Below are 57,671 nucleotides of genomic sequence, written 5' to 3'. Positions count from 1 at the left end.
CCAGTGCGCGGACCGCCGCAGTATGCCCCGATCCGGTCGCGTGCGCTGCGATGGGCGCGGCTGCGGCGCGGGCACGGCCCGCGTTCGCGCGGCCGATGCGTCCGCGCAGCGCGACGTGGCGACGGCCCGCGCAGTGCGGCGCGGGCCGCCGCGGCCGGCTCAGGCGCCGGCTTCGGGACGCATGTACGGGAACAGCAGCACGTCGCGGATCGAGGACGAACCGGTCAGCAGCATCACCAGCCGGTCGATGCCGATGCCCAGGCCGCCGGTCGGCGGCAGGCCGACTTCCAGCGCGCGGATGTAGTCGGCGTCGAAGTGCATGGCCTCGTCGTCGCCACCGTCCTTCTGCGCCACCTGCGCCTGGAAGCGCGCGGCCTGGTCCTCGGGGTCGTTGAGCTCGGAGAAGCCGTTGGCCAGCTCCTTGCCGCCGACGAACAGCTCGAAGCGGTCGGTCAGTTCCGGATCCAGGTCGTTGGCGCGCGCCAGCGGGCTGACTTCCACCGGGTGGTCGGTGATGAAGGTCGGCTGGATCAGGGTGTGCTCGACGGTCTTCTCGAACACCTCCAGCAGCAGCTTGCCCCAGCCGTAGGACGGCTTGACCCCGATCTTCAGGCGCGCGCAGTGGGCGCGCATCGCGGCCAGGTCGCGCAGTTCCTCGCGCTTGATCTCCGGGTTGAGTTCCAGCACCGCCTCGGTCATCGACCAGCGCCGGAACGCCGGGCCCAGGTCGATGGCGTTGCCGTCCCACTCGACCTGGGTCGTGCCCAGCACGTCCGTGGCCGCGTGGCGGATCACCGCCTCGGTCAGGTCCATGATCTCGGTGTAGGTGGCGTAGGCCTCGTACAGCTCGAGCATGGTGAATTCGGGGTTGTGCCGGGTCGACACGCCCTCGTTGCGGAAGTTGCGGTTGATCTCGTAGACCCGCTCCAGGCCGCCGACGGTCAGGCGCTTGAGGTACAGCTCCGGCGCCACCCGCAGGTACAGCTGCAGGTCGAGCGCGTTGTGGTGGGTGACGAAGGGCTTGGCCGTGGCGCCGCCGGGGATGTAATGCATCATCGGCGTTTCCACTTCCAGGAAGCGGCGCGCATCGAGCCAGGCGCGCATCGCGCGGATGATCTTGGAGCGCTTGACGAACACCTCGCGCGAATCGGGCGAGACGATCAGGTCGACGTAGCGCTGGCGGTAGCGCTGCTCGACGTCGGCCAGGCCGTGGAACTTGTCCGGCAGCGGCCGCAGCGCCTTGGTCAGCAGGCGCAGCGACTCGGCCTTGACCGACAACTCGCCGGTCTTGGTCCGGGTCAGCGGGCCTTGCGCGGCGACGATGTCGCCCACGTCCCAGCCCTTGAACTTGTCGTAGGTCTCGCCGAGCGCGTTGGCCTGCAGGAACAGCTGGATGCGCCCGGACTCGTCCTGGATCTGGACGAAGCTGGCCTTGCCCATGACCCGCTTGAGCAGGATCCGGCCGGCGACGGCGACGCGGTGGGCCTGGGCGTCGAGCGCTTCCTGGGTCCACTGGTCGGCGTCGGCGTAACGCGCATGCAGGTCGCCGACGTAATCGCCGCGGCGGAAATCGTTCGGGAACGCGATGCCCTCCCCGCGCAGCGCCGTGAGTTTCGCCCGGCGCTCGGCGATCAGGTGGTTCTCGTCGAGGGGCGGCTGCTGGGTTTCGTCGGTCATGGTCTTGGCGATGCGGATGGGGGATGCGTGAGGGGGCAGATTACTGAAGTCGCGCGACGCGTGCGCGAAATGCCGGCCGCGGGCGGCGGGCGATCCGGCGGGGCCGGGATCGGGAATCCGCGTCGAAAGGATGTCACGGTGAAGCCCTGGGTTCCCGCTTTCGCGGGAACGACGGCGGGAGGGACATGCAGTGCGCGCAACAGCGCGGGCCAACGGAACGGACGGGGGCGGACGCGGCAAGCCGGAAGACGCCGCGGGCGCGCTGCGGCGCCCGAGGCCGGACCGGAGACGGCATCGCCGCCTCCGGCCGCGCGGCTTACACCGCGTCGCTGCGTTTCGAGCCCACTTGCAGGCCGGCCTTGAGGCTGGCCTCGACGAATTCGTCGAGATCGCCGTCGAGCACCTTCTGGGTATCGCTGCGCTCGATGCCGGTGCGCAGGTCCTTGATCCGGCTCTGGTCGAGCACGTAGTTGCGGATCTGGCTGCCCCAGCCGATGTCGGACTTGGTCGCCTCGACCGCATCGCGCTCGGCGTTGCGCTTCTGGATTTCCAGCTCGTACAGCTTGGCCGCCAGCATCTTCATCGCGCGGTCGCGGTTGGCGTGCTGGCTGCGCTCGGTCTGGCAGGCCACCACGATCCCGCTGGGGACGTGGGTGATGCGCACCGCCGATTCGGTCTTGTTGACGTGCTGGCCGCCGGCGCCCGAGGAGCGGTAGACGTCGGTCTTGAGGTCGGCCGGGTTGATCTCGATGTCGATCCTGTCGTCGACTTCCGGCGACACGAACACCGAGGTGAAGCTGGTGTGGCGGCGGTTGTCGGAGTCGAACGGCGACTTGCGCACCAGCCGGTGCACGCCGGTCTCGGTCTTGAGCCAGCCGTAGGCGAAATCGCCTTCCACGCGGAAGGTGGCCGACTTGATGCCGGCGACGTCGCCGCCGCTGACTTCCATCAGCTCGGCCTTCCAGCCGCGCGACTCGGCCCAGCGCAGGTACATGCGCAGCAGGATTTCGGCCCAGTCCTGGGCTTCGGTGCCGCCGGCGCCGGCCTGGATGTCGACGAACGCGAACGCGCTGTCCATCTGCCCGGAGAACATGCGGCGGAACTCGAGCTTCTCGACTTCCTTGGCGTAGCGCTCGACGTCCTCGACCACGGCCAGGGCGGTGGACTCGTCGTCCTCCATCTCGGCCAGTTCCAGCAGCTCCAGACCGCCGACCAGGCCCTCGGTCAGGGTGTGGATGCCGTTGACGACCTTTTCCAGCGCGGCGCGCTCGCGGCCCAGGTTCTGCGCCCGTTCGGAGTCGTTCCAGACGTCGGGGCTTTCCAGCTCGCGGTTTACTTCTTCCAGACGCTCGACTTTGGCGTCGTAGTCAAAGATACCCCCTGAGCGAATCCAGCCGGCCCTTGAGGTCGGCGATTCGCTGGCGGACGGGATTGAGTTCGATCATGTCCGGGTGTGCTTGTGCGGATGAACCGGCGATTCTAGCAGGCCACGAGGCCCCCGCGCGGCCCGCCGCCCCTGCAGGAGCGGCGCGAACCGCGACCGCGCCCTCGCCCGCCGCGGCGCGGGCGGCCGCAGCCCGCGCGCAAGTTTGGCGGGGCGCGGATCGCGGGCCGGCGCGGGAGCGATCGGACCTCGCATGCGCGACGCGGCGGGCGGCTTCGCGGTCGCGGCTTGCGCCGCTCCTACACAGAGCCGACCCCGCCGCGTCGCGGCGGTCACTTCACTTCGAACTCGCCGACCAGGACCGTGTCGCGGGCGTCCTTGAGCCGCAGGGTGACCTTGCGGTCGACCTGCCCCGCCCCGCCAAACCCGGTGCTCAGCCACAGCTGCAAGGTGGTCGCGCCGGTCACCAGTTGCTGGCGGCTGCCGTAGAAGTTGGCCTCGACCTTGTACTTGCCCGGCTTGGGCTTGCGCAGCGAGAACTCCTCGGGGCCGTAGCCGCCGGTGAAGTCGTCGGTGATGCGGCCGCCCTGGAAGGTCTGCTTGTGGCCGTAGAAGCACTTCTCGCCGTTGGGGTCGGTCACCCACAAGTCCATGTCGGAGTCGTCGCTGTCCCAGCTCAGCACCGCGCGCAGGCCCAGCGGCAGGTTGCGGCGCAGGCGCGGGTCGACCCGGCCCAGGTCGGTCTGGCCTGGATGCGCCGCGGCGATCGCGTTGAGCTCGGCCAGGGCGATTTCCTCGATCCCGGGGAAACGCGCGTCCCAGTCGCGCAGGGCCACTTCGTAGAGGTTGTCGACCGCGCGCTGCGGCTGGCCGGCGGCGGCGTAGGCCAGGCCGAGGTCGCGGAAGCTCTGCGGCTCTTCCTCGGCCAGGCGCAGCACCCGCTCGAACACCGGCACCGCCAGCTTCGGCTCGCCGATCTGCAGCAGGCGATAGCCGAGCACGCGCAGGATGTGGCGGTTCTCCAGGTCCAGCTCGGCCAGGTTCGACAGCACCCGCAGGGCCAGGTCGCGCTGGCCCTTGGATTCGAGCACGTCGGCGACGTCGAGGTAGAACGCGGTGCTGGCGGCGTGCGAATCGCGCTCGTCCAGGTACAGGCGATAGACCTGCTCGACCGGCGCGGCGCGCAGGCGGCGGGCGTAGGGCGAATCGGGCTGCCAGGGCTGCAGGGCGATGCTCGCCGCGCGCTCGGCCGGGCCGGCGGCGCCGGCCTTGGCTTCCGCCGGGGCGGCGATACGGCTGCCGGTGACCTCGATCGTCTCCAGCGCGGTCGCCTGCGCGGCCGGCGCCGCGGCCACCGGCGGCGGCGCCATCGCGACCGGCGCCGCCGGCGCCGACACCGCTTCCTCGCGCACGGCGCGCTGCTCGGAGCGGCGCCGCAGCGAATCGGCCTGGCTCGCGGCGGCGTCGGCGGGGGCAGCGGCGTCGGCGGGCGCGGCCTCGATCGGCATCGGCGGGGCGTAGTGCACCGTGCCGTCGCCCGGCTCGTCGTCCAGTTCGTAGCCGCCTTCGCCGGCGGCGTTGACGCGCGCCACAAGGCCCTTGGGCGGGTTCTTCGGCCAATCGCGCTGCCACCAGTCGATGCGCCGCGCGTACAGATCGGCGACGCGGTCCAGGCTGGCCTTGCGGACGCTGTCGCGCTCGCTGGCCTGGGCGGCCTTGAGCCGGCGGAACTCGTCCTGGCGGTCCGGCGGGGCGATGTCGTAGCGCACGTAGTCGGCGATGTCGTCGAGCACGATCAGCGAGGTTTCGCCGGTGACCACGCCGAAGCCCTGGCCCAGGCGCGCGATCGCGGCGCGGTTGGCGTCGGGGTCGGCTTCGAGCCGGGCGATGGCGTAGCGCGCCCACAGCCGCGCGGGGAACGCGGAGGCCGGCGCGTCGGCGCCGATCTTCACCGTCTCGGTGCGTTCGCCGCGGCCGTCGGCCACGCGCAGATGCAACTCGGCGCGGGCGTCGCGCAGGCGGCCGGCAATGCGCAGCAGGCCGTCGTCGGGGAACGCGGACTGCACTTCGATCTGGTCGGCGCCGAGCGCGTCCGCAGCGAGCAGGCGCGGGCCTTCTTCGAGCAATCCGGCGGCGACGCGGTCGAGTTCGCCGGCGCGCTGCCAGCTCAGCAGGCGGCCGCCGTGGGCCTGGGCCAGCGCGCCCAGGCGCGCGGCGTCGGCATCGGCGCCGGCCGAGTTCAGCGCGTACAGGCGCTGGCCCGGCGCCAGCGCCGGCACGCCGCCGGCGCCGTAGTTGAACAAGCCGTCGCCGAACAGCAGGTACTCGCCGACTTGCGGGCGCGCCTGCCAGCTGTCGGCGGCGGTGGCGCCGTCGTAGACCGTGCTTTCCAGTTCGCGCCGCAGCGCCGACCAGTCGCCGTTCTCGATCTGGAACGCGCGCGCCGGCTCGGCGCGGTCGCGCAGCCGGATCAAGCTCGCCTCGATGCGGCCGGCGCGGCGGAAGTAGCGGTCCAGCAAGGCCAGCTCGCTGGCGTGGTCGCGCTTGCGCCCGGAGGCCGAGCTGTCCCACACCACCGCCACCGACGCCGGAAGCGTGCGCGGCGCGCTGGCGCCGCGCAGCGGCACTTCGGCGAGGAAGTAGCGCTCGCCGGCGTGGTCCTGGACGTAGGCGCGCGGCGCGGTCGCGGCCGGCACGTTGACCGCCAGCCGGCCGCCGGCCGGCGCGCGCGCCAGCGCCAGGGTGTAGCCGCCGCCGCGCGAACTCACCCGCGCGTCGGCGCCGGCGCCGTCCACCTGCGGCTTGGCCGCGCTGCGCAGTTGCAGGTCGAAGGCCTGCGCGTCGGCGGCGAACGCCAGCGGCAGCTCGAAGCGCCATTGGCCGTCGTGGCGGCGTAGCGCCTCGCGCAGTTCCAGCCGGACCCGGCGCGTGCCCTGGGCCGGGATCGGATAGATGCGCAGCTTGAACTGGTTGCCGGCGGTCTGCTCCAGCAAGGCCGGGTCGGCGCCGCGGCGCTCGATCGCCTCGAACACTTCGCGGCCCTTGTCCTTGGGCACCGGCACCGCCGGCCGCAGGCGGCCGTCGATGTCCAGGGCGAAGCCGTCGATCTGCTGGCCCTCGCCCAGCGGGAACTGCAGTTCGCCTTCGAGCACGCGGCCGTTGGGATTGCGGAACACCAGCTCGATCGCGGTATGGGCCAGGCCGCCGCTGAGTTCGGCCTCGATGCGCGCCGATTCGAGCCGGATCGGGGTTTCGGCCTCGCGCGCGACCAGCAGCGGCGCCGGCGGCGGCGCGGTGACGTCGCCGCGGATCGGGGTTTGACGGGAAGCGGGCTGGCCGACCGCGGCCAGGCCGATCGGCAGGGCCAGCATCAAGCCGGCCAGGGCAACGGGAAGACGGGAAGTCACCGGGTGCGTCCTTGTAGTGGGCGATGGGGCTGTCAACGCGCAGCGTGGCGCGATGGGGTCAGCCGGTCCTTCGTCCAGCATCGGAGCAAACCCGGGCGCCGCGCAATACCGGCGCCGCGCCGGCCGCAGCCGGCGCCGCCGCGGCGTTGCGATGCCGCGCCGGCAGCGCGGCGGCGCCGGTGCGCCGCCGCCCCCGCCCGCCTCAGCGGCGGTACAACGACCGCAGGGTGAGGGCGCGCTGCAGCGCGTCCAGGTCCGCCGCCGACTTCAGCGCGATCCGCACCGTCTCGCCCGGCAACAGCGTCAGCGCGTTGTCGTCCAGCGCGACATCATGGTCGCCGAAGTCGATCCACACCGCCCGCGCCAGCGCATCGGCGTGCAGCTCGAGCGCGTAGCCGGCGCCGTCGCGGCGCAGCGTCGCGCTCAGCTTCGGGTCCTGCCAGGCCAGATGCCTGGACTCGGCGAAATACACCACGTTGCGCGAGACCGCGCGGCCGTCGACGAGCAGCTCGAACACCGCCGCGGTGCGCGCGGGATCGGCGCCGCGCAGCAGTTCGGCGTCGCTCCAGCGGCCGGCGCGGGTGGCGCTCAGCGGCGCCAGGGTCGCGTTCTCGCGCTGTTCGTGGCGCAACGTGCCGTCGAAGTCGATCACCCGCAGCCGCCATTCGCCGCGCACCGGCTGCTGCCGGTCCGAGATCAGGCTCAGCTCGGTCTCGGCCTTGCCCGGCCGCCGCAGCGGCGCGATCGCCAGCTCGGCGAAGAACCGCTTGGCGTGGAAATGCAGCGGCTTCCAGCGGCCGAAGTAATCCAGGCTGGCCCAGGACGCGCCCGGCCAGACATCGTTCAACTGCCAGTACAGCGAACCCATCGTGCGCGGGCGCGAGGCGCGGTGGTGCAGCGCGGCCAGTTCGATGCCCTCGGCCTGGACCTGCTGGCTGAGGTAGACGAAGTCGGCGAAGTCGCGCGGCTCGCCGTACTCGCCGCGCACGTACTTGAGCAGGCGGGTGTTGCCGTCGCCGGCGAGGAACTTCTGGTGGGCGCGGATCACCGGCGTGTCGATGCCCTGTTCTTCGGGCTTGGCGAACGCGCCGATCGTGCGCAGCGACGGCCAGCCCTGCAGACCGTACTCGGACATGAAGCGCGGGGTCTCGTCGAGGTAGGCCGTGGCCGGCAGCGCCGGGCCGCCCCACACGTCCCAGTAGTGCTTGTCGCCGTTGTTGGAATCGTTGGCCTTCTCGGCCAGGTCGTTGCTCGGCGAGCTCGACCAGTACGGCACGCCGGCGCCGTCCTGGGCGACGACTTCGCGCAGGTCCTTGCCGAACAGGGCGACGTAGCCGTTCCAGACCTGCTCGGCGAACTGCGGGTCGGCTTGCTTGAGCGTCTTGCCGTGGCCCCAGTCCTTCCAGGCGGTCTCTTCCTCGTTGTTGCCGCACCACAGCACGATGCTGGGGTGGTTGCGCAGCCGGCGCACGTTGTCGCGCGCCTCGGCGACGACGTTGGCGCGGAACGCCGGATCGAAGCCCGGCGGCATGCCGCCGCCGAACATGAAGTCCTGCCACACCATCAGCCCGAGTTCGTCGGCGAGCTCGAAGAAATCGTCGGACTCGTAATAGCCGCCGCCCCAATTGCGGATCATGTTCATGTTGGCGTCGCGCGCGGACTGCAGGTCGCGGCGCAGGCGCTCGCGGGTGACCCGCGCCGGGAACGCGTCGAACGGGATCGCGTTGGCGCCCTTGGCGAACACCTCGATGCCGTTGACCACGAAGGCGAAGCCCTGCCCCGTGGCGTCCTTCTCGCGCTTGAGCTCGACCCGGCGCAGGCCGGTGCGGCGCTGGGCCTGGGCCTGCACGCCGTCGGCGTCTTCGATGCGGGCCTTGAAGGTGTACAGCGCCTGCTCGCCGTAGCCGACCGGATACCACAGGCGCGGGCGCTCGATCGTCAGCGGCAGCGAGACCGTGTTGCGGCCGGCGCGCAGCCGCGCCGGCTGGCGCAGCGTGGTCGGCGCGCCGTCGGGGCCGACGTATTCGACGTCGATCGCGGCGCTGCCGGCATCGACGCTGTCGATCTCCAGCACCACCTCGCCCTGCGCGCGCTCGCGGCCGACCGCGTGCGGCCGCACGTGCAGGTCGGCGATGCGCAGGCGGTCCCAGCTTTCCAGGCGCACGCCGCGCCAGATGCCGGCGCTGACGTAGCGCGGGCCCCAGTCCCAGCCGTAGTGGTAGCCGGGCTTGCGCGCGAAGTTGCCGGTCATCGCGTCCTTGGGCTCGTCGCCGTACGGCGAGGGGTAGTTGCCGGCGATCTTGTTCGGCATCGCCGACACCCGCGGCAGCAGCTTGCGGATCGGCGATTCGAAGCTCACCCGCAGTTCGTTGCCGCGCTCGCGCAGGCGGCCGTCGACCGGCAACCGCCAGGTGCGGAAGGAATTGTCGGCGCGCAGCAGTTCGCGGCCGTTGAGGGTGACGGTGGCGAAGGTGTCCAGGCCGTCGAACACCAGTTCGTTGCGCGCGCGCGCGAGGGTGGCCGCATCGACGTCGAAGGTGGTGCGGTACTCCCAGCCGGCCAGGCCGATCCATTGCAGCTGCGCTTCCGGCGCGCCGACGTAGGGGTCGGCGATCAGGCCCGCGGCGAGCAGGTCGGTGTGGACGTGACCGGGCACCTGCGCGCCGCGCCACTGGGTCGCCGCGCGGTGCGCGGCGGCTTGCGGGTCGCCCGGTTGCAGGCGGAACTGCCAGCCTTGGTGCAGGTCGCGGCTGGACAGCGGCGCGGCCTGGGCCGCGGCGGCGAACAGCAGCGCGGCGAAGGCGGCGAGCAGGCGCCAGGAGGACGGAGGCCGTGCGGTCTGGGGCATGGGGTCACCTGTCGGAGTCGGATCGCGGGCCGGCGCTTACGCGGCCCGGGAGGAAATCGTCGGCGGCTGGGTCCGGCCGCGCGCGGCGGCGCGGAAAAAAACGGGAGCGCGCTTCCCGCGCTCCCGCTCCGAGGTCCGGACAAGACCTCGCGGCACGCATTCCGAGGGTGGCCGCGAGGGTTTACACCGCCTTGCCCGGGAGGTCCGCCGCCACGCCGGAGCGCATCACTGGAGCAGATGCGCGCCGGCCCGGCCGCGGGGTGCTGCCGTCCGCGCGGGCCCGGGCGGCCCGCGCGTCCGATTCGGTACGAAACGCGATCAGTCGAACTTGTAAACGAATTCGGCCGAGATTTCACGACCCACGCGGGTGAACACGCGCTCGTTGGCGTAGGCGAAGAACTTCTTGTACGGGTCCTTGTAGTCCGCTTCGTCGAGCAGGTTGTCGACGTACAGGTTGACCCGCGCCTGCTCGGTCAGCTGGTAGCCCGCGGTCAGGTTGAAGTACACCGGCGCCTTGAGCTTGCCGACCATGTGGCAGCTGGTGTCGGTCTGGCCCGGCAGGATCGGCGCGCATTCGTTGTAGCCGTCGCCGTTGACGTGGCCGACGCGGTTGGCGAACAGGGTCGCGTTCCACGGGCCGCGGCTCCAGCTGGCGCTGGCGCGGGCGAAGGTGCGCACTTCCTTGTCGCGGTTCTCCTGCATCGGCGAACCCGGGTCGCGCTGCTCGTCGTTCTTGAGCTGGTTGGTGTAGTTGAACTGGAAGCTGAAATCGCCGTAGCGGGTCGCCGGAATCTTGTAGCGCGCGGTGAAGTCCACGCCGGCCACTTCGCGGTAGGCGATGTTGATCGGGCCGCTGAACACCGACACCACCTGCCCGATCGGATAGTTCGGGTCGGCCACGCCGAAGGAGTTGGTGCCCGGCGCGCTGCGGGTCACCCGCGAGACGATGTCCGAACACGTCGACGAGCCCGGAGTGACCTGCATGCGGTCGCTGGCGCGGCGGGTGCGGCCGTTGCGGCACTGGCTTTCCAGGTCGAGGATGTCGGCGATGTCGAAATCGCGGACCTGGTTGTCGATGGTCATGCGCCAGTAGTCGGCGCTGAACGACAGGTTCTCGGCCGCGTCCCACACCAGCCCGGCGCTCCACGACTTGCCGGTCTCGCTTTCCAGCTTGAGGTTGCCGGTGCGGGCGATGTTGTGGCGGTAGTACAGCGCCTGCGTGCTGCAATCCGGGCCGAGGCCGCGGTTGATGCAGGTCGACACGTCGGTGTCTTCCTGGGTGCCGGTGCCGCTGGTGGCGAACAGGTAATGCATGTCCGGCGCGCGGAAGGTGGTGTTGTAGGCGCCGCGCACCAGCAGGCTTTCGATCGGGCGCCACTCGATGCCGGCGTTCCAGGTGAAGTTGCTTTCCTTGCGCGCGTCGTCGTCGTAGCGGTCGAAGCGGCCGGCGCCGGTCACGTCCAGGGTCTTGAACACCGGCACCTTGAATTCGACGCCGACCGCGTAGCGCTTGCGGTCGCCGCCGCCCTGGTTGGTGCCGCCGGGCTGGTCGTAGAGCTTGTTGGCGCCGAAGGTCAGCGGGTCGGGGGTGAGCCGGTAGCCCTGCGAGCCGGCCTCGATCACGCCGGCGAAGCCGACCGGGCCGGCCGGCAGCTCGAACAGGTCGCCGTTGACCGAGAACTGGGCCTGGTTCATCCACGACTCGGCGCTGCTCTTGCCGCGGGTGGTGAGCTGGCGGAAGGTCTCCGGCGTCATCGGGTTCCAGAACTTGTTCTGGTCCAGCGCGTACACCGGCAGGCCGTTGTTGGTGCCCAGCTGCGGCCCGAGGAAATAGCTGTCGACCGCGCCCTGCAGCATGCCCGGGAAGCTGAAGTCGACCGTGTACTCGGTGCGGCCGACCATGGCGTCCCAGTTGAAGCGCTCGCCGAAGCGGCCGCGCAGGCCGGCGGCCAGGTCCCACGAGCGCTCCTTGGTCTCGAACAGGAACGGATCGCGGCTGCCGGCTTCGGGCACGGTGAAGGCGCGGCGCGCCTGGTAGCTGCGGCCGGTGGTCTGGTCGTAGAACGCGCCGCCGCGGTTGAGTTCGAAGCGCAGCGCTTCGTCCTGGCGCGATTCGCCGGTGCTGTCCCAGACCGAGGCGCTGACCCAGGCCTGCATGCCGTTGTCGAAGTCGTAGCTGAAGTTGCCGAAGCCGGAACGGTTGTCCGAACCGTTGCGCAGGCTCCACAGCGAGTTGCCGCGAGACTGCGAGCAGCTGTAGCCGGGGAACTCGGGCGCGTTGCCGTCGTTGCCGAGGAAGTTGTGCAGCGGCAGGTCCTGGAAGCGGTCGCAGGCGCCGGCCGGCGGGGTGACGCGACGCTTGGACGCGGTGTCGATCAACTCCACGCCCCACACCCACGGCCACGGGTCGTTGACCAGCGGCTTGACCGTCGCCGCGGGTTCCAGGTCGGAGGCCAGGAAACCGCGCTGGCCGGCGAAGATGGTCTCGCGGCCGCTGAACTGCACGCCGTAGGTCGCGCTCCACTTCTCGCCGGTGCGCCCGCCGGTCCACGACAGGTCGTAGGAATCGCCGCCGCCGCGGGTGGTGGTGCCGCCCTTGATCCGCACCTCGTCGCCGTTGAAGTTCTTCTTCATGATGATGTTGATCACGCCGGCCATCGCGTCGGAGCCGTAGATCGCCGAGCCGCCGCTGGCCAGCACTTCGATCCGCTCCACCGCCGACATCGGGATGTTGTTGAAGTTGGCGAAGTTGCCGCGGCCCTCGTACGGCAGCGGGTAATCGGCGACGCGGCGGCCGTCGATCAGCAGCAGGGTGCGGCCGGGGCCGAGGTTGCGCAGGTTCAGCGGGCTGGCGTTCGGCGTGGGGCCCTTGTTGACGTCGGCCTGGACCGAGCCGGTGACCTCGGTCAGCGAGCTCAGCGCCTCGTATACGTTGGCGAAGCCTTCGCGCTTGATCTGCTCGGTGGTGATCACGGTGACCGGCGCCGGGCCTTCGATCTCGGCGCGCTTGATGCGCGAACCGGTCACGGTGATCTTGTCGATGTTCTTGGTCTCGCCGGCCGGCGCGGCGTCCTGCGCCTGCGCGGCCAGCGGCAGGTACAGCGCCGCCAGCAGCGCCGCGCTGAGCGCGTTGCGGCGCGCGCGCGCGGCGGCGGCTTGCGGTGCGAGGCCCTGCGGCGTGCGGTCGTGTCGTTGAGTCATGGCTACCCCTCCCAATCGCGGCCGGATCGACGGCCAAGGTTTGCGTTCTTGTGGTGGTCGCGGGCCGTTCGAGCGGCGCTGCGGGTTTTGTTGTGCGTGATGGCGTGCTTTATATTTTGGATCGATCTAAATCGGCAACAAAAAAATACCGCGGCGACATCGTCGGCGGCCGCGCGCGCGGGCGGCGCTCAATGCGCCACCTCGCTCGCGTCCAGGGTCTTCCATGGGCCGTGGCCGCCCTCGCCGTCCGGCGCGGCCATGCGCAGGTCCAGGCTCATGCCGCCTTCGCGCTGGTACCAGTCCAGGCGCAGGCGGTGCCAGCCGGCGCGCAGCGGCACCGCGGCCTCGACGCTGCGGTCGTGGCTGTCGTTGCGGATCGCCGCCTCGCCGTCCACGTACAGCGCCGAGCGGTCGTCGCCCTGCAACGCGAAGCGGTAGGCGCCGTCGGCCGGCACCCGCACATAGCCGTGGAAACGCACGCCGAAGCGGCTGCGCCGGCCGAAGCGCTCCAGCGCCAGCGAGTCGGCCGCGCCTTGCGCTGCCGGATGCTTGTGCGCGGCGGCGAACTCGTCGAGGTTGGCGAACAGGCCTTCGTACACGCGATAGCTCCAGCCGGCGGCGGTGCGCGCCGGCGTGGCGGTCGCCGGCAGATAACTGCGATAACGCAGGGTGGCGGCCTGCACCCCACTGCGGCGGCCGTCGGCGAGCACGGTGACGGTGCGCAGCTGCACCGGCTTGTCCAGTTCCAGGCTCAGCTCGATCGGCGCGGCGTACAGCGGCGAGGCGTCGCCCGGGTCGCTGCCGTCGAGGGTGTAGCGGATCGTCGCGCCCGGCACCGCCGGCGCCAGCGTCACGGCATGGCGATGACGGCGCTCGCGGCCCTGCTGGATCAGCAACGCATCCTCCAGCCCCTGCGGCGCGGGAATGCGGTAGCCGACGCGGTCGCGGTCCAGGTGCGCGAACTGGCCGCGCAGGCGGCGCTGGAAGTCCGGCCAGGCGCGCTGCGCCTGCGGCGTCCACGCCACCTCGGCCAGCGCCAGCAGGCGCGGGAACGCCATGTACTCGGCCATGGCCGGGGTCTTGAGGTATTCGGTCCACAGGTTGGCCTGCACGCCGAGCACGTGGCGCGCCTGCGCCGCGTCCAGCGCCGCCGGCACCGGATCGTAGGCGTAGACCTTGTCCAGGCTCAGCTCGCCGCCCAGGCCCCACGGCTCCTGCTCGGCCGGGCCCTGGCCGTAGTCGAAGTAGCAGCACTGGGTCGGGGTCATGATCACATCGTGGCCCTGCTGCGCCGCCGCTATCCCGCCGGCTTCGCCGCGCCAGGACATCACCGTCGCGTCCGGCGCCAGCCCGCCTTCGAGGATCTCGTCCCAGCCGATGATGCGCTTGCCGCGGGTGTGCAGGAACCTCTCCATGCGGCGGATGAAGTAGCTCTGCAGTTCGTGCTCGTCCTTCAGCCCTTCGCGGCGGATCACCGCCTGTGCGTCGGCGCTGGCCTTCCAGCGGGTCTTGGGCGCCTCGTCGCCGCCGATGTGCACGTACGGCGCCGGGAAGATCGCGACCACTTCGTCGAGCACGTTCTCCAGGAACTTGAAGGTCGCATCCTTCGGGCAAAAGATGTCGTCGTACACGCCCCAGTTGGTGCCGACCTCGAACGGGCCCGGCGTGCAGCCCAGTTCCGGATACGCCGCCAGCGCCGCCAGCGCGTGGCCGGGCATCTCGATTTCCGGGATCACGGTGATGTGGCGCGCGCGCGCGTACGCCACGATCTCGCGCGCCTGCTCCTGGGTGTAGAAGCCGCCGTAGGGCGTGCCGTCGCCCACATAGGGATCGATGTTGCGGCCGACCACGGTTTCCTTGCGCCTGGCCCCGACGCTGATGAGCTTGGGATAGCGCTTGATCTCCAGGCGCCAGCCCTGGTCGTCGGTGAGGTGCCAGTGGAAGGTGTTGAGCTTGTAGCGCGCCATCTGGTCGAGATAACGCTTGATGAAGTCCAGCGGGAACACATGCCGGCCGACGTCCAGGTGCATGCCGCGGTAACCGAAGCGCGGCGCGTCCTCGACGCTGAGCGCGCGCAGCCGCAGCGGCGCCTCGCTGCGCGCGGCCGGCAGCAGCTGGCGCAGGGTCTGATAGCCGTAGAACAGGCCGGCCGGCGGGCCGGCCACGCGGATGCCGCGCGGGCCGATGTCGAGCCGGTAGCGCTCGTTGGCCTGGGCGTCGCGGCCGGCCGGCTCGGCGACGAACTGTACGTACTGCGCGGGTTCGTCCTCGTGCGTGCGCGGCTTCGGCGCGCCGCTGCGCAGGGCCAGTTGCAGGTCCTGAGTGGCGGCGAGCTCCTCGCGCAACAGTTGGGCGACGGCGCGGGCTTCGGCGTTGTTGGCGTAGATCGTGGTGGCCGCATCGAGCGCGAACGCGCCCTCGCCCCATTGCACGCGCGCGGGCAGCGGCACCAGTTCGGGCGCGGCGGCCTGCGCCGCCGGCGCGGCCTCGGCCGCGTTGGCGGCCGGGGCCAGGCCGATCGCGGCGCCGACCAGGCCGAACAGGGCCAGCGGCAGGCGCGCGCGGGTCAGCTTGGCGAGGGTGCGGCTGTGGGCGAAGAGGCGTTTCATCGTGCGCTCAACCTTCGATGGCTTCGGCGGTTTGTTGCGGCAGGGGCCTGCGCCCCGACGCTGTCCGATCGGCGCTGGGACAAAAGCGTCGGGACTGAAGTCCCTCCCGCAACGGCGGTGGGGCGGTGTCGCGGTGAAGCCCTGGATTCCCGCGTTCGCGGGAATGACGGCGGTCAGGGACGTCGGCGATCCGGGGCTTCATCGCGATCGATTCACTTAGGCGCCGCGCAGGCGGACACCGGCAAGGCCGCGGCCTGCGTGCCCCACCCGCCCGCAGCCGGTTCCTTGCCGAGTTCGAAGCGCAGCGTGCCGCCGCCGCGCAGCGCGCTCCAGTCCAGCCAGACCTTGTCCTGGGCCTTGCCGTCGAAGCTGGCGCCGCGCACGTACTGCACGCCCTGCCCGTTCGCGCCCGGCGCCTGGATGCGCAGGGTCTTGCCGTTGCCCAGGTCCATCTCGACCTGCTCGAAGCGCGGCGCGTGCAGCAGCAGTTCGCCGGTGCCCGGCACCGCCGGGTACAGGCCGATCGCGCTGAACAGGTACCAGGCCGACATGGTGCCGAGGTCGTCGTTGCCGGTGACGCCGTTGGGCGCGTTGGTGAACAACGTCTGCGCCGCGCGCAGCACGGTCGCGGTCTTCCACGGCTGGCCGATCAGCGTGTACATCCACGGGCTGTGCAGGTCGGGTTCGTTGTTGGGGTTGTAGCGGTACTGGTTGTAGTAGCTGTACGGCCCGACCACCCACTGCTTGCGCGCCGCATTGGCCGGGTCGGCCAGCAGCGCATCGAAGGCGAAGAACGCGTCCAGGCGCTTGCCGGCCTGCTCGGCGCCGCCCATCGCCGCGACCACGCCGGGCACGTCCTGCTGGGTCAGCCACTGGTACTGCCAGGCGGTGCCTTCGTGGAAACCGTGGTGCGAACGCGGGCTGTAGCTGCCGTCGGTCTCCGAATAGAACGCGCCGCCGTCGATGCGCGGACGCGGAAAACCGCGGAAGCCCAGTTCCGGATCGGCCGCGTCCTTGTCCCAAACCTTGGTCCAGTTGCGGCCGCGCTCGCGCAGGGTCGCGGCATCGTCGTTCTTGCCCAGCGCCTGCGCCATCTGCGACAGCGCGCAATCGCCGAGCGCGTATTCCAGTGTGGACGAGCCGCCGTGATGCGGGTCCACGTCCATGCTCTTGGCCGGGAACGCGCGGTCGTACTGGACGAAACCGTCCTTGAGGTAGCTCGGATTGCCGGCGCGGCCCTGGCTGCGCACCAGCGGCCCCGGAATGCCGTAGGCGTTCTCGCGCAGCGCGGCGTAGGCCTGCTGCTCGCGGCCTTCCAGCGCGCCGAAGCGCCACAGGTCGACCATGAACGGCGTGACCGGATCGCCGGTCATCACGTTGCTGTCGAAGTTGGCGTAGCCCCAGCGCGGCAGCCAGCCGTTTTGCTCGTGGATCTTCAGCAGCGACTGGCCGATGTCGCGCGCGCGCTGCGGCCGCAGCATCGCCAGCAACTGGTTCTGCGAGCGGTAGGTGTCCCACAGCGAGAAATACTCGTAGTACGTCCAGCCCTCGGCCTTGTGGATCTGGGTGTCGTAACCGCGATAGCGCCCGTCGCTGTCGCTGCCGGTCAGCGGCTGCAACAGCGAGTGGTAGAGCGCGGTGTAGAACACGGTGCGGTCGTCGTCGCTGCCGCCGGTCACGCGCACCGAGTTCAGTTCCTTGCGCCACGCGTCCTGGGCCTGCTTGCGCATCGCCTCGAACGCCAGCGGCTTGCCGCCGCGGCTGCCTTCCTCGCGCAGGTTGCGGCGCGCGCCTTCCAGGTCGACGTGCGAGATCGCGCTGACCGCGGTCACCGCGCGGCCCTTGGCGGTGTCGAAGGTGAACCACGCGCCGTGCGGGCGGGTGTCGCCCTGCATGCTCGACTGGCCGCCGGGATGGCCGCCGGTCTCGTCCCAGGTGCCGTGGCTGGCGAAGGGACGGTCGAACTCCATGCGGAACCAGGTGGTGTACTGCTGGCCGCCGCAGAAGCTCTTGGTGGTGATGCGGCCTTCGACCGCGCGGTCGCCGACCACCTCGACGGTGCTGCCGACGACCAGGTGGCGCTCGTTGGCCTGGCCGGTGTTGACCAGGATCGTGCCCTGCCTGGCCCCGACCGGGAAGGTGTAGCGTTCGGCCGCCGCGCGGGTCAGCGCGGTGGCTTCGGCCTCGATCGGGCCGGCGGCTTCGCCGGTCAGGCGCACCTTGTAATAGCCCGCCTCGCCGACTTCGCCGTCGTGGCTGTAGGCCGAGCCGTACAGCTTGTGGTCGAAGGACTTCGGCTGCTTGGTGTCGAAGCGCTTGCCTTCGCCGATGTCGCCGGTGGTCGGCAGCACCGACAACTGGCCGCCCTGCTCCCAGCAACCGGCGCCGGAAATGAAGGAATGGCCGAAGCCGCGGATCTTGGGATCGTCGTAGCGCCAGCCGGTGTAGTGCTCGCCGATCGGGCTGACCTGGATCAGGCCGAACGGCGCCGAGGCGCCGGGGAAGGTGTTGCCGTCGTCCTTGCTGCCGATGAAGGTGTTGACTTCGCGCACCGGGTCGGTCGACGCCGGCGCGGCCGCGCCCGCGGCGCCCGCCATCAAGGTCAGGCACACCGCGGCGGCCAGGGGCCGCAGCGTCGCTGCCGCCGGGAAAACCGAAAAGCGCCTGTGCCGAACCGGTGTGCGAGCCATCGTGGGGGTGTTCCTCGTGAACGGAAGATGGAGCCGCGGCGGCGTGGCGCCGCCGCGGCCGCGGGTTGCGTTACTTGAAGTCCAGCACGTACTCCACCGCGATCTCGCGGCCGACCGGGCTGAAGATGCGGTCGGCGATGAAGGCGAAGTCGCGCTTGTACGGGTCCTTGTCTTCGTTGACCTCGTCGAACAGGTTGCTGACGTAGACGTTGACCTTGGCGTTGTCGGTGATGCGGTAGCCGGCGCTGACGTTCCAGGTGATCGCCGGCCCGACCCGGCCCCAGTACTTCTGCGTCTGCTGGCCGAAGGTCGGGCTGGCCGGATCGGTGTCCACGCAGTTGTCCGAGTTCGGCGCGTAGCCGTCGGCGAAGCTGCGGCAGCCGCGGAAGCGCACGCTCGGCACGCTGCCGACGCGGTCGGCGTAGACGGTGGCGTTCCAGCGCTCCTTCTGCCAGTTCACGCTGCCGCGGAACTTGCTGCGCGGCTCGTCGGTGCGCTTGTCCTGCATCTGTTCGCTGGTGTCGGTGCGGGTTTCCAGCTTGAGCAGGTTGGTGTAGTTCAGGCCGAAGCTGAAGTCGCCCCAGCGCTGGGTGTTGAGGCGGTACTTGAGCGAGGCGTCGAGGCCTTCGACGTTGCGCGCGGCGCGGTTGATCGGGCCGGTGCGGATGTCGGTGACCGCGCCGAGCAAGGGGCCGGCGCCGTCCGGATCGGGCCCGCGGGTGACCCGGCCGATCTGCAGGCGGCAGCGGTCGGCGCTGGGCGCGCCGATGCGCGGCTCGCCGGTCGGGGTCTTGCCGGTCAGGCAGTACGCCTCGTCGAGCAGCACGTCGTTGGCGCCGATGTCGTCGATCTCGTCTTCCAGCTCGATCCGCCAGTAGTCGGTCGACACCGACAGGCCGTCGGCGATGTCCCAGACGAAACCCACCGTCCACGACTTGCCGGTTTCGTACTTGAGGTCCGGCGTGCCTTCGCGGGCGATCTGCGCGTCCTCGACCTTGAAGCCGGCGTCCCAGGTGCAGTTGCCCTGCTGGCCCGCGCTCAGGCAACCCAGGTAGTCGGTCTGGTCGGCCACCGAGGTGCTCGGGGTCGCGTAGACGAAGTGCATGTCCGGCGCGCGGAAGCTGGTGGCGTAGGTGCCGCGCAGCAGCAGGTTGGAGAACGGCCGCCATTCCAGGCCGGCGTTGTAGGTGGTGGCCGCGTCGCCGGAGACCGCGTCGTACTTGTCGTAGCGGCCGGCGACCGACGCGGTCAGGGTGCGGTGCAGCGGGATCTTGAACTCGACGCCGGCGGCGTAGTGGTTGCGCGAGCCCGAACCGCGGTCGAGGTTGGCGGTCTGGTCGTACAGGCGGTCGTCGCCGAGGGTGTTGGCGTCCGGCGCCAGGCGGTAGCCCTGCTTGGCCGCTTCCAGCTGGCCGGCGAAGCCGATCGGCCCGGCCCAGCCTTCGAACAGGTCGCCGCTGACGATGAAGTTGGCCGAGCTCAGCCACGACTGCGCGTGGTTCTTGCCGCGGGTGCTGATCGAGGCGTAGTCCTGCGGCGAGATCGGATTCCAGAACCGGTTCTGGTCGAGGCGGTCGCGGTTCGGGCCGAGGAAGAAGCGGTCGCCTTCGGCGATCAGGATCGCCGGGAATTTCTCGTCGACCCGGTACTCGGCGCGGCCGACGCTGAAGTCCCAGTCGAAACGCTCGCCGAACTTGCCGCTCAGGCCGACCGCGACGTCCCACGACAACTCGTCGGAGCGGGTTTGGCCGTTCTTGGCGCCGCCGATTTCCTGCGGGGTGAAGTTCTTGGCCAGGTCGAGGTCGGCATTGAGGCCGACGTCGTGGTAGGTGCCGTTGGAGCTCCAGCCCGGCATGAAAGTCATGTTCTCGCCGCGCGAGGACCACACGCCGACGCTGGCCCAGCCCTTCATGCCGTTGTCGAAGTCGTAGTTGCCGTACAGGTAGCCGGAGCGGTCCTCGCTGCCGTTGCGCAGGGTCCAGTGCTGGAACACCGCGCTCTGCCCGCACTGCCAGCCGGTGTCGGTGATGGCGCCGGTGTTGCGGTTGAAGGTGCGGCGGTTCTGCAGGAAGAACTCGCCGCTGTATTGGTCGCAGGCGCCGGCCGGCGGCATCAACCGCTGGCCGGTGCCGGCGTTGAGCATGCGGATGCCGACCGAGGGCAGGATGCCGACGGCGCGGTCCTGCGGATTGAGCGACAGCGGCGGCGCGTCGAAGTCCGAGTCCATGAATTCGCGCTGGCCGGCCGGCAGCGCTTCGCGCTTGAAGTACTGCAGGGCGTAGGTGACGCTCCAGTTGTCGCCGCTGCGGCCGCCGGCCCAGGACAGGTCGAGCGCGTCGCGCCCGCCGCGGGTGGAGGTGCCGCCGCGGACCTTGACCTGGTCGCCCTGGTATTCCTTCTTGAGGATGACGTTGATCACGCCGGCCACCGCGTCGGAGCCGTAGATGGCCGACGCGCCGCTGGCGAGCACCTCGATCCGCTCGACGATCGCGGTGGGGATGTTGTTGTAGTTGGCGAAGTTGCTCTTGCCCTGGTACGGCAGCGGGTAGTCGACCACGCGACGGCCGTTGATCAGCAGCAGGCTGCGGCCCGGGCCCATGTTGCGCAGGTTCAGCGGGCTGGCGTTGACGGTGTGCTGGCCCCAGGCGATGTCGGATTCGACCGTGCCCATGGCTTCGGTCAGGGTGGTCAGCGCGTCGTAGACGGTGTTGAAGCCTTCCTTCTCGATCTGCGCGGCGGTGATGGTGAACACCGGCGCCGGGCCTTCGATCTCGGCGCGCTTGATGCGCGAACCGGTGACGGTGACCTTGTCGATCTCGGTGGGCTTGCGGCCGGCGCTGGCCTGGGCGGCGTCGGCGCCGCCGGCCTGGGCGGCGTCGGCCTGCCCGGCGCCGGCCCCGTCGGGCGCCGCGGCGGCGGACTGGGCCTGCGCGGCGACCGGCGCGCACAGGACCGACAGCAGGGCGCAGGCCAGTGCGCTGCGTCTGAGGTTGGAATGATTCATCGTGGCGGTGCTCCCCATGGAATTGGACTGCAATGACGGCCCGTCCCTGGCCCCGAAATCCGTGTTGCGAACTTTTCTATCGATCTAAGCCCACGGCTCAGGACCTTCCCCAAGGACGGTCCTAGTGCATCCAATCCCCACATTGGATCGATCTAAATTAAGCACGACCTCGCCGCCGGTTGCATGACGCGGCGCAGCAACATGGCTGTGTTAGGCACGCTCCCGGTGCAGCCGGGGCGATGTGCCGAAGCTAAGTGTTTGTTTTGCTGAGGTTGGCTTGCCGCCGGTGCGGACCTGCGGCATTCGGGCGCGCAGCGGCGCGAAATGTTGCGCAGCAGCGGCGCCGCGACGCCGGCTGGCAGCAGCGCCGGGCCGCGACGGTCCGGCGCCTGGTCTGCGGCCGCAGGCCTCAGCCGGGCCTGCTCTGTGGGAGGGCCTTCAGGCCCGATGCCTTCCGCTCAGGTCGCCTCATCCGAAAGAAAGGCATCGGGCGACAAAGCCCTCCCACACTCCATCGGGCCGTCGCGCAGACTCAGGGCAGCAACCGGTCCAGCAACGGCGAGGCATAGACCCGCGCCGGGTCGTAGCGATTCAGGATCGCCCGCGCCGCGTCCCAATCCGCCCCGGCCGGCTGGCCGTAGCGCAGCGACTGCGGGATGCCCTGCCCGATCACCGCCGCATCGCTCCAGGCGCCGCCGGCGCCGTAGCCCCAGCCCTTGCTCCATTCCACCCGCGCCAGCGCGTAGTCGCCGGAGAACCGGGCGAACACCCACTGTTCGACCTCGCGGTAGAACGCCTCCATCTCCGGCGTGCCCGGCAGGGTCAGCAGGTCCAGCCACACCGCGCAGTCCCATTCCGGCCGCGCGCGCACCGGCCGCGCCGCCGACAGCAACGGTTCGACCGCGCCGGCCACGCCGACGTCGCCGGCGCGATCCAGGCCGGTCACCCGGATCTCGACCGGGCCGTTGACCGGGAACTTGCCCTGCGCCCGATACGCCTCGGCGCGCGCCTGGTAGTAGCTCACAAACTCGTGCACGACCCGCTGCACGTTGGCGCGCGAGGTGATCACCGCATACCCGTTCGCGGTGACCCGCAGCGTGGTCGGCTTCACGTACAGCAGCAGGTCGCTCGACCAGCCCCACAGGTCGAAGCCGGCGGTGAACACCAGTCCGGCGGCGACCAGGGTGTACTGCAGCGCGCCCAGCGCCGGCGTGCGGCTGACATCGCCCAGGTTGATGTCGCGGATCAGCGCGGCCAGCTCCGCCGAGATGCTGTCAGAGAAGGGATAGTTGAACGGCGCGGTGGCTTCGCGCACCAGCGGCGGCAGGTTCGGCGTCGGCGTCCACACCTTGAGCCAGGGATTGCCGGTGAACGGGAAGTGGATGGTCTCGACCCGCCCCGAGCGGTCGAGGAAACCGGAGAACGTGCGTCCCGCCGATCCCGGCGCCGCGAACAGTTCGCTGGCGGCGATGTTGACGTAGCTCTGGCAGCGCAGGCGCTGGTCGGCCCCGGCCTGCAAAGTGGCCTCGACGATGAGCGCGCGGCCCAGGTGGACCAGGAACGCCGCGCAATCGGCCTCGTCGCGGCGGAACGTGCGCAGCGCATAGGCGCCCTGCCCCGGGTCCCACACCACCGCGGTCAACGCCAGCACCAGGTTGCTCAGCGAACCGAAGCTGTGGCCGCTGCGGCGGGTCTCGCCCTGCGCCGGCACCGCGGTGCCGTGGCCGTCGATGGCGAGCACGCCGCCCAGGGTCAGGTCGCCCGGCGCCGGCGCGTGGGCGAAGCCGAGGCCGGCCTGCTTCAGTTGCGCGAGCAGGTCCTGCATCCGCACGCCGGCCTGGGCGACCACCCGCGCCGGCTGCGCGGCGGCGTCGATGCGCACGCGGTTGAGATGGGCGACGGTGTCGAGCAGCACGATCTTGTCGTCGCAGTCTTGCGTCGGCGCCAGGTTCAGCGGCGACCAGTTGTGGGTCATGCCGCGCGGCCGCACCCGGTAGCCGTTGCGCGCGGCCCAGTTGACCACGTCCACCACTTCGCCGGGATCGCGCGGCGAGCAGGTCCACATCCGGTCGATCTGGATTTCCCCGGACCAGTTGCGATACGCCTGCTGGAACAGCGCGATGTGCGCGGGGAACGCCGGCGGCGCGGCGGCGCAGTCGGCCGCCTCGACCCGGAACGCGGGCCACCATGCGGCCGCGGCGCCCGCGGCGAGGGCCTGGGCGATGAAACGGCGGCGGCCCGCCGCGGGCGGTTCGGCCTCTTCGGCGTATCGGGCTTGCGCGAGTTCGCGGCCGTCGAGCGGCCGGTCGGGAGGGAACGAGGTGGACATGGCAGTGCTCCGCTGCACGGTTGGGGAATGTGACCGAGGCCGTGGCGGCGTTCGCGCGCCGCGTCGCCGGCGCGAACGCCGCGCCGATCGAGCGGCGCGAAGACACGGTGGATGCCCCAACGACTAGCAGCGCGGCCTGCGCGCGGCAATCGCGGAAATGCGTTTGCGCGAGTGCGTACCGGGTGCGGCCGTGATCCGGGTCCGTTCGCGCGACGCGCGTTGTTCGAACGACGACGATGGCGTCGCTGCGACCGGGAAAATCCGCTCGGGATGCCGGCGCTGAAGATGATGAAGCGGCGTGATCGCTTGCGGAATGCGCGCGAGCGACAGTCACAGTCCGCAAATGTGATGCGGGCGGACTTCAGGCGCGATGCTTTCTTTCGGCTGCAATGAACACTAATCGCAGCGGATCGAAAGGCGTCGGGGCTGAAGCCCCTCCCACAACAACCTCGGCCTGCATGAAGCCGCGCCGGCTGTTGTGGGAGGGCCTTCAGGCCCGATGCTTTCTTTTCAGCGACAGCGAGCGCTCACCGCAGCGGCTCGGAAAGTGTCGGGGCCGCAGGCCCCGCTCCAACGCCGCGATCAAAATGCAGCCGGCTCGCCATCGTCGTCGACATAGCGCGCCCCGCCCAGCAAAGCGGGCAACGCGCGCAAGTCCGCGCGCACCATCGCGCTCAACGCGGTCATGCAGGTCACGCGCACGCTGCGCTCGCCGAACACCAGTTGCGCTTGTTCCCATCCGTCCACCGCACGCGCGGGATCGCTCAACCACAGTTCGCAAGCGCCTGCGCGGCGGCTGAAGCTCGGCAAGGCCGCGGCCGCGTCGATCAGTTCCGCGCGCCGGCGCAGATAGTCGTCCGGATCGTCGGGCAAGGCGTCGTATTCGTACCCCATGCGCTCAGCCGCGCAGGGCCTGCACCAGCGCGCGCACGCGCTGCGCGTCGGTCTGGCTCCAGTCCGGCGACAGCCCGGCCAGGGCCTGGTTGCGGTAGCGCATGGCCGAGCGCCGCGGCGCCTTGGCCGAGGCGTGCAGTTCGCGCACGCCGGCGCGCCGCGCCACGTCCGCGATGTTTTCAGGAGTGACGCCCGCGCCGGCCATCAACCCGATCCGCCCCGCCGCTTGTGCGCCCCACTGCGCGATGCGCGCCGCGCCGCTGTACGCGTCGGCGGCGGCGCCGGAGGTGAGGATGCGTTCGCAGCCCAGCGCGATGACCGCTTCCAACGCCCGGCCCGGGTCGCGCACGGCGTCGAAGGCGCGATGGAAGGTAACGCCGAGCGGACCCGCCGCCGCGATCAGTTCGCCGCACACCGCCGCATCGACCTCGCCGTCGGCGTCGAGCGCGCCGATCACCACGCCGTCGCAGCCCAGCCGCACGCAGGCCTCGACGTCGGCGAGCATCGCCGCGCGTTCGGCGTCGTCGTAAAGAAAATCGCCGCCGCGCGGGCGGATCAGCACGTACAGCGGGATGCGCAGCTTGTCGCGCGCGACCGCCAATGCGCCGTAGGACGGCGTGGTCCCGCCCTCGGCGAGGTTGTCGCACAGCTCGACCCGATCGGCGCCGCCGTCCCGCGCGGCCAGCGCGGACGCCAAGGAGCCCGCGGAAACCTCAAGCAACGGTCGATCGATCGCGTTCATGGACTTTGCCTCCGGTCAATCCGTCGTCGCCTGACGCCCGCATCGAACCGCGCGCATCCGCCTGCATCCACCGCTGTCCGCTCAGGTCTGCTCGGTCGCATACACCGAGGGCGCATCCAGCAGCGCATCGCGCTTGCCGGCGTCGCACACCGCGTAGACGAAGCCGCGATGCAGCGCGTGCGCGCCGACCTCGCCGTGCTTGTCGATCGCCAGGAAACACACCTGCAAGGTCTTGCTCGCCTGCGGGCGCTTGCGCACCACCCGCTCGATCGCCTCGCGGCAGGCTTCGTCGGGGCTGCGGCCCTGGCGCATCAGCTCGACCACCAGGAAGCTGGCGGCATTGCGCAGCATCTCCTCGCCCACGCCCGAGGCGGTGGCCGCGCCGACGTCGTTGTCGACATACAGGCCGGCGCCGACGATGGGGCTGTCGCCGACGCGTCCGTGCAGCTTCCAGGCCATGCCGCTGGTGGTGCAGGCGCCGGCGAGCTTGCCGCTGCGGTCGATGGCGAGGATGCCGAGGGTGTCGTGATTGTGCTTGTCGCCGGGCCTGGCGTGGTCGAGACGCTCGGCGTTGATGACCGGCTGGTACTGGGAGGTCTTGCGCCACTCGTTCCAGGCCGCGCGCGCCTTGTCGGTCAGCAGCGGTTCTTTCGCAAAGCCCTGCTCGACCGCGAACTGCTGCGCGCCCGCGCCGGCCAGCAACACGTGCGGCGTGCGCTCCATGACCCGGCGCGCGACGCTGACCGGATGGGCGATGTCCTCCAGCGCGGCGACCGCGCCGCAGCGGCCGTCGCCGTCCATGATGCTGGCATCCAAGGTCAGCACGCCGTCGCGGTCGGGATTGCCGCAGCGCCCGACCGTGCTGTTGCACAGGTCGGCCTCGGCCCAGCGCGCGCCGGCCTCGACCGCATCCAAGGCGGCGCCGCCCTCGCCCAGCCGCTTCCACGCGGCCTGGTTGGCGCCGACGCCGAAGTCCCAGGTCGAGACCACGCGCGCGCCGTCGATGGCCTTGGGCGCCGGCGGCGGCGCGGCCGTCTTGTCGGCGGCGAACGCGGGCAGCGCGGCGGCGCCCGCGGCGAGCAGCGAGCTGTGCAGGAACGAGCGGCGTGAGGTCATGGCGAAGGCCCGGCGGATGGCGGAGGCGGAGCGAATCGCCAACACGCTAGCGGCCGCGCCGCGCGGGCGCAACCGCGCGGCGGTTTTGGAAATGTTTCGCCGGTTTTCGACGGTACGGGGCGGTTGCGGGAGGGACTTGAGTCCCGATGCTGTTCGGCCGGATCGCCGCGACCTGAGCGAAAGGCATCGGGACTGACGTCCCACCCACAACAGCAAAAGCGAAGTGCCTCCCACAACGGCAAGAGCAAAGCGCCGCAGGCACCGGGCCGGCTCGGGCGCCGGCCTCCACCTGCTTTTCGCTACCGGCCGATCGCGCGCGGCTTCAGAGCCCGTACGCTTCGATCACCGCCTCGTGCCTGGACACGTCCGCGCCGGCCTGCTCGGCCAGCTGCGGCCAGCTCAACGGATGCTCCCAGCCGGCGGTGAGTTCGTGCAGGCGCCGGTCCACGTCCGCCGGCGCCAACTGCGGCGGCGTCGCCAGGAAGAAGTACACGCCAGGCAGCGCCTCGTCTTCCTCGCTGTTGGGATCGCGCACGCGGTAGTCGTCGCTGCTGCGCACCCACAGCGTCCACTCCTGCGCCTCGACCGCTTCGCACAACGCGTCGAACGCGGCTTCGCCGGGATGCGCGCCGTCGACGAACCAGCTGCGGTAGTCGGCGCGATGGACGGTGTGGACCACCCGGAACGGCGCCAGCCAGCGCTCGCGCTCGGCCTCGTCCTCCGGCGCCGGTTCCAGCGGCGCGGCGTCGAACACGACTTCGTCGCGCACGTGCTGAGGACGGCCGGGCGGCGCCACCGTGGTCACCTGCGCGGTGACCGGGCCGGTGCGCCGGGCCAGGCAGTCGTAGCTCTCGCCGTCGCGCTCGTAGCGCACCCGCACCCAGCCCCAGGATTCGCGCACCGGGCCTTCGCTGCTGCTCAGCTCCATGCCCAGGCGCGCGGCGCTGCGGCGCACCGCGTCCCAGTCGCCGGCGGCGCTGGCGGCCGACATCAGGTCCCAGTCGTCGCCGCCGGGCTGTTCGGCCCGCTCGGCCAGCGCGGCGTACAGCCGCACGGCCTGGGCGAAGTCCTGTTCTTCCATGGCCGCGCGCGCCCACAGGCGGTTGGCGCCTTGCGCGTCGGGGTCGGCCGCGATCAGGCGCTGCACGTGCGCGCCGACCTCGCGCCAGCGCGACTGGCGGAACGCCAGCTGCGCGCGGCACCAGTGCGCGAACGGCTCGCGCACGGGCTGCAGCAGCGCGGCCAGGCGCTCGACCTGGGCGCCGGCGTCGGCATCGTCGAGCAGCTGTTCCAGCAATTGCCCGGCCGGCGATTCCTCCGAACCGGGGTGGCGGCCGACGAAGTCCCACAAGTGCGCCAGCGCTTCCTCGCGCGCACCGCACGCCAGCATCGCCGAGGCCAGCAGCCCGGCCAGCGGGCCGTCGTCGCGGCGCTGAGCGTAGGCGGCCAGCAGCAGTTCCATGTCCTGCTCGGGATCGGAGCCCTCGCTGCCGCGCACGTGCTCGTAGACCTGCTCGGCCGGCATCGGCAGCGCGAACTCGCCGCCGCCGGCGGCGTCGAGGCGGGCGGCGAAGGCGTCGATCTGCTGCGCCGCGCCGAGATCGGCGCGCAGCAGCGGTTGATGGCGGCGCGCCAGCTCCAGCGCGCGGCGCGCGCTCCACGGCGCGTTGCGGCGCAGCGCCAGTTCGCCGTGGCGCAGCGATTGTTCGATGCAGCGGCGGTGCGCGCCAACCTGGTCCATGTGCGTGGCCATCGACATCAGCAGCCGGCCCAGGCGCCAGTGGTTGTACTCGGGCTTGGCCTGGGCGATCAGCGCCATCGCCTCGGACCAGCGCGGATACAGCAGCGGCACGATCAGCGGGCCGTACTCGGGCAGCGCCTCCCAGGCCTCGTCGATGCGGCCCTGGTGGGCCAGCACCAACGCGCGGAAGGTCTGCCGGCTGAGCCGGTCGCCGTCGTCGTCGTCGACCATGTCGTCTTCGTCGATCGCCGCCAGTTCGGCCAGCGCCTCGTCGAAGCGGCCGGCGCGGAACAGCGCGCCGGCCTGGGTCTCGCGATAGGCCACGCCCGGCTCGGCGCCGTCGCGCAGCATGTTCTGCGCCTGCCGCTGCAGGTAGTCGACCGCGTCGGCGGCGCGGCCGTCGTCCATCAGCGCCAGCGCGTATTCGCGGCTGATGCAGTCGTAGCAGGCGCGGCTGGGCTCGATCCGCGCCAGCGTCTCCTCGCTCACCGCCAGCCGCTCGGGCACCCAGCCCGGGCCGTCGACGTTGCCGTAGCAGATCGCGATGTCCTGGGTCACGCACACCGACTGCGGGCATTGCTGGGTCTGGTCGCGGTGGGCGAACTCCAGCAGCGACACCGCCTCGGGCAGCGCCTTGTCGCCCTCGGCGAGGTTGCGCATGCGGTTCTGCAGGCCCCAGTGGCGGAAGAACACTTCCAGCCACGGATGCTGCATCGCGCGCGCGGCGGCCAGCGCCTCGGGCAGCATCGCCTCGACCCGCTCGGGGTGGTTTTCGTGCAGCTCGTGCGGGATGCGGTTGATCAGTTCGACCAGGCGGTACTGGCCGGCCTCGCGCAGTTCATCGCTGAGGTCTTCGATCCATTGGAAGATGTCCATATCGGTTGCTCCCCGTTTGGCTATGGCGCTTTGGCGAATGGGTGGAGGGCGCCGCGCGGCCGCTGCGCGAAGCGGCGGCGAACGCGGCGCGGTCGCGCGGATCAGGCGGTGGGCTGCTCGTCCTGCGCTTGGGTGCCGGGTATCGGCGCGGGCTCGGGCGGCAGCAGCCGCAGCGCGCTGTCGCCGATCGCGGCGAGCGCGCCGTTGAGGCGCGGGCCCTGCCCGTCGGCCTCGCTGTGGCTGTCCATCAATTGCTTGATCGCCTTGAGCAGGCGCGCCGCCGGCGCGGCCGCGGCCGGGTCGCGGCGGGCGGTGGCCAGCAGCGCCTGCACCGCGGGATTGTCGAGGTTGACGTACAGCCGCGCCTGCGCGGAGCCGTCGATGCCGGCGGTGAAGCCGCGCACCAGCCGCAGCGCGGTCATCGAGATGCGCTTGTCGGCCTCGTCGCTTTCCAGCCGGCGCTTGAGTTCGGCCTCGCGGTCGGGCACCGCCATCAGCGGCAGCTCGGCCGGGGCGAAGCGCGCCGGCACCAGCTTCTCGCCGTCGGCCAGGGCCTCGCGCAGCCAGTCCAGCTCGGCCTGCGGCAGCGATTGTTCGGTGAACAGCTGGCGGTTGCCCTGTTCGGTGCCGATCTCGATCAGGCGGCCGCCGTGGCGCTGGGTCCACTGGCGCAGGAACGGCAGCACCGCATAGCGGTCGCCGCGCGCGACCGGCACGCCGAGCATGCGGAACAGCATGTCCTCGAAACCGCCGCCGCCGAGGCCGACGTGGATCGCGCCGTCGCGGCGCAGCGCGCCGGCGCGCAGTTCGCCGTGCGAGCTGGGAATGCGCACCTCGCCGGCCAGCAGCTCGAACAGCCGCGCATCGCCCAGCGCCGCGCCCAGCAGCGCCTCGTTGTGGCGCGCCAGGATCCGCCGCCAGGCCTCGGGCTGCTCGCGCGCGAGCGCGGCCAGGCCGACGATCAGCGCCTCGGAAATCGCGTGCTGGGCGCTGCGGTAGGCGTCGTTGCGCTGCAGGTCCTCGCGGCTGGCGGTCGGCATCAGCCGGCTGGATTCGATCACCCCGCCGGCGAAACCGGCCCAGCTGGGCAGCAGTTCGCGCGCGTCGTCGTCGAGCAGCATGCCGCGCACGAACACCGACAGGTTGCGGTTGTCGCCGTTGCCGTAGGTGCCGCCGTCCTGCACCCACAGCAGGCCCTTGAGGTCGTGCTCGGGCGCGGCCACCGGCAGCGCGCAGATCGGCTCGAACTGGGATTCGAAACGGCTGGCAAAACGCAGCTGGCGCTTGCGCGCCTGCACCGGGTGCTCGTTGCCGGCGTCGGGATCGCGCCACGGCGGCGGCTCGGGATTGACCGGCTCGGACGCCGCGCCGATGTGGATCGGCACCCGCAGCAACGCGCAATAGCGGCCGAGCACGCGCGCCAGGTAATCCTCGCCGGCCAGCCGCGCGTGCTCCGGGCGCAGCAGCAGCTCGACCACGGTGCCGACCTCGCGCGGCTTGGCCGCGCTCAGCGTGTACTGCTCGCCGTTGCTGGACTGGTAGCGCCAACCGCGCTCGGGCTGCTGGTAGGAGGTGGTGTGCACGGTCACCCGCTCGGCGATCACGAACGCCGACAGGAAGCCCAGGCCGAACATGCCGATCAGTTCGTCGCTGCCGGCGCCGGACTGGCGCAGGCCGCGGGTGTAGCCGACCCCGACGGTGGCCAGGTACTGGTGGATCTCCGCGTCGGTCAGGCCGGTGCCGGTGTCGGTCACCCGTACGGTGCGCGCGCCGATGTCGCCGCTGACGACGATGCGCGGCGCAACCGGCGGTTGCGGGTCTTCCAGGCGGCGGCGGACGATGGAGTCGTGCGCGTTCTGCACCAGCTCGCGCAGCGCCACCAACGGGGTCGAATACAGGTGTTGGCCCAGCACGGTCATCAGACCGCCCAGGTCGACCCCGGCCGTGCGCAGCTGTGCGTGATCGCCTTCCAAGTCCTGCCGCTCCCTACGTGCGCGCGGTTCGTGCGCAAGACGGCAAAGTTAGCAGACAAGCGGCGGCCGCGGCAGCGCGCGCCGCCGCCGCCCGGCGGCGCGCCGGCGGCGCGTGCGCGTACCGACAAGAACCGCAAAGCCGCGCTCAGCGGTCGAGCAGGTCCTGGGTGTTGGCGGCGTTGTTGACGATGTTGGACAACGGCAGCAACTGGTTGACGAAGCGGTTCCAGCGGGTCACCCCGGCCGGGCCGACGAACACCACGTCGCCGGCGCGCACGTGGAAGCGGCTGCCGAGCGCGAACGCGGCCGGCGACTTGGCGCTGAGGTGGAAGATCTTCGCCGGCTCGCGGTCCTGGGTCTCCACCCCGCGTATGACGTATACCGAGTCGCCCTTGGCGGTCAGCGGGTTGAGCCCGCCGGCGCGGCCCAGGGCCTGGGTCAGGGTCAGGTCGGTGGTCTTGAAGGTCATCGCCTGCGGCCGCACCACCTCGCCGACCACATAGACCTCCTTGCGGTCGTTGTAGGGCATGTACAGGTGGTCGCCGGCCTTGAGGTAGATGTCCTTGGCGACCGAGCCGCCGCGGTTGAGCTCGTCCAGGTCCAGGTGGTACTGGCGGCCGTCGCGGGTCAGCACGAAGCCGGCCAGGTCGGCGCGGATCGGATCGACCGTGGCCGCGCCGATCGCCTGGGCCAGGGTCAGCGGCGTCGCGGTGATCGGCTGGCGCTCGGTCTTGACGAACGCGCCCTGCAGGGTCACCCGCTGGCTGCCGTAGTCGATGATGCTGACGTCGACCTGCGGGCTTTGCACATAGTGCGAGATGCGCGAGGTGATCTGCGCGCGCAGTTCCTCGATGGTCAGGCCCTCGGCGCGGATCATGCCGACGTAGGGATAGAACAAGGTCCCGTCCGGCCGCACCAGGCGGCCGTTGGCCGCGGTCTGCTGCTGGGTGCCGGCCGGCGAGGTCAGTTCGGGATGGTCCCAGATGGTGATGTACAACGTGTCGCCGCGGCCGATGCGGTAGGCCTCGGGCTGGTAGGCCATCAGCTCGATCGGGATCGTGGTCTCGACCCGCTGTTGCGCGGACAGGTAATCGGGCGTGATCGCCACCATCTGGATGTGGCCGTCCTTCGCCAGGTCGCTGCGCGCGAACTGCGCGGGCGAGATGTACTGGCCCGGCGCGAACGCGCAGCCGCCGAGTCCGACGATGGCGGCCACGGCCGCGACGCCCGAAATCTTGATCATGCGGAAAGAGTCTCTAGAGCGGGAACACGAAGGGGGCGTGCCGCGGCGCGCAGGGGCGGGCCGTCGGCGCAGGGGAAGTTTCGTGCGAAACCGCTTGTCCGGCGCGACATCGGCGCGGTTGCGCCGGCGGGGCGGCGCGGTGCGGGGGATGGAGGCTGGGTTGCGACATGGGGCTGTAAGCGTCACGCACAAAGTTGGTGGAGCCCCCGTGGCGCGCAGTATAGCCACCGCGCGCGCATCGCTGTCACGCGCCTGCGGCGGAATCGCATCACGTTTCGCCGATGGCGCACGCCGCGTACAGGTGAGGTTAGAAAACCGGGCGCGCGCAGCGCCTGCGCAACGCGCATCGCGCGATCGCCGATAAAAACGAATGTTTAACGCCGCGTAAGCGAAATGCGTGGATTCGCGGCGCGTGCTTGAACGAAAAGGAAAGCATCGAAGTGAACTGCGTCACGACTTGCTCGATGCGTGTGGAGTTCGTGTTGACCGTGTCATGACCTCGTCTATACATTCCCGCCTCGTTGCGGGCCGGTCGGGGGGCGGGTTCGCAATACGGCGCGCGATGCGGCACCGATGCCGCGCGAGTTTGCGCATGACGGCTAAAACTGACGGGTTTTGCGTGTGTTCCGAAATGTTCTGGTCGTATGTGTCGGCAACATCTGCCGCAGTCCAACCGCGGAAACGTTGCTGCGCCATGAGTTGAAGAAGGACGTACAGGTCGCGTCCGCGGGCCTCAAGGCCCTGGCCGGCCATCCGATCGACGCCACAGCACAGGCCGTGCTGTCCGGGCATGGATTGAGTGGGCAATCCCATGTCGCACGCCAGATAGACCGCTCGATGATCGACGCGGCCGACCTGGTATTGACCATGGAGCCATGGCACAGCGAGGCCGTGCTCCGCATCTCCCCACATGCGAGAGGAAAAACCTACTTGCTAGGCAAATGGCTGGACAGCACCAGCATCCCGGACCCGTACCGGCAATCGCAGCAGGCGTTCGAACGCGCCTATCAGTTGATCGACGCGGGCGTGCAGCGCTGGAAAGCGCATTTCTGAGCGCGAGGCGGCGGACATCGGGGTTTTGAGCGCGAAGCGCCGGAATTCGATGCCCGCAACGGCGATGCTCATGGACGCGCCGCTCCCGGACCCGCTGCTCAGCTGCGCCGCGATGCGCTGAAACCCGACGTCGCGCAGCGCCTCGCGCGCAGGCGCGGTGTCGCCTGCGCACGGCGATGCATGGACGCACGCGTTGCCAGGCCCGATCCGCAAGCGCGCCCGCGGGCGCGTCGCTCCACTTCCCATCCAAGGCCTTCCCCCCAATGGCGGCAGTTTCCACCACGTCCGGCCCGCGCCAGGACGCCGGCAACGACGAAATCGACCTGGCCGCGCTGCTGGGCACCCTGCTCGACCACAAGTGGCTGGTCGGCGCCGCCACTGCGCTCGGCTTCGCCCTGAGCGTGGCCTACGCGCTGCTCGCCGCGCCGGTGTACCAGGCCAACGCGATGGTGCAGGTGGAGTCCAAGACCCCCACCCTGCCCGGCCTGACCGCGGTCTCGCAGGCGCTGACCGATTCGGCGCCGCAGGCGATGACCGAAGTGTCGCTGCTGACCTCGCGCACCACGCTGGGCAAGGCGGTGGACGATCTCAAGCTCGACCTGCAGGTCGAGCCCGCGCGCTTCCCGCTGATCGGCGCGGCGATCGCGCGCCGCTTCCAGCCCGGCACCGGCAACGAAGTCGCCGCGCCGTGGTTCGGCCTGAGCCGCTACGGCTGGGGCGGCGAGACGCTCGACATCGCCGAACTCGAAGTGCCGCTGGACCTGGTCGGCAAGCCGCTGACCCTGATCGCCGGCGCCAACGGCAGCTTCGAACTGTTCGACGACCAGGACCAGCGCCTGCTCGGCGGCGACGCCGGCCAGCTCGCGGTCGGCGGCGGCGCCAGGCTCAAGGTCGAGCGCCTGCTGGCCAATCCGGGCATGCGCTTCGAAGTCACCCAGCTCGCGCGCCTGGGCATCATCGCCTCGCTGCAGAACAACCTCACCGCGAGCGAGAAGGCCAAGGACTCGGGCATCATCCAGCTCAGCTACGAGCTCGGCGACCCGGTCCTGGCCCAGGCCACGCTGGAGGCGATCACCCGCCAGTACATCCGCCAGAACATCGAGCGCAACTCGGCCGAAGCCGCCAACAGCCTGCAGTTCGTCAACAAGCAGCTGCCCAACGTGCGCCGCGATCTGGAAAAGGCCGAGCACGCCCTGGCCCGGTACCAGTCGCAGGCGCACACCGTCGACATCACCCTCGACGCCAAGTCGCTGCTCGACCAGATCGTCTCGCTGGACACCAGCATCTCGCAGCTGCGCCTGCAGCAGGCCGAGGTGACCCGCCGCTACACCCCCGCGCATCCGGCCTACAAGGCGCTGATGGCGCAGATCGGCGAGCTGGAGGCGAGCAAGCAGAAGATCAACGATCGCATCGGCACCCTGCCGCAGACCCAGCAGGAACTGATCGGCCTGACCCGCGAGGTGCAGGTCAGCACCCTGACCTACACCAACCTGCTCAACCAGGCCCAGCAGCTCGACATCGCCCGCGCCGGCACCGTCGGCAACGCCCGCATCGTCGACCGCGCGGTGGTCGACACCAGCCAGCCGGTCAAGCCCAAGCGCGCGCTGGCGGTCGCCATCGGCACCTTCCTCGCCGGCTTCCTGGCCGTGGCCTATGTGTTCCTGCGGCAGATGCTCAACCGCGGCGTCGAGCAGGTGGCCGAGATCGAGCAGATCGGCCTGCCGGTGCTGGCCTCGATCCCGATGAGCGCGTTCCAGCGCGATCACGAGAAGGCCGGACGCAAGCTGCGCGCCGGCGGCGGCCACAACGGCAAGCCGCACCTGCTGGCCATCGACGCGCCCAACGACCTGGCGATCGAGGCCATGCGCAGCCTGCGCACCGCCCTGCACTTCGCTCGCCTCGACGCCGGCAACAACATCCTGATGATCTGCGGCTCCAGCCCCGGCGCCGGCAAGACCTTCGTCTCCACCAACCTCGCCGCAACCATCGCCCAGGGCGGCCAGCGGGTGCTGCTGATCGACGGCGACCTGCGCCGCAGCAGCCTGCACAAGGTGCTCGGCCAGGACCCGCGCAACGGCCTGTCGGACCTGCTCGCCGGGCGCATCGACATCCCCGCCGCGACCCGGCGCACGCCGATCGACAACCTGTTCTTCATCCCGCGCGGCGAGGCGCCGCCGAATCCGTCCGAGCTGCTGATGCGGCCGGAACTGGGCGCGGTGCTCAAGACCGCGGCGCTGCAGTACGATTTGGTCATCGTCGATACGCCGCCGATCCTGGCGGTGACCGACGCGGCCCTGATCGGCCGCCACGCCGGCACCTGCCTGATGGTGGTGCGCTTCGGCCTCAATCCCGCCAAGGAGCTCGCGCTGGCCGTACAGCGCTTCGAGCAGAACGGCATCGACCTCAAGGGTGCGGTGTTCAACGCGGTCGAGCGCCGCCACGACACCCACTACGCCTACGGCTACGAGTACCGCTCCGGCGCGTGATCGCGACGCGCCGGGCCGCACGCACCGCTGCATCCGGGTTCCGCGACGCCGCAGCGCGTCGCGCGACAGCAACGCAAGGATCGCGCCAACCAACTGCGAAAGCGGGTTTCGCTTTCGCGAGAGGAAAGCCGACGATGATTTCCGCCGCAACTTTTCCGACCCGCGCCGCGGCCACGCCGCGCGTGGCGCGCGCATCGCGCGAAGCGGCCTGCGCGCGCCTTCCGCGAACGCGCCAAGCCCACCGAAAATCACCTGATTTCTCGGCGATTTCGCCATGCGCGTCGGATGCGCAATGCGATGTCAAGCACTCGGCTTGGCGAAGAAAAATTTCCGATTCGTTGCAGACGCGAAACCACTCACGTTTCCTGAATCCCATCGGCAAACGACTTACGGGCGCACAGTATTTCGCAATCCAAGAGTGGCACGATGCCGTCCGCCGAGAGTGCACGTGCGAAGCACACATTCCGGGCAAGCAAACGCGAAAGATTGTTTCCGCGTTCGCAAGCCACAGGCGAAGGCAGGCGCGAAGCGCCGGCTGACGCCGCGGCAAGCGTCCGGCCAGCGCGGCGGACGCGCGGCAGTACAAAGCATTGACCGAAGGGGGCGGTCGTCGGATGGGTCTACCGAAGACTTACCTTGGAATCGATGGTCATGATGAAAGAACAATTCGTCATTGCGGGCGCACTCAGCGTCGCGATCACTGCGTTGTCGATGTACGCGCTGCATCCCAGCGCCGCCCGGCTCGGGCTGGTCGACCGCCCCGATGCGCGCAAGCAGCATAAGGGCGAGATCCCCGTCATCGGCGGCATCAGCTTCTTCCTCGGCCTGCTCGCCGGCGCGCTGTACCTGCAGCTCGGCGACCGCTACAGCATGAGCCTGCTGGCCACCGCCGCACTGGTGGTGGCGCTCGGCGCGTTCGACGACGCGCGCGACCTGAGCGTGCGCACGCGCCTGCTGGTGCAGTCGATCGCGGTCGGATTGATGATCACCGGCAGCGGCGTGTGGCTCGACGAGGTGGGCGACCTGTTCGGCACCGGGGCGATCCACCTGGGCTGGCTCGGCGTACCGGTCACGGTCATCGCCGTGGTCGGCACGATCAACGCCTTCAACATGCTCGACGGCATCGACGGGCTCGCCGCCAGCGTCGCCCTGGTCTGCATCGGCGCGATCTTCCTGTTCGACCGCGGCAACGTGCTCGACAAGGGCGCGCTGCCGAGCCTGGCGTTGTTGTTCGTCGCGCTGCTGCCGTTCTTGTTCGTCAACCTGGGCGGCATCAACGGGCGCAAGGCCTTCATGGGCGACGCCGGCAGCATGCTGATCGGCTACGTGATGGCCTGGAGCCTGATCTACCTGAGCCAGCGCGGCCCGGCCCGGATCGACGCCGCCGAGGCGCTGTGGTGCATCGCCCTGCCGCTGCTGGAGACCTTGAACCTGATGTACCGGCGCGTGCGCCGCGGCCTGTCGCCGTTCAAGCCCGACCGCCAGCACCTGCACTATCTGCTGATCGACCGCGAGCGCTCGCCCAAGACCGCGCTGCTGACCATCGTCGGCCTGGCCTGCGCCCTGGTCGCCGTCGGCTACGCGCTGCGCAACCTGCCGACGATGTTCGGGCTGCTCGCGTTCTTCGCCATGCTCGGCCTGTATTCGCTGACCCTGAGCAACGGCGACCGCAACAAGCTGCCGGACTGGCTGCCGCGCCCGCCGCGCCAGCTCGCGTTCGCCCAGCAGGGCCCGTCGGGCCGCGAGCGCGAGCGCCAGCCGGCGTCCGCCGCGCCGGGCCCCGCCGGCGCCGCCGCGTACGCGCGCAGCGCCTTGAACGAAGCCGCCGGCGCGGGCGGTTTCGCCCCGCTGGCGCCGGCGGCGGCCGCCTCCGCCCAGCTCGGCCCGGCGATCAAGACCCTGTGCGTGTTCGGCACCCGCCCCGAAGCGATCAAGATGGCGCCGCTGGCCAAGATGCTCGCGCAGGACCCGCGCTTCGACGCGCGCGTGTGCGTGACCGGCCAGCACCGGCAGATGCTCGACCAGGTGCTGCAGTTGTTCGAGATCGAGCCGGACTTCGACCTCAACATCATGAAGCCCAAGCAGGACCTCACCGACGTCACCACCGCGATCTTGACCGGGATGAAGGCGGTGCTGGCCGAGCTCAAGCCCGATGTGGTGCTGGTCCACGGCGACACCTCGACCACGATGGCCGCGACCTTGGCCGCGTATTACCAGCAGATTCCGGTGGCCCACGTCGAGGCCGGCCTGCGCACCGGCAACCTGTACTCGCCGTGGCCGGAGGAAGCCAACCGCAAGCTCACCGGCGCGCTGGCGGCGATCCACTTCGCCCCGACCGAGCTGTCGCGCGGCAACCTGCGCGAGGAAGGCATCCCCGACGAGCGCATCGCCATCACCGGCAACACCGTGATCGACGCGCTCAAGGACGTGCTGGTGCGGATCGAGCGCACCCCGCAGCTGCGCCGCGACATCGCCGCCCAGTTCGGGTTCCTGCGCGACGAGCGCAAGGTGGTGCTGGTCACCGGCCATCGCCGCGAGAGCTTCGGCGGCGGCTTCGAGCGCATCTGCGAGGCGCTGCGCGACACCGCGCTGCGCCATCCGGAGATCGACATCGTCTATCCGGTGCACCTCAACCCGCAGGTGCGCGAGCCGGTCAACCGCCTGCTGCGCGGGATCGCCAACGTGCACCTGATCGAGCCGCTGGAATACCTGCCGTTCGTGTACCTGATGAACCGCGCCCACATCATCCTGACCGACTCCGGCGGCATCCAGGAAGAAGCGCCGTCGCTGGGCAAGCCGGTGCTGGTCATGCGCGACACCACCGAGCGGCCCGAGGCGGTCGCCGCCGGCACGGTCAAGCTAGTCGGCACCGACCGCGAGCTGATCTGCGCCGGCATCAGCGAACTGCTCGGCGACCGCGCCGCCTACGAAGCGATGAGCTTCGCCCACAACCCCTACGGCGACGGCCTGGCGTGCGAGCGCATCGTCGCCGCGCTGGCGCAGTTCCGCCGCGAAGACTCGCTGCTGGCCGCCTGACGCCCCACCCGCGCCGCCCGCGCCCTGCGCGGCGCGGCGGCGCGGGTTCATGCCTTGCGCAAACCACGCATCCGCGCATCCCTGAGCAACGCCTGCCCCCACGCAGGATCACTGGAGCCTTTATGAGTTTCGACACCGTCTCGGTCATCGGCCTGGGTTACATCGGCCTCCCCACCGCCGCCGCGTTCGCCGCGGTGCGCAAGCGCGTGATCGGCGTCGATGTGACCGCCTCGGTCGTGGACACGATCAACCGCGGCGAGATCCACATCGTCGAGCCCGACCTCGACGTCGCCGTGCGCGCCGCGGTGGCCGGCGGCTTCCTGCGCGCCAGCCTGACGCCCGAGCACGCCGACGCCTACCTGATCGCGGTGCCGACGCCGTTCAAGGGCGACCACCAGCCCGACCTGGCCTACATCGAAGCCGCGGCCAAGGCGCTGGCGCCGGTGCTGCAGAAAGGCGATCTGGTGGTGCTGGAATCGACCTCGCCGGTCGGCGCGACCGAGCAATTGGCGCAGTGGCTGGCCGAGGCGCGCCCGGACCTGAGCTTCCCGCAGCACGCGTTCGAGGCCGCCGACGTCAACGTCGCCCATTGTCCCGAACGCGTGCTGCCGGGCCAGGTGATGCGCGAGCTGGTCGAGAACGACCGCGTCATCGGCGGCATGACCCCACGCTGCTCGCAGCGCGCGGCCGAACTGTACAAGAGCTTCGTGCGCGGCCAGTGCATCGTCACCAACGCGCGCACCGCCGAGATGTGCAAACTCACCGAGAACGCGTTCCGCGACGTCAACATCGCCTTCGCCAACGAGCTGTCGATCATCTGCGACAAGCTCGGCATCAACGTGTGGGAGCTGGTCGGCCTGGCCAACCGCCACCCGCGCGTCAACATCCTGCAGCCCGGCCCCGGCGTGGGCGGCCACTGCATCGCGGTGGACCCGTGGTTCATCGTCGACAGCGCGCCGGCCGAGGCCCGCCTGATCCGCACCGCGCGCGAGGTCAACAACGGCAAGCCCGGCTGGGTGATGGACAAGATCGACGCCGCCATCAATGAGGCCAAGGCCGCCGGCAAGCAGGACAAGGATCTGAAGATCGCGGTGTTCGGGCTGGCGTTCAAGCCCGACATCGACGACCTGCGCGAAAGCCCGGCGCTGGGCATCGCGATCGAGCTGGCCCAGCGCCACCCCGGCCCGGTGCTGGCGGTGGAGCCGCACATCGAGGCGCTGCCGGCCAGGCTCAACGCGCCCAACGTGGTGCTGTCCGACCTGTCCACCGCCAGCCGCGAAGCCGACATCGCGGTGCTGCTGGTCGACCACAAGCCCTTCAAGGAGCACGCCATGCCCGCGCACATGAAGATCGTCGACACCAAGGGCATCTGGACCTGAGCGCAGGCGAACCCATGAACGCGCGCAGGACCCTGCGGCCATGATGCGGCGATTGATCGGCACGGCCAGCCTGTCGGCGGTGAGCGCGATGGCCTCGCGCGGCGCGCTGTTCGCCGGCGTGCTGGCGGCCGCGCATTACCTCGGCCCGGCCGCGTTCGGCCAGTTCACCCTGATCCAGACCACCGCGTTGTTGTTCACCACGTTCTGCGCGCTGAGCCTGGGCCAGATGGCGACCAAGATCGTGGCCGAGGCGGTCGCGCGCGGCGACGGCGGCCGGGTCTCGGCGGCGCTGACCGTGTCCTACGGTTCGGCGCTGCTGGCCTCGCTGGTGTTCGCCGCGCTGTTGCTGGCCTGCGCGTATCCGCTGGCGGTCAGGCTCGGCGGTTCGGCGGATCTGGCGGTGGTCTACGCCAGTTCCTCGCTGCTGGTGCTGACCGGCTTCGTCGGCGCGATCCAGAACGGCGTGGCGCTGGCCCTGCACAAGGTCAAGCAACAGGCCGCGGCCAACCTGCTGACCGCGCCGGTGGTGTTCGCGATCATGTGGGCGGCGGCGACCCGGCGCGACATCGGCTGGGCCATGTACGGCGCGATCGCCGCGCAATGGCTGATCGTGATCGGCCAGGAACGGGTGCTGCGCCGCTATCGGCGCGAGCACGCCGAGCCGCTGGCGTGGTCGAAGACCACGCGCGAGGACTGGGCGGTGGTGTGGCGGCTCGGCCTGCCCTCCTCGCTGTCGGGCCTGCTGACCATGCCGGCGATCTGGCTGTCGATGGCGATGCTCGCGCACAGCGCGCGCGGCGACGCCGAACTCGGCCATTTCGCGCTCGGCAACCAGGCGCGCTCGATCCTGCTGTTCGGCATGGGCGTGGTCGCCAACGCGGCGCTGCCGATGCTGTCGGCGGCGATCGTGCGCGGCGCGCGCGAGGAAGCCGCCAGCACCCTGCGCCAGTCCATCGCCCTGCTGGTGGTGGTCACCGCCTGCCTCGCCGGCGTGCTCGGCATGGCCGCGCCGCTGGCGGTGGCGCGTTTCGCCCCGGCCTACGCCGAAGCGGTGGTGCCGCTGCAATGGTTGCTGCTGTCGGCGGTGGCGACCGCGCCGACCACCATCTTGATGCGCAAGGCCACCGCCGACGGGCGCCCGGCGGTGATGCTGCTGGGCAACGCCGCCTTCGCCGCCAGCCTGATCGGCGCGGCCGCGCTGGCGCTCAAGCTCGGCGCCGGCGCCACCGGCGTGGCCATCGCCTACGCGGTCGCCTCGACCGTGCAACTCGTCGTTTTCGCCACCTGCAACCGCCGCGAGCTGCGCTGGCCCGCGGCGGCCGGCAAAAGTCCATAGGAGCATGCCCATGAAAGTATTCCGCCTGCTCAAGAAGGCCGTCGTGCTGAGCCTCATCCGCCTGGGCTGGTTCATCAAGCCCGGCCTGGTCACGCGCCTGTACGTGTGGTTCCTGCGTTCGGAAGGCGCGCAGATCGAAGACCGGCCGAACTACCTGTCGGCCAAGATCTGGTTCGACGGCACCGACTACTCGCTGATCCGGCTCGGCAAGGGCTGCACGATCTCCAGCAACGTGCGCATCCTCACCCACGACTGGGCGATCCACACCGTGGCCAAGGAACTGGGGCTGAAGTTCGACAAACCGCAGGGGCGGATCAAGCCGATCTCGATCGGCCGCCACGCCTTCATCGGCACCGGCTCGATCATCATGCCCGGCGCCGACATCGGCGCGGGCTGCATCGTCGGCGCCGGCGCGGTGGTGCGCGGCGCGATTCCGCCGCTGAGCATCGTGGTCGGCAATCCGGGCCAGGTGGTCGGCTCGGTCGCCGAGTACGTCGAGCGCGCGACCCGCGGCGCCGGCGTCGGCCCCGTCGAGCAGGCCGCGCTGAAGCAGGCCGCGCTCGCCGGCGCGCGCGCGGGCTGAGGACGGACGCGACGCGATGCGCATTCCCGCGCCCAAGCTGTTGCTGGCGCCGGCCTGCCTGGGCCTGTTCCTGTTGTCGGGCTGGGCCTCGGTGTTCTTCGCCGTGGACACCGATCTCGTCCAGTACGCGGCGATCGCCGCGACCATCGTGCTGGGCGGGCTGTCGCTGTCCTACAGCGGGCTCAACCGCTTCGCCTGCCTGCTGCCGGCGATCGTGTGCCTGATCGCGTTCGCCCAGATAGCGTACCTGGACACCCACATCGGCCACCGGCCGAAGGAACTCAAGTTCTACCTGATCCTGGTGTTCTGCGCCTACTGCGCCTGCTTCGTGCTGCGCGGCGCGGCGGCCGAGCAGTTCGTCAAGATCTACGTGGCGCTGTGCTTCGCGCTCAGCATCGCCGCGCTGGCGATGAACAAGGGCGCCGACACCGGCGCGCAGCGGCTGATGCAGGGCGACGGCAATCCGATCTGGATCGCGCGCGCGGCCGGCACCGCGATCATGTTCCTGGCGTACCGCCTGCTGACCGAGACCCGCCTGCGCGCCCTGCGCGTCGCCCTGATCCTGCCGTGCGTGGCGGCGCTGGTGCTGGCCGGCTCGCGCGGGCCGATCCTGTCGCTGCTGCTCGGCCTGGGCGTGCTGCTGGTGCTGACCAACCGCGGCGCGCTGCTGCTCTCGCGCAAGGTCTGGGCGGCCGGGCTGGCGGTGCTGCTGCTGGGCGTGGCCGCGGCCGCGCTGGCGCCGGACGGGATCAAGGACCGGCTGGCCAGCCTGTTCGTCAGCAACTACAGCGGCAGCGACGTGCTGCGCATGAACCTGTACGACGTGTCGTTCGCGATGCTGCGCGAGACCCTGTTCGGCAAGGGCTTCGGCGCGTTCGAGGCCAGCGGCGCGCTGCAGCCGTATCCGCACAACCTGCTGATCGAGACCCTGATCGAACCGGGACTGATCTTCACCGTGCTCTTCTTCGCCCTGATCGTCTACGCGATCGTGCGCCTGTACCGCAGCGCCAAGCGCAGCCAGGGCCGCGACCTCGTCGCCACCTTCCTGTGCGCGCTGTCGATCTATTCGCTGGCCAACGCCATGTTCAGCGGCGACATCACCAGCCCGAAGGAACTGTACCTGTGCATGTTCTACGCGCTGTCGACCGCGTTCGTGATCCGCGCCGCGCCGGTCGCGCAACGCCCACCGCCCTTACGGCCCGCCGCCCACTGACCCGTCCCACCGACACCCCATTCCCCATTCCCGACCCCCGAACCCAATGCAAGCCATCATCCTCGGCCAAGGCAATCCATACCTGAAGAACCCGTACCTGGCGAAACTGTCGAAGGTGCTCGACAGCGCGCAGGTGCCGTACGAGTTCTGGATCTGGAGCCGCGACAAGCAGGCCCGCGACCTGCCCAAGGTGCGGGTGCTGCTGAGCTTCGGCTCCTGGGGCGGCGGCGCAGTCAACGCGCTGGGCTACGCGCTGTGGGTGCTGTGGCTGACGGTTCGGGTGTTCTTCCAGCCGCGCGCCGGCGTGTATTTCTGCTCGCGCCTGGACGCGGCCCTGCCCTGCGCCCTGGTCTCCAGCGTGCGCCGCTGCCGCTACGTGTTCCTCGACCGCGACAAGCTGTCCAAGAGCTACGCCTGGCCGGCGCCGGCCAAGCGCGTCATCGAGTGGCTGGAGCGTTTCGTCGGCCGCCGCGCCGCGCTGCACGTGGTGCCGGGCGATTCGCGCACGCAAGGCAACGACAGCGACAACGTGCGGGTGGTGCGCAACACCCCGCACACCGACACCATCGCCCGCGCGCGCCAGCTCGCCGCGGCGCTGCCGCCGCGCGACGGCCGCCTGCGGGTGCTGGTCAGCGGGCTGATCTCGCCCGAGCGCGGCGCCGCGATGATGCGCGAGGCCATCGACGCCTGCGCCGGCCGGATCGACTTCGTCGCCGCCGGCCGCCTGCTCGGGCCCGACGCGCAGCGCCTGGCCGACAGCCTGGGCGAGCGTTACCGCGGCATCGTCAGCAACGAGGAGGCGCTGGCGATGCTGCTGGATTCCGACGCGGTGCTGGCCTTCTACGACCCGGCGCTGGAGATCAACCGCCTGGCCGAACCGAACAAATGGTTCGACTGCGCCGCGCTGGAAATTCCGTTCTTCACCAACCCCGGCCTGTTCACCTCGGCGCCGTTCGAACAGCGCCAGGCCTGTTTCCTGGCCGATTACGGCGACGGCGCCCAGCTGGCGCGCGAACTGCTGCGCATCGACGCCGACCGCTCGTTGCTGGACGCGCGCCGCGCCGGCCTGCGCCAGTTGCGCTACGAGGCCTGGGACACGGCGATGGCGCGGGTGATCGCCGAATGCGCGGAGCTAAAATCATGACCTTGCGAACCCTTGCCTTCGCCGCGGCGCTGCTCGCGTTCGCGCTGACGGCGGCGCCGGCCGCGGCCGCGCGCGACTTCAAGCTCTACAACAACACCAAGTACACCGACGGCGACGACCGCCACCTCGACATCGCCCGCTCCAACCTGCTCGGCGAGCCGCAGCTGCCGGAACTGGCCAAGGGCACGATGCCCGACGAAAAGCGCTACAAGGACGCGGTGCGCGCCAGCCTGGGCAATCCCGGGCCGCTGGTGCTGGACTTCGAGCACATCAACCTGGCCAAGGACCCGCAGCTGTCGGCGACCAACCTCGACAAGCTGCAGACCCTGGCGCGCTGGGCGCGCGAGGCCGCGCCCGGCCGCCAGATCGGCTACTACGGCTTCCCCGGCTCGATCGACAAGAACGATCCCGCGCGCGGCAAGCAGCTGGCCGGGTCGGTGGATATGTTCTTCCCCTCGCTCTACACCGTCGACGACGACCGCGACCGCTGGCGCCGGCGCCTGGACAACATGGTCGCGGCCGCGCGCAAGCTCGATCCGGCCAAGCCGGTGCTGCCGTTCGTGTGGCCGCAGTACCACGACAAGACCCCGCGCGACGGCGAGTTCGTCGCCTCCGACTACTGGAAATTCCAGCTCGACCAGCTGCATCGCGCCGCCGACGGCGCGGTCATCTGGAGCAAGCGCGTCAGCGGCGGCGAACGCGACTGGGTGCCGGTCACCCGCAGCTTCATCCAGTCCAGCCGCGTCCAGCCCGCCCGTCCCGCAGCGCCCCGCCCCTGAGCGCGCCCCTCCCCCGCATCGCAATCCCGGAATTCCCATGCACCAAGTCCTGCAAAACCTGCGCGACGGCAGCACCGAAGTCGCCGACGTCCCCGCTCCCGCGCTGCGCCGCGGGCAACTGCTGATCCGCAGCCACGTCACCCTGGTTTCGGCCGGCACCGAACGCATGCTGGTCGAGTTCGGCAAGGCCAACGTGCTGCAGAAGGCGCGCCAGCAGCCCGACAAGGTGCGCATGGTGCTGGAGAAGATCCGCACCGACGGCCTGACCACCACGCTGGACGCGGTGCGCAGCAAGCTCGACCAGCCGCTGGCGCTGGGCTATTGCAACGTCGGCACGGTGATCGGCGTCGGCCCCGGCGTGACCGGGTTCGAACTCGGCGACCGCGTCGCCAGCAACGGCAAGCACGCCGAAGTGGTCGCCGTGCCGGTCAACCTGTGCGCCAAGATCCCGGCCGAGGTCGGCGACGAAGCCGCCGCCTTCACCGTGCTCGCCGCGATCGGCCTGCAGGGCATCCGCCTGGTCCAGCCGAGCCTGGGCGAGGCGGTGGTGGTCACCGGCCTGGGCCTGATCGGCCTGATCACCGTGCAGTTGCTGCGCGCGCACGGCTGCCGCGTGCTCGGCATCGATTTCGACCCGGCCAAGCTGGCGCTGGCGCGCAGCTACGGCGCGCAGACCGTCGATTTGTCCAAGGGCGAGGACCCGGTCGCCGCGGCGCAGGCGTTCTCGCGCGGACGCGGCGTCGACGCGGTGCTGATCACCGCGTCGAGCAAGAGCAACGAGCCGGTGTCGCAGGCCGCGCACATGTGCCGCAAGCGCGGCCGCATCGTCCTGGTCGGGGTCACCGGCCTGGAGCTGTCGCGCGCGGACTTCTACGAGAAGGAGCTGTCGTTCCAGGTGTCGTGCTCGTACGGTCCGGGCCGCTACGACCCGTCCTACGAGGAGCGCGGCAACGACTATCCGGTCGGCTTCGTGCGCTGGACCGAACAGCGCAACTTCGAGGCGGTGCTGGACATGATGGCCGCAGGCGCGTTGCAGCTGCAGCCGCTGGTTTCGCACCGCTATCCCATCGCCGAGGCCGAGGCCGCCTACGGCGTGCTCGGCGGCGGCGGGCCGTCGCTCGGCATCGTGCTCGACTACGGCCGCAGCGAGGAAATGGCCGACCACCTGATCCGCCGCCACATCCCGCTGCCGGTGGCCACCAGCGTGCGCGAGCCCGCCGGCGCCGACGCCGACCGCAACGCGGTGGCCTTCATCGGCGCGGGCAACTACGCCGGACGCGTGCTGATCCCCGCCTTCGCCAAGGCCGGCGCGCGCCTGCACACGGTGGTGACCGCCAACGGCGTGGGCAGCGTGCACTTCGGCAAGAAGTTCGGCTTCTCCCACGCCAGCACCGACACCAGCGCGGTGCTGCGCGATCCGGCGGTGGGCTCGGTGGTGATCGCCACCCAGCACGCCAGCCACGCCGAACTGACCTTCAAGGCGCTGCGCCGCGGCAAGCACGTGTTCGTGGAAAAGCCGCTGTGCCTGACGATGGAAGAGCTGCAGACCATCGAGAAGGCGCACGCCGAGCAGGCCGTGTACGGCGTGCCGCCGGTGCTCATGGTCGGCTTCAACCGCCGCTTCGCCCCGCAAGTGCAGAAGATCCACCAGTTGCTGGCCGGCGTGCGCGAGCCCAAGAGCTTCGTGATGACCGTCAACGCCGGCGCGATCCCGGCCGAGCACTGGACCCAGGACCCGCAGGCCGGCGGCGGCCGCCTGATCGGCGAGGCCTGCCATTTCGTCGACCTGCTGCGCTTCCTCGCCGGCGCGCCGATCGTCGGCCACCAGCTGACCGCGGTCGGCAACGTCGCCGGCGTCGGCATCCGCAGCGACCGGGTCAGCTTCGCCCTGAGCTTCGCCGACGGCTCGTTCGGCACCGTGCATTACCTCGCCAACGGCCACAAGAGCTTCCCCAAGGAGCGCCTGGAAGTGTTCGCCGCCGGCCGGGTGCTGGCGCTGGACAACTTCCGCAAGCTGCGCGGCTACGGCTGGCCGGGCTTCGCCAAGATGAATCTGTGGAGCCAGGACAAGGGCCAGGCCGCCTGCGCGCAGGCGTTCATGCGCGCCGCGCGCGGCGAAGCGCCGCCGCCGATTCCGGCCGAGGAAATCTTCGAAGTCGCGCGCGTCACCCTCGAACTGGACGCGTCGGTATGAGCGCGCGCCGCGCCGCGGAGACCGCTGCATGAGCCTGGCCACGCGCCTGCCGCGGCTGTGGCACACCGTGCGCCATCTGCGCCCGGTGCAGATCTACGGCCGCGCCTGGCACCGCCTGCACCGCCCGCGCGTGGCCCACGCGCCGGCGCCGCAGATGGCCGCCTTCGAGCGCGGCTGGATCGCCTGCGCGCGCGCGCCCTCGATGCTGGGGCCGACCCGCTTCCGCTTCCTCAACGACGAACGCGAGGCCGGCGCCAACGACTGGAACAGCACCCGGCTGCCGAAGCTGTGGCTGTACAACCTGCATTACTTCGACGACCTCAACGCCGACGGCGCGGCCTCGCGCGAGCACTGGCACCGCGACCTGATCGCGCGCTGGATCGCCGACAACCCGCCGCCGGCCGGCAACGGCTGGGAGCCGTATTGCCTGTCGCTGCGCATCGTCAACTGGATCAAGTGGCGCTGCGGCGGCCAGCTGTTCGGCGACGCCGCGCGCGCGCGCGCCGCGCTCGACAGCCTCGCCACCCAGGTGCGGTTCCTGCGCGGGCGGCTGGAACGGCACCTGCTCGGCAACCATCTGTGGGCGAACTACAAGGCGCTGCTGTTCGCCGGCGCGTTCTTCGAAGGCTCCGAGGCGGTGCGCTGGCGCGAGGCGGGCCTGTTCGGCCTGCGCGCGCAGATCGACGAGCAGATCCTCGCCGACGGCGGCCATTTCGAACGCAGCCCGATGTACCACGCGATCCTGCTGGAGGACCTGCTCGACCTGGTCCAGCTGGCCCTGGTCTACCCCGACGCTTTCCCCGAGCGCGACGTGCAGCTGTGGCGCGACAAGGCGCGGTCGATGCTGGCGTGGCTGGCGGTGATGACCCATCCCGACGGCGGCATCGCCTTCTTCAACGACGCCGCGCTCGGCATCGCGCCGTCGCTGGCGGCGCTGCACGACTACGCCCGCGCGCTCGGCATCGAGCCGCCGCCGGCCTCGCGCGAGCCGCTGCAGCTGCTGCCGCAGTCCGGCTACGCGCGGCTGCAGTCGGGCGAGGCGGTGCTGATCTGCGATGTCGGCGAAATCGGCCCGGACTACCTGCCCGGCCATGCCCACGCCGACACCCTGAGCTTCGAACTGTCGCTGCGCGGCCGGCGGGTGCTGGTCAACGCCGGCATCTCGCGCTACGACATCGATCCCGAGCGGCTGTGGCAGCGCGGCACCGCCGCGCACAACACGGTCGAGATCGACGGCCAGGATTCCTCGGAAGTGTGGGCCAGCTTCCGCGTCGCCCGGCGCGCGCGGCCGCGCACGGTCGCGCACGGCCGCGACGGCGAATCGCTGTGGCTCAGCGCCGCGCACGACGGCTACCGCCGGCTCAAGGGCCGGCCGCTGCATCGCCGGCGCTGGGCGCTGACGCCGCGCGGGCTGCGCATCGAGGACCGCATCGACGGCCGCTTCGGCGAGGCGATCGCGCGCCTGCGCGTGCATCCGCAGTTCGAGGTCGACGGCCACGACATCCGCGCCGCCGGCGACGGCGACGGCCCGCCGCAACTGCGCTGGCGCAGCGAGGCCGGCGGCGATGCGCTGGTGCCGGGCCGCTACCACGCCGGCTTCGGCCTGCGCGAGGCGTGCACGGTGATCGAGACCCTGATCGACCCGCGCGTGGGCACCGCGACCCTGGTGCTGGAATGGGGGCGCTGAGGCCATGCGCATCTTGTTCCTGACCGACAATTTCCCGCCCGAGGGCAACGCCCCGGCCACCCGCACCTACGAGCACGCGGTGCGCTGGGTGCGCGCCGGCCACGAGGTCACGGTGATCACCTGCGCGCCGAACTTCCCCGAGGGCAAGCTGTTCCCCGGCTACCGCAACGCCTGGCGCAGCGTGCAGACGCTCGACGGCATCCGGGTGGTGCGGGTCAAGACCTACATCACCGCCAACGAGGGCTTCCTCAAGCGCACCCTGGACTACCTGAGCTTCATGGCCGCCGGCACCCTGGCCGGGCTGTTCGAGCGCCGCCACGACGTGGTGGTGGCGACCTCGCCGCAGTTCTTCTGCGCGCTCGGCGGCTGGGCGCTGGCGCGGCTCAAGCGGCGGCCGTTCGTGTTCGAACTGCGCGACCTGTGGCCGGCCTCGATCACCGCGGTCGGCGCGATGAAGCGCAGCGCCGCGATCCGGGTGCTGGAAAAGCTCGAGATGTTCCTCTACCGCAGCGCCGACGCGATCGTGCCGGTGACCCAGTCCTTCCGCGAGGAACTGGTCCATCGCGGCGTCGACGCCGACAAGATCCACGTCGTGCTCAACGGCGTGGACCTGCAGCGCTACCGCCCGGCCGCGCGCGATGCGGCGATGGCGAAGCAGTACGACCTCGACGGCCGCTTCGTGGTCGGCTACCTCGGCACCCACGGCATGGCCCATGGGCTTGAGAACGTGATCGAGGCGGCCGAACGGCTGCGCGACGACCCGCGCATCGTGTTCTTCTTCGCCGGCAGCGGCGCGCAGCGCGCGCAGGTCGAGCGGATGGCGGCCGAGCGCGCCCTGCCCAACGTGCGCATGATCCCGCGCCAGCCCAAGGAAATGATGCCCACGCTGTGGGGCCTGTGCGACCTGTCGCTGATCCCGTTGCGCGACACCCCGGTGTTCGCCTCGGTGATTCCGTCCAAGCTGTTCGAAGGCATGGGCATGGGCATCCCGGCGCTGATGTCGCTGCCGCGCGGCGAGGCGGTGCGGATCGTCGAGAGCACCGGCTGCGGCGTGTGCGTGGCGCCGGAGAACGCGGCGGCGATGGCCGACGCGATCGCCGCGCTGGCGGGCGACCCCGAGCGCATGCGGCGCCTGCGCGAGGCCAGCCTGGCCGCGGCGCCGGCCTACTCGCGCGACCGCCAGGCGCGCTCGATGAGCGACGCGCTGGCGCGGCTGGTCGACGACGACGGCGCGCGCGGCCTGCTGCGCACGCCGGAGTGAGCCGCGCATGTCCGCCGCCGCGTGGTTGACCCAGCCCCTGCACGCCAGCGCCGCCGGCCTGGCGCTGGCGGCGCTGGTGTGGCTGCTGCAGTGGCGCCGCAGCGCGCTCGCGCTCGGCGTACTGGCGCTGGCGTGGTCGCTGCTGTGGTCGCTGCCGGCCGCGGCCGGCGCGCTGCGCGATTCGCTGCAGGGCGGTTACCTGGGCCAGAGCGCCGAAGGCCTGCCGCAAGCCGACGTGATCGTCGTGCTCGGCGGCGGCATCGGCCGGGTCAGCGCGTTCGCGCGCGGCGACGCCGATGCGCCGGAACTGGCCGGCAACCGCGTCGCCGCGGCCGCGCGCGCCTGGCACGCCGGCCGCGCGCCGGCGATCCTGCTCAGCGGCGGCGCCAGCGCCAGCACCGGCGGGGTCAGCGAAGCGGCGATCATGGCCGAGGCCCTGGTCAAGCTCGGCGTGCCGCGCGCGGCGCTGGTGCTGGAGGACGCCAGCGGCGACACCCGCGCCAACGCCGAACGCAGCGCGCGCATCTCCGGCGAACGCGGCTGGCGCCGCGCGATCCTGGTGACCTCGGCGTTGCACATGCCGCGCGCGCTGCAATGGTTCCAGCGCGCCGGCCTGCCGGCGCTGCCGCTGGCGCCGGACGCGCCGGCGCAGGCCGCGGCCAAGCCGTGGACGCCGTCGCGCGACTCGCTCGACGACAGCGCGCAGGCCCTGCGCGAGTACGCCGGCCTGCTCGCGGCGACCTTCGGCTGAGCCGCGCCGGCGCGGTCAATCGCGCCGGTACAGCGTCACCACGCAGGCCCCGCCCAGGCCGATGTTGTGCTGCAGGGCGATCCGCGCATCCGCCACCTGCCGGCGCTGCGCCTGCCCGCGCAACTGCCAGACCAATTCGGCGCACTGGGCCAGCCCGGTCGCGCCGAGCGGATGGCCTTTGGATAACAGGCCGCCGGACGGGTTGGTCACCACCGCGCCGCCGTAGGTGTTGTCGCCGTCGAGCACGAAGCGCTCGGCCTCGCCCGGCGCGCACAGGCCGAGCGCGTCGTAGCTGATCAACTCGTTGGCGGTGAAGCAGTCGTGCAGCTCGACCACGTCGAGGTCCCTCGGGCCGATGCCGGCCGCTTCGTAGACCTGCTGCGCCGCGCGCCGCGACATGCCGTGGCCGACCATGCCGATCATCGAATCGCCGAAGCTGTCGGCGCAATCGCTGGTCATCGCCTGCGCGGCGATGGCAACCGCGCCGGCGATGCCGCGGCGGCGCGCGAACGCGTCCGAGCACACGATCGCGCAGGCCGCGCCGCAGGTCGGCGGGCAGCACTGGTAGCGGGTCAGCGGATCGTAGACCGGCGCGGAGGCCATCACTTCGTCCAGGGTCAGCGGCTGGGCGAACAACGCGAACGGATTGTTCGCCGCATGCGCGCGCGCCTTGACCGCGATGCGGCCGAAGGTGGTGTCGGCGACGCCGTGGCGCTGGCGATACTCGCGCCCGGCCCCGCCGAACATCCGCGCCGCCAGCGGCGCGGCGCTGTCGCCCTGCAAGGCCTCCAGCACCGCCTCATGGCGCAACAACGGCGACTCGCGGTCGGCGAATACCGTGGCCAGCGCGCCGGGCGCCATCTTCTCGAAGCCCAGCGCCATCACGCAGTCGGCGGCGCCGGACTCGACCGCCTGCCGCGCCAGCCACAGCGCGGTCGAGCCGGTGGAACAGTTGTTGTTGACGTTGACCACCGGAATGCCGGTCAGGCCCAGGCCGTAGACCGCGCGCTGGCCGCAGGTCGAATCGCCGTAGACGTAACCCACGTAGGCCTGCTGCACGTCGGCGTAGTCCAGGCCGGCATCGGCGAGCGCGCTGCGGCCGGCCTCGGTGGCCATCTCATGGTATTCGCGGCTGGCGCCGGGCTTGGCGAAACGGGTCATGCCGACCCCGGCGATGCGGGCGGAAGAACGCATGCGCGGGCGCCTCAGAAGATCTTCATCAGGCGGACCTGGGCGACGATGTCGTCCTTGAACCCGCCCTGCGCGTTGAACTCGGTGCCGAGCATGCCGCTGAGCTGCACGGTCGGCGCGAGCATATGGCTGGCGAAGATCTTGACCGTGTCGCCGCGGGTCTTCTGCATGCCGTAGACGTCGTCGGTGTAGGCCTTGCCGCCGTACACGCCGGAATAGCCGAACGAGACCGAGGTGGCCGGCGACAGCTGCCGGCGCAGATACGCCTGGGCCTGGTAGGACGGATCGACCGAGACCTCGATCCCGCGCTCCTTGTGGTCCTTCTGCCAGGACACGTCGAGCGCGCCGTCGAAAAACCAGCCGTTGCCGAAGCCGTGGATCACGCCGAGCTGCGGCATGAAGGTATACGTGCCCGAGCCGATGCCGGGCTTGCCCAGGTCGTAGTCGCCGGTCGGCAGCACCACGTAGTAGGTCAGGCCCACGGTAGTGCCCTGGGCCGGGTCGGCCGGCGCGGCGAAGAAGGTGGTGAAGCCCAGGGTCAGGTCGCCGACGCCGTCGTTGTAGTCGGGCCGCGCGCCGCCGACCTTGAAATTGTCGAGGCTGCCGAACGGCAGGAACGCCTGGTACGCCACCGGCATGTCGCCGATCTGGCTGTAGTGCAGGACACGCAGGATGCCCAGGTTGGTGTCCAGGCTCGAACGCGGCACCTTGCCGGCGCCGTCGAGCCGGAACTCGTCGCTGCTGGCGTGCTGCAGGTAGGCCAGCCCCAGCGTGGTGCCCTTGGGCAGCACGGTGTAGTCGGCCGGCATGATGTCGAGCGCGGCGGCGTTGCCCGCGAACGATCCGGCGACGGCGAATGCCACGGCTGCGGCGATGAAACGCTTGCTCGACATGTGATCCCTCCCGATCCGACGATGCGATGGTGTTGCCTGCGCACGGGCGCGCCGCGCCCGTGCCGGTGATGGCGCCGTGCGCGGCGCTAGGACGTTTCGCGTTCGCCCAGCAGGGCCGCGCGTATCTCAGGTTTGACGACCTTGCCGACCTTGGAGCGCGGCAATGTCGGCCACAGTTCGACCTGCTTGGGCGCCTTGACCCCGCCCAGGCGCTGCTTGACGAAGGCGATCAGTTCGGCGGCGTCGGCGCGCGCGTCGCGGCGCAGCTCGACCACCGCGACGATGCGCTCGCCCCACTTCTCGTCCGGCAGCCCGACCACGGCGCAGTCCTGCACCGCCGGGTGCGCCTGCAGCGCTTGTTCGACTTCGATCGAATAGACGTTGAAGCCGCCGGTGATGATCATGTCCTTGGCCCGGTCGACGACGTACAGGAAACCCTCGTCGTCGAGGTAGCCGATGTCGCCGGTGTGGTGCCAGCCGTGGCGGGCGGCGTCGGCGGTGGCCTGCGGGTTTTTGTAATAGCCGGCCATCACCAGCGAGCCGCGCACGACGATTTCGCCGCGTTCGCCGGCCGCCAGCAGCGCGCCGTCGGCGTCCATGATCGCGACCCGCACCAGCGCGCCCGGCCTGCCCGCCGAGGCCAGCCGCGCGGCCGCCAGCGAACCGTCGGCGGCGTAGTGATCGCCCGGCGCCATCGTCGACACCACCATCGGCGCTTCGGTCTGGCCGAAGAACTGCGCCATCGGCCCGATCCGGCGCAGCGCCTCGGCCAGCCGCTCGGGCGAGATCGGCGCGGCGCCGTACCAGAAGCACTGCAGCGAGCTGAGGTCGGCAGCGTCGAGCTGCGGGTGATCGAGCAGCATGTAGATCGCGGTCGGCGGCAGCAGCGTATGGGTGACGCGGTAGCGCGCGATCGCCGAGAGGAACTCGCCGTAGTCGCCGCGCGGCATCACCACGATGCGCCCGCCCAGGGCCAGGATCGGCAGGCTGAACACGCCGGCGGAATGGGTCAGCGGCGCCAGCGCCAGGAACGTCGGCCGGCCGCGGAACGGATAACCGATCAGCACCTGCGCGGTCATGGTCTCCAGATTGCGGCCGGTCAGCATCACCCCCTTCGGCGTGCCGGTGGTGCCGCCGGTTCCGGGCAGCATGGCCACATCGTCCGGCGGCTCGCGCTGGAACGGCGCGTCGTCGAGGTCCTGCAACCACGCCTGCAGCGCGATCGCGTACGACGGCTCGGCGTCCAGGCACACCGCCGCGCGCAGTTTCGGCAACTGCGGCAGCATCTTCTCGACCATCGGCGCGAACGCGCTGTGGAAGATCAGCAGCGCGCAGTCGAAGCCGTCGAGCACCGCGCGGTTCTCGGCCGCCTCGTTGCGCGGGTTGATCGGGCACCACACCGCGCCGGCGCGGGCGATGCCGAACACGCAGGCGAACGCGGTGGCGTGGTTGCCCGACAGGATCGCGACCTTGTCGCCGGGCCCGACGCCGCTGCGTTCCAGCGCGCGCGCCACCCGGTAGCTGAAGGCCTGCACCTGCGCGTAGCTCAGGTCTTCGCCGTCCATGCTCAGGCACGGCGCGTCGGCGCCGAGCGAGGCGCCTTTGTCGAGATAGTCGGTCAGCCGCATCGCCGCTCCCCCGGTCAGTCGTGCACGCTCAGCACCGGCGCCTGCACCAGGCCGAAGCCGCGCAGCGCGCCGAGCAGTTCGTGGTGGCCGAAGGCCTGGCAGGCCGAGGCGAAGCCCGCGCGCCGCGGCGGCTGCTGCAACAGCCACGCCGCCGCGAACGCCTGCAGCAGGCCGGTCTGCTTGTAGTTGCAGTTGCCGAAGATCGCGCAATGCGCGCGCCCCAGCGGCCCGGAGGCGTGGACCGAATCGACCGACTTGTTGAGCCGCGGGTTCTCGCGCGGCGGCATCTCGTTCATCACCCCGGCGGCGGTCTGCGCCAGCGCGGCGTAGCGCGCGTCGGGCGGTAGGTCCTTGGTCGCCTCCAGCGCGGCGGCGACGATCTTGGGCACGCCCTGCATCAGCGGCTTGTTGAACACGCCGCCGAGCACGCGCACGTTGGCCACGCGCGGATCGCGCTTGAACCACACCGGATGCGAGGTGCCGCCCCACGGCAGCGCCAGCGCGGCCTCGTGCTGGCCTGGGATCGACAACGAGTACAGGCCGGCGTCGGGCTCCCACTCCACGTAGCGGTTCTGCTGCAGGTAATAGGCCTTGGACATCGCCGCGTTGACCAGGATGGTCTGGGTCGAGGCGATGGTCGGGCTGCCGCCCCAGAACACCGCGATGTCGAGCGTGTCCAGGCCCGGCGTTTCCAGGCACAGCTGCGCGGCGATCTCGCCGGTGGTGTACATGTGGGCGATGCCCGGCGACAGCAGCAATCCGGCGTCGCCGAAGCGCTGGCCCCAGGTCTGGTCGAGATGGATCAGCCAGTCCTGCTCGCCGGTGGTGTCGGCGTAATGGCAGCCGGCGGCGAGGCAGGCCTCGACCACCTCGTTGCCGAAGCGGCTGAACGGCCCGACCGTGTTGAGCACCACCCGCGCGCCGCGGAACAATTCGGTCAACGCAGCGACGCTGTGCTCGACCGCGACGGTTTCGTAGTCGGCGGTCTCGATGCCGGGCACGTTGGCCTGCATCGCCGCATCGAGCTTGTCGAGGCTGCGGCCGGCGGCGATGAAGCCGATGCCGTATTCGCGCAGGTATTCGCAGATCAGCCGGCCGGTGTAGCCGGACGCGCCGTAGACCACCACGGGTCGCTTGTCGCTCATCGTTTTCTCCCTGGAAAGATCGGTGCGCGCGGCGCGCTCACATGCCCATGCCGCCGTCGACCGGCAAGCCGGCGCCGGTGATGAAGCGCGCCTGCGGCGAAGACAGGAACACCACCGCGTCGGCGACGTCGCCCACTTCGGCCAGCCGCCCCAGCGGGGTTTGCTCGACCACGCCGGCCACCGCCGCGCCGACGTCGGCGGCCAGGCCGTTGGCGACGATGTCGTTGGCCAGCTTCATGCCCATCTCGGTCGGGATCAGGCCCGGATACAGGCAGTTCACCCGCACCCCGTAGCCGAGCTTGCCGGCCTCCATCGCCGCGACCCGGGTCATCCGGTCCACCGCCGACTTGGTGCCCGAGTAACCGGCGATCGCCGGGAACGCGATGGTCGCGGCGACCGAGGCGATGTTGACCACGCTGCCGCCCTGCCCGGCCGCGCCGCCGGGGCGCATCGCCCGGAACGCGTGCTTCATGCCCAGGGCGACGCCGACGATGTTGACCTCGCACATGCGGCGCAGGTCGGCCGCCTCGACATCGACGATCAACGAGGTGATCTCGATGCCGGCGTTGTTGACCAGCAAGTCGAAGCCGCCGAGTTCGGCGACGGTCGCGGCGACCGCCGCCTGCCATTGCGCGTCGTCGGCCACGTCGAGGCGGACGAAGCCGGCCTTGCCGTGCTCGCCCAGGCCGGCGGCGGTCTGCCGGCCGGCGTCTTCGAGGATGTCGCCGATCATCACCGACGCGCCCGCCGCCGACAGCGCCGCGGCGATCGATGCCCCGATCCCGCGCGCCCCGCCCGTCACCAGCGCCTTGCGTCCCGCCAAACTCCGCTCGCCCATGTCGCTCTCCGTCGGTGTGATGACTTCAGTCCGCGAATCCCGGCTCGGCCGGGCCCGCGCGCAAACGCCCGGCGTGGCCGGGCCCACCTGCAACCGCCCGCCCGGAGCGGGCCCATCGAGGGGCGCGAACCGGCGGTCTTGTCCGCCGCGGCCGGCTTCAAGCGCCCGCGGCGAGGAATCTTGACACTCGTCCAGCAACTGTTGGACGACTGTAAAGTTATCTTTGGACGATTGTCATGCTGCGCCGCGCAATGGCAAGATCGGGGCGAACCCGTGCCCGAGAGCCGATGTGCCCCCCGAATCCCGCCCGCGGGCCAAATCCGCCGCGAAGTCCGCCTCCGCCGCCCGCGCGTCCGCGGCGCGGACCGCCGCCGCGCGCTCCGGCGCCGACAAGCCGCCCGCGCGCCGGCCGGCGGCGACGCCGCCGGCGGACAAGTTCGCCCAGCGCCGCAGCGAGCTGGCCCAGGCCACGCTGCAGACGCTGGCCGACCTGGGCTATGCGCGCACCAGCCTGCGCGAGATCGCGCAGAACTCCGAGTACAGCCACGGCGTGCTGCACTATTACTTCACCGACAAGCTCGACCTGATCAGCTGCAGCATCCGCGAGTACAAGACCCGCTGCGCCACCCGCTACGACGACGTGGTCGCGCAGGCCGCCGACGTCGACGGCCTGGTCGCCGGCTTCCTGCAGCGCCTGGGCGAGACCCTGCGCAACGACGCCTCGGTGCACAGCCTGTGGTACGACCTGCGCTCGCAGGCGCTGTTCGAACAGTTCCTGCGCGCCGACGTGGTCGAGATCGACCTGTTGTTGCAGGACATGGTCTGGCGCGTGGTGTCGCGCTACGCCGAACTGATGCGGCGCGAGCCGGCGACGACGCCGGAAGCCGCGTATGCGCTGCTGGACGGGTTGTTCCAGCGCGCGTTGCTGCGGCAGGCCAGCGGCGACGCCGCGGCGGCGCAGGACCTGCAGCGGCAGGTGCAGGCGCTGATGCCGATGTTGCTGGCTTGAGCTGCGGCGGGAACGCTTCGGCTCTCGCCGAGCGCGGGCGAAGGGAAAAGCAAAATGGATTCCGGCGTTCGCCGGAATGACGGGGTGAAAGGTGCGCGGCGATCATCGGCCAGCGCCACTCCCGATCCGTCATTCCGGCGAACGCCGGAATCCATTTTGATCTTGCCTTTGCTGTCGCTATTACCGTCGCAACACCAGCCGCAACCAGCGCCGCGAGCCCAAGCCCGCGGCGCCTTCCGCTTACTCCACCGTAACCGCCTTCGCCAGATTCCGCGGCTTGTCCACGTCCGTCCCCCGCGCCAACGCCGCGTGGTACGCCAGCATCTGCACC

General features: G+C 70.8%; 34 protein-coding genes. 14 read left to right on the top strand and 20 right to left on the bottom strand.

Annotated features, from left to right (window positions below):
- Positions 1-159: 159 nt before the first annotated feature.
- The 15 genes from lysS to BLV01_RS07150 form a co-directional block, all read right to left on the bottom strand.
- Positions 160-1,677 (bottom strand): lysine--tRNA ligase, encoded by a 1,518-nt coding sequence (gene lysS / locus BLV01_RS07220; protein ID WP_091796045.1) that lies wholly within the window; start codon positions 1,675-1,677, stop codon positions 160-162.
- Positions 1,678-1,993: 316 nt separating this feature from the next.
- Positions 1,994-3,122 (bottom strand): peptide chain release factor 2 gene (gene prfB / locus BLV01_RS07215; RefSeq protein WP_139178542.1). Its coding sequence is split into 2 segments (ribosomal slippage): positions 1,994-3,046 and positions 3,048-3,122, totalling 1,128 coding nucleotides; the frame shifts between segments, so codons are not numbered across the junction.
- A gap of 271 nt (positions 3,123-3,393) precedes the next feature.
- Entirely contained in the window at positions 3,394-6,468 is a 3,075-nt protein-coding gene (locus BLV01_RS07210) for a VIT domain-containing protein (protein ID WP_254782543.1), read from the bottom strand.
- 202 nt (positions 6,469-6,670) lie between these two features.
- Positions 6,671-9,316: a beta-mannosidase gene (locus tag BLV01_RS07205; RefSeq protein WP_091796039.1), complete on the bottom strand. Its 2,646-nt coding sequence runs from the start codon at positions 9,314-9,316 to the stop codon at positions 6,671-6,673.
- A 318-nt stretch (positions 9,317-9,634) separates the two neighbouring features.
- On the bottom strand, positions 9,635-12,517 hold the full coding sequence (locus tag BLV01_RS07200) for a TonB-dependent receptor plug domain-containing protein (protein ID WP_091796036.1): 2,883 nt from the start codon (positions 12,515-12,517) through the stop codon (positions 9,635-9,637).
- 188 nt (positions 12,518-12,705) lie between these two features.
- A complete protein-coding gene (locus BLV01_RS07195; RefSeq protein WP_091796033.1) occupies positions 12,706-15,126 on the bottom strand; it encodes a family 20 glycosylhydrolase in 2,421 nt (806 codons plus the stop codon).
- 212 nt (positions 15,127-15,338) lie between these two features.
- Positions 15,339-17,723 carry a GH92 family glycosyl hydrolase gene (locus BLV01_RS07190; RefSeq protein ID WP_254782558.1) on the bottom strand — a complete coding sequence of 795 codons (2,385 nt, stop codon included), beginning with the start codon at positions 17,721-17,723 and terminating at the stop codon, positions 15,339-15,341.
- Between the two features lie 163 nt (positions 17,724-17,886).
- Positions 17,887-20,820 carry a TonB-dependent receptor plug domain-containing protein gene (locus tag BLV01_RS07185; RefSeq protein WP_091796027.1) on the bottom strand — a complete coding sequence of 978 codons (2,934 nt, stop codon included), beginning with the start codon at positions 20,818-20,820 and terminating at the stop codon, positions 17,887-17,889.
- 532 nt (positions 20,821-21,352) lie between these two features.
- A complete protein-coding gene (locus BLV01_RS07180) occupies positions 21,353-23,149 on the bottom strand; it encodes a cholesterol oxidase substrate-binding domain-containing protein (protein WP_091796024.1) in 1,797 nt (598 codons plus the stop codon).
- Between the two features lie 582 nt (positions 23,150-23,731).
- Complete coding sequence (locus tag BLV01_RS07175) at positions 23,732-24,043, bottom strand: hypothetical protein (protein WP_091796021.1); 312 nt, start codon at positions 24,041-24,043, stop codon at positions 23,732-23,734.
- Positions 24,044-24,047: 4 nt separating this feature from the next.
- A complete protein-coding gene (locus BLV01_RS07170) occupies positions 24,048-24,785 on the bottom strand; it encodes a copper homeostasis protein CutC (RefSeq protein ID WP_091796018.1) in 738 nt (245 codons plus the stop codon).
- Positions 24,786-24,866: 81 nt separating this feature from the next.
- On the bottom strand, positions 24,867-25,901 hold the full coding sequence (locus tag BLV01_RS07165) for a N(4)-(beta-N-acetylglucosaminyl)-L-asparaginase (RefSeq protein ID WP_091796015.1): 1,035 nt from the start codon (positions 25,899-25,901) through the stop codon (positions 24,867-24,869).
- A 322-nt stretch (positions 25,902-26,223) separates the two neighbouring features.
- On the bottom strand, positions 26,224-28,518 hold the full coding sequence (locus BLV01_RS07160) for a tetratricopeptide repeat protein (protein ID WP_091796012.1): 2,295 nt from the start codon (positions 28,516-28,518) through the stop codon (positions 26,224-26,226).
- 101 nt (positions 28,519-28,619) lie between these two features.
- Positions 28,620-30,491 (bottom strand): ATP-binding protein, encoded by a 1,872-nt coding sequence (locus tag BLV01_RS07155; RefSeq protein WP_254782542.1) that lies wholly within the window; start codon positions 30,489-30,491, stop codon positions 28,620-28,622.
- 145 nt (positions 30,492-30,636) lie between these two features.
- Complete coding sequence (locus BLV01_RS07150; RefSeq protein WP_091796009.1) at positions 30,637-31,734, bottom strand: polysaccharide biosynthesis/export family protein; 1,098 nt, start codon at positions 31,732-31,734, stop codon at positions 30,637-30,639.
- Positions 31,735-32,355: 621 nt separating this feature from the next.
- Here BLV01_RS07150 and BLV01_RS07145 point away from each other — a divergent pair.
- From BLV01_RS07145 to BLV01_RS07085, 13 genes are all read left to right on the top strand, one after another.
- On the top strand, positions 32,356-32,787 hold the full coding sequence (locus BLV01_RS07145; protein ID WP_091796006.1) for a low molecular weight protein-tyrosine-phosphatase: 432 nt from the start codon (positions 32,356-32,358) through the stop codon (positions 32,785-32,787).
- Positions 32,788-33,050: 263 nt separating this feature from the next.
- The gene (locus tag BLV01_RS07140; RefSeq protein ID WP_091796002.1) at positions 33,051-35,273 is read left to right on the top strand and encodes a polysaccharide biosynthesis tyrosine autokinase; all 2,223 of its coding nucleotides are present in this window, start codon (positions 33,051-33,053) and stop codon (positions 35,271-35,273) included.
- A gap of 654 nt (positions 35,274-35,927) precedes the next feature.
- Entirely contained in the window at positions 35,928-38,309 is a 2,382-nt protein-coding gene (wecB, locus tag BLV01_RS27160; RefSeq protein ID WP_175485811.1) for a non-hydrolyzing UDP-N-acetylglucosamine 2-epimerase, read from the top strand.
- A gap of 122 nt (positions 38,310-38,431) precedes the next feature.
- On the top strand, positions 38,432-39,688 hold the full coding sequence (gene wecC, locus BLV01_RS07130) for a UDP-N-acetyl-D-mannosamine dehydrogenase (RefSeq protein WP_091795995.1): 1,257 nt from the start codon (positions 38,432-38,434) through the stop codon (positions 39,686-39,688).
- Positions 39,689-39,728: 40 nt separating this feature from the next.
- Complete coding sequence (locus BLV01_RS07125; protein ID WP_091795992.1) at positions 39,729-41,024, top strand: oligosaccharide flippase family protein; 1,296 nt, start codon at positions 39,729-39,731, stop codon at positions 41,022-41,024.
- 10 nt (positions 41,025-41,034) lie between these two features.
- Positions 41,035-41,607: an acyltransferase gene (locus tag BLV01_RS27050; RefSeq protein WP_175485810.1), complete on the top strand. Its 573-nt coding sequence runs from the start codon at positions 41,035-41,037 to the stop codon at positions 41,605-41,607.
- A gap of 16 nt (positions 41,608-41,623) precedes the next feature.
- A complete protein-coding gene (locus BLV01_RS07115; protein ID WP_091795985.1) occupies positions 41,624-42,820 on the top strand; it encodes an O-antigen ligase family protein in 1,197 nt (398 codons plus the stop codon).
- A 46-nt stretch (positions 42,821-42,866) separates the two neighbouring features.
- A complete protein-coding gene (locus tag BLV01_RS07110) occupies positions 42,867-43,964 on the top strand; it encodes a glycosyltransferase family protein (RefSeq protein WP_091795982.1) in 1,098 nt (365 codons plus the stop codon).
- Positions 43,961-44,743: a hypothetical protein gene (locus BLV01_RS07105; RefSeq protein ID WP_091795979.1), complete on the top strand. Its 783-nt coding sequence runs from the start codon at positions 43,961-43,963 to the stop codon at positions 44,741-44,743. Before BLV01_RS07110 ends, BLV01_RS07105 begins: the two co-directional genes overlap by 4 nt.
- Positions 44,744-44,780: 37 nt before the next feature.
- Positions 44,781-46,937 (top strand): bi-domain-containing oxidoreductase, encoded by a 2,157-nt coding sequence (locus tag BLV01_RS07100; protein ID WP_091795976.1) that lies wholly within the window; start codon positions 44,781-44,783, stop codon positions 46,935-46,937.
- Positions 46,938-46,965: 28 nt separating this feature from the next.
- Positions 46,966-48,624 (top strand): heparinase II/III family protein, encoded by a 1,659-nt coding sequence (locus tag BLV01_RS07095; RefSeq protein WP_091795973.1) that lies wholly within the window; start codon positions 46,966-46,968, stop codon positions 48,622-48,624.
- 4 nt (positions 48,625-48,628) lie between these two features.
- Positions 48,629-49,885, top strand: coding sequence for a glycosyltransferase family 4 protein (locus BLV01_RS07090; protein ID WP_091795969.1), 1,257 nt, complete (start codon positions 48,629-48,631; stop codon positions 49,883-49,885).
- Positions 49,886-49,892: 7 nt separating this feature from the next.
- Positions 49,893-50,636 (top strand): YdcF family protein, encoded by a 744-nt coding sequence (locus tag BLV01_RS07085; RefSeq protein ID WP_091795966.1) that lies wholly within the window; start codon positions 49,893-49,895, stop codon positions 50,634-50,636.
- A gap of 15 nt (positions 50,637-50,651) precedes the next feature.
- Here BLV01_RS07085 and BLV01_RS07080 read toward each other — a convergent pair whose 3' ends face one another.
- From BLV01_RS07080 to BLV01_RS07060, 5 genes are all read right to left on the bottom strand, one after another.
- The gene (locus tag BLV01_RS07080; protein WP_091795963.1) at positions 50,652-51,830 is read right to left on the bottom strand and encodes a lipid-transfer protein; all 1,179 of its coding nucleotides are present in this window, start codon (positions 51,828-51,830) and stop codon (positions 50,652-50,654) included.
- Between the two features lie 11 nt (positions 51,831-51,841).
- Positions 51,842-52,720, bottom strand: a complete 879-nt coding sequence (locus tag BLV01_RS07075; protein WP_091795960.1) for a transporter — start codon at positions 52,718-52,720, stop codon at positions 51,842-51,844.
- Positions 52,721-52,806: 86 nt separating this feature from the next.
- On the bottom strand, positions 52,807-54,348 hold the full coding sequence (locus BLV01_RS07070; protein WP_091795957.1) for an AMP-binding protein: 1,542 nt from the start codon (positions 54,346-54,348) through the stop codon (positions 52,807-52,809).
- A gap of 14 nt (positions 54,349-54,362) precedes the next feature.
- On the bottom strand, positions 54,363-55,493 hold the full coding sequence (locus tag BLV01_RS07065; protein WP_091795952.1) for a DUF5938 domain-containing protein: 1,131 nt from the start codon (positions 55,491-55,493) through the stop codon (positions 54,363-54,365).
- 37 nt (positions 55,494-55,530) lie between these two features.
- Positions 55,531-56,331, bottom strand: a complete 801-nt coding sequence (locus tag BLV01_RS07060) for an SDR family NAD(P)-dependent oxidoreductase (RefSeq protein WP_091795950.1) — start codon at positions 56,329-56,331, stop codon at positions 55,531-55,533.
- A gap of 289 nt (positions 56,332-56,620) precedes the next feature.
- Between BLV01_RS07060 and BLV01_RS07055 the strand changes: the two genes are divergently transcribed.
- Positions 56,621-57,340 carry a TetR/AcrR family transcriptional regulator gene (locus BLV01_RS07055; RefSeq protein ID WP_091795947.1) on the top strand — a complete coding sequence of 240 codons (720 nt, stop codon included), beginning with the start codon at positions 56,621-56,623 and terminating at the stop codon, positions 57,338-57,340.
- Positions 57,341-57,671: the final 331 nt, after the last annotated feature.

Source organism: Lysobacter sp. yr284 (genome assembly GCF_900107375.1).
Lineage (GTDB): Bacteria > Pseudomonadota > Gammaproteobacteria > Xanthomonadales > Xanthomonadaceae > Lysobacter.
The sequence above is the reverse complement of the archived record's forward strand: the minus strand, read 5'-3'. Positions and strand labels throughout refer to the sequence as shown.

Bases quoted from the DNA above. Each gene is read 5' to 3' on its own strand.
- lysS (WP_091796045.1), bottom strand. From the start codon at position 1,677: ATGACCGACGAAACCCAGCAGCCGCCCCTCGACGAGAACCACCTGATC.
- BLV01_RS07205 (WP_091796039.1), bottom strand. From the start codon at position 9,316: ATGCCCCAGACCGCACGGCCTCCGTCCTCCTGGCGCCTGCTCGCCGCC.
- BLV01_RS07200 (WP_091796036.1), bottom strand. From the start codon at position 12,517: ATGACTCAACGACACGACCGCACGCCGCAGGGCCTCGCACCGCAAGCC.
- BLV01_RS07195 (WP_091796033.1), bottom strand. From the start codon at position 15,126: ATGAAACGCCTCTTCGCCCACAGCCGCACCCTCGCCAAGCTGACCCGC.
- BLV01_RS07190 (WP_254782558.1), bottom strand. From the start codon at position 17,723: ATGGCGGGCGCCGCGGGCGCGGCCGCGCCGGCGTCGACCGACCCGGTG.
- BLV01_RS07185 (WP_091796027.1), bottom strand. From the start codon at position 20,820: ATGAATCATTCCAACCTCAGACGCAGCGCACTGGCCTGCGCCCTGCTG.
- BLV01_RS07180 (WP_091796024.1), bottom strand. From the start codon at position 23,149: ATGTCCACCTCGTTCCCTCCCGACCGGCCGCTCGACGGCCGCGAACTC.
- BLV01_RS07175 (WP_091796021.1), bottom strand. From the start codon at position 24,043: ATGGGGTACGAATACGACGCCTTGCCCGACGATCCGGACGACTATCTG.
- BLV01_RS07170 (WP_091796018.1), bottom strand. From the start codon at position 24,785: ATGAACGCGATCGATCGACCGTTGCTTGAGGTTTCCGCGGGCTCCTTG.
- BLV01_RS07165 (WP_091796015.1), bottom strand. From the start codon at position 25,901: ATGACCTCACGCCGCTCGTTCCTGCACAGCTCGCTGCTCGCCGCGGGC.
- BLV01_RS07160 (WP_091796012.1), bottom strand. From the start codon at position 28,518: ATGGACATCTTCCAATGGATCGAAGACCTCAGCGATGAACTGCGCGAG.
- BLV01_RS07150 (WP_091796009.1), bottom strand. From the start codon at position 31,734: ATGATCAAGATTTCGGGCGTCGCGGCCGTGGCCGCCATCGTCGGACTC.
- BLV01_RS07140 (WP_091796002.1), top strand. From the start codon at position 33,051: ATGGCGGCAGTTTCCACCACGTCCGGCCCGCGCCAGGACGCCGGCAAC.
- wecB (WP_175485811.1), top strand. From the start codon at position 35,928: ATGAAAGAACAATTCGTCATTGCGGGCGCACTCAGCGTCGCGATCACT.
- wecC (WP_091795995.1), top strand. From the start codon at position 38,432: ATGAGTTTCGACACCGTCTCGGTCATCGGCCTGGGTTACATCGGCCTC.
- BLV01_RS07125 (WP_091795992.1), top strand. From the start codon at position 39,729: ATGATGCGGCGATTGATCGGCACGGCCAGCCTGTCGGCGGTGAGCGCG.
- BLV01_RS27050 (WP_175485810.1), top strand. From the start codon at position 41,035: ATGAAAGTATTCCGCCTGCTCAAGAAGGCCGTCGTGCTGAGCCTCATC.
- BLV01_RS07115 (WP_091795985.1), top strand. From the start codon at position 41,624: ATGCGCATTCCCGCGCCCAAGCTGTTGCTGGCGCCGGCCTGCCTGGGC.
- BLV01_RS07110 (WP_091795982.1), top strand. From the start codon at position 42,867: ATGCAAGCCATCATCCTCGGCCAAGGCAATCCATACCTGAAGAACCCG.
- BLV01_RS07105 (WP_091795979.1), top strand. From the start codon at position 43,961: ATGACCTTGCGAACCCTTGCCTTCGCCGCGGCGCTGCTCGCGTTCGCG.
- BLV01_RS07100 (WP_091795976.1), top strand. From the start codon at position 44,781: ATGCACCAAGTCCTGCAAAACCTGCGCGACGGCAGCACCGAAGTCGCC.
- BLV01_RS07095 (WP_091795973.1), top strand. From the start codon at position 46,966: ATGAGCCTGGCCACGCGCCTGCCGCGGCTGTGGCACACCGTGCGCCAT.
- BLV01_RS07090 (WP_091795969.1), top strand. From the start codon at position 48,629: ATGCGCATCTTGTTCCTGACCGACAATTTCCCGCCCGAGGGCAACGCC.
- BLV01_RS07085 (WP_091795966.1), top strand. From the start codon at position 49,893: ATGTCCGCCGCCGCGTGGTTGACCCAGCCCCTGCACGCCAGCGCCGCC.
- BLV01_RS07080 (WP_091795963.1), bottom strand. From the start codon at position 51,830: ATGCGTTCTTCCGCCCGCATCGCCGGGGTCGGCATGACCCGTTTCGCC.
- BLV01_RS07075 (WP_091795960.1), bottom strand. From the start codon at position 52,720: ATGTCGAGCAAGCGTTTCATCGCCGCAGCCGTGGCATTCGCCGTCGCC.
- BLV01_RS07070 (WP_091795957.1), bottom strand. From the start codon at position 54,348: ATGCGGCTGACCGACTATCTCGACAAAGGCGCCTCGCTCGGCGCCGAC.
- BLV01_RS07065 (WP_091795952.1), bottom strand. From the start codon at position 55,493: ATGAGCGACAAGCGACCCGTGGTGGTCTACGGCGCGTCCGGCTACACC.
- BLV01_RS07060 (WP_091795950.1), bottom strand. From the start codon at position 56,331: ATGGGCGAGCGGAGTTTGGCGGGACGCAAGGCGCTGGTGACGGGCGGG.